The organism is Acinetobacter sp. WU_MDCI_Abxb74, assembly GCF_025513915.1.
Lineage (GTDB): Bacteria > Pseudomonadota > Gammaproteobacteria > Pseudomonadales > Moraxellaceae > Acinetobacter > Acinetobacter calcoaceticus_C.
This window is the reverse complement of the sequence record NZ_JAHPRP010000010.1, coordinates 57,672-115,342: the sequence shown is the minus strand read 5'-3', so window position 1 is coordinate 115,342 and position 57,671 is coordinate 57,672. Positions and strand designations below refer to the sequence as shown.

General features: G+C 38.7%; 57 protein-coding genes and 1 pseudogene (1 of these 58 only partly in view). 36 read left to right on the top strand and 22 right to left on the bottom strand.

Annotated elements, in window-relative coordinates; translation table 11 throughout:
- The first annotated feature begins 30 nt into the window (after nucleotides 1-30).
- Both KTH84_RS15585 and KTH84_RS15580 read left to right on the top strand, forming a co-directional pair.
- Nucleotides 31-1,140 carry an alkene reductase gene (locus KTH84_RS15585; protein ID WP_057073740.1) on the top strand — a complete coding sequence of 370 codons (1,110 nt, stop codon included), beginning with the start codon at nucleotides 31-33 and terminating at the stop codon, nucleotides 1,138-1,140.
- A gap of 83 nt (nucleotides 1,141-1,223) precedes the next feature.
- A complete protein-coding gene (locus tag KTH84_RS15580) occupies nucleotides 1,224-1,925 on the top strand; it encodes a DsbA family oxidoreductase (RefSeq protein WP_032061277.1) in 702 nt (233 codons plus the stop codon).
- Nucleotides 1,926-2,131: 206 nt separating this feature from the next.
- On the opposite strand, the gene KTH84_RS15575 is transcribed toward KTH84_RS15580, so the two are convergent.
- Both KTH84_RS15575 and KTH84_RS15570 read right to left on the bottom strand, forming a co-directional pair.
- Nucleotides 2,132-3,325, bottom strand: coding sequence for an inovirus Gp2 family protein (locus KTH84_RS15575; protein WP_262474035.1), 1,194 nt, complete (start codon nucleotides 3,323-3,325; stop codon nucleotides 2,132-2,134).
- 918 nt (nucleotides 3,326-4,243) lie between these two features.
- Nucleotides 4,244-4,453, bottom strand: coding sequence for a hypothetical protein (locus KTH84_RS15570; protein WP_114149794.1), 210 nt, complete (start codon nucleotides 4,451-4,453; stop codon nucleotides 4,244-4,246).
- Between the two features lie 534 nt (nucleotides 4,454-4,987).
- On the opposite strand from KTH84_RS15570, the gene KTH84_RS15565 reads away from it, so the two are divergent.
- The 9 genes from KTH84_RS15565 (at nucleotide 4,988) to KTH84_RS15525 (ending at nucleotide 11,059) form a co-directional block, all read left to right on the top strand.
- On the top strand, nucleotides 4,988-5,248 hold the full coding sequence (locus KTH84_RS15565) for a hypothetical protein (RefSeq protein ID WP_262474033.1): 261 nt from the start codon (nucleotides 4,988-4,990) through the stop codon (nucleotides 5,246-5,248).
- A 102-nt stretch (nucleotides 5,249-5,350) separates the two neighbouring features.
- Nucleotides 5,351-5,500: a hypothetical protein gene (locus tag KTH84_RS15560; protein WP_002056795.1), complete on the top strand. Its 150-nt coding sequence runs from the start codon at nucleotides 5,351-5,353 to the stop codon at nucleotides 5,498-5,500.
- A 9-nt stretch (nucleotides 5,501-5,509) separates the two neighbouring features.
- Nucleotides 5,510-6,583 carry a J domain-containing protein gene (locus tag KTH84_RS15555; protein WP_151801754.1) on the top strand — a complete coding sequence of 358 codons (1,074 nt, stop codon included), beginning with the start codon at nucleotides 5,510-5,512 and terminating at the stop codon, nucleotides 6,581-6,583.
- A 3-nt stretch (nucleotides 6,584-6,586) separates the two neighbouring features.
- Nucleotides 6,587-6,835 (top strand): hypothetical protein, encoded by a 249-nt coding sequence (locus KTH84_RS15550; protein WP_151801753.1) that lies wholly within the window; start codon nucleotides 6,587-6,589, stop codon nucleotides 6,833-6,835.
- A 103-nt stretch (nucleotides 6,836-6,938) separates the two neighbouring features.
- Nucleotides 6,939-8,060 (top strand): hypothetical protein, encoded by a 1,122-nt coding sequence (locus KTH84_RS15545; RefSeq protein ID WP_151801752.1) that lies wholly within the window; start codon nucleotides 6,939-6,941, stop codon nucleotides 8,058-8,060.
- 94 nt (nucleotides 8,061-8,154) lie between these two features.
- Nucleotides 8,155-8,448 carry a hypothetical protein gene (locus tag KTH84_RS15540; protein WP_151801751.1) on the top strand — a complete coding sequence of 98 codons (294 nt, stop codon included), beginning with the start codon at nucleotides 8,155-8,157 and terminating at the stop codon, nucleotides 8,446-8,448.
- Nucleotides 8,449-8,492: 44 nt separating this feature from the next.
- Nucleotides 8,493-9,542, top strand: a complete 1,050-nt coding sequence (locus KTH84_RS15535; RefSeq protein ID WP_151801750.1) for a DUF932 domain-containing protein — start codon at nucleotides 8,493-8,495, stop codon at nucleotides 9,540-9,542.
- Between the two features lie 122 nt (nucleotides 9,543-9,664).
- Nucleotides 9,665-9,916 carry a hypothetical protein gene (locus tag KTH84_RS15530; protein WP_151801749.1) on the top strand — a complete coding sequence of 84 codons (252 nt, stop codon included), beginning with the start codon at nucleotides 9,665-9,667 and terminating at the stop codon, nucleotides 9,914-9,916.
- 78 nt (nucleotides 9,917-9,994) lie between these two features.
- The gene (locus tag KTH84_RS15525) at nucleotides 9,995-11,059 is read left to right on the top strand and encodes a YqaJ viral recombinase family protein (RefSeq protein ID WP_151801748.1); all 1,065 of its coding nucleotides are present in this window, start codon (nucleotides 9,995-9,997) and stop codon (nucleotides 11,057-11,059) included.
- 66 nt (nucleotides 11,060-11,125) lie between these two features.
- On the opposite strand, the gene KTH84_RS15520 is transcribed toward KTH84_RS15525, so the two are convergent.
- Entirely contained in the window at nucleotides 11,126-11,758 is a 633-nt protein-coding gene (locus tag KTH84_RS15520; RefSeq protein WP_262474027.1) for a hypothetical protein, read from the bottom strand.
- Between the two features lie 205 nt (nucleotides 11,759-11,963).
- Nucleotides 11,964-12,335, bottom strand: a complete 372-nt coding sequence (locus tag KTH84_RS15515; RefSeq protein WP_151801747.1) for an NADPH-dependent 7-cyano-7-deazaguanine reductase — start codon at nucleotides 12,333-12,335, stop codon at nucleotides 11,964-11,966.
- A 495-nt stretch (nucleotides 12,336-12,830) separates the two neighbouring features.
- Here KTH84_RS15515 and KTH84_RS15510 point away from each other — a divergent pair, with 495 nt between their 5' ends.
- The gene (locus KTH84_RS15510; RefSeq protein WP_151801746.1) at nucleotides 12,831-13,727 is read left to right on the top strand and encodes a hydrolase or metal-binding protein; all 897 of its coding nucleotides are present in this window, start codon (nucleotides 12,831-12,833) and stop codon (nucleotides 13,725-13,727) included.
- Between the two features lie 123 nt (nucleotides 13,728-13,850).
- Here KTH84_RS15510 and KTH84_RS15505 read toward each other — a convergent pair whose 3' ends face one another.
- Together KTH84_RS15505 and KTH84_RS15500 are read right to left on the bottom strand one after the other, a co-directional pair.
- Entirely contained in the window at nucleotides 13,851-14,678 is an 828-nt protein-coding gene (locus tag KTH84_RS15505) for an SDR family NAD(P)-dependent oxidoreductase (protein WP_151801745.1), read from the bottom strand.
- A 17-nt stretch (nucleotides 14,679-14,695) separates the two neighbouring features.
- Nucleotides 14,696-15,616, bottom strand: a complete 921-nt coding sequence (locus KTH84_RS15500) for an alpha/beta hydrolase (protein WP_151801744.1) — start codon at nucleotides 15,614-15,616, stop codon at nucleotides 14,696-14,698.
- 191 nt (nucleotides 15,617-15,807) lie between these two features.
- On the opposite strand from KTH84_RS15500, the gene KTH84_RS15495 reads away from it, so the two are divergent.
- Nucleotides 15,808-16,833 (top strand): AraC family transcriptional regulator, encoded by a 1,026-nt coding sequence (locus tag KTH84_RS15495; protein WP_151801743.1) that lies wholly within the window; start codon nucleotides 15,808-15,810, stop codon nucleotides 16,831-16,833.
- Between the two features lie 115 nt (nucleotides 16,834-16,948).
- Nucleotides 16,949-17,128, top strand: a complete 180-nt coding sequence (locus tag KTH84_RS15490) for a hypothetical protein (RefSeq protein WP_151801742.1) — start codon at nucleotides 16,949-16,951, stop codon at nucleotides 17,126-17,128.
- Nucleotides 17,129-18,298: 1,170 nt separating this feature from the next.
- Here KTH84_RS15490 and KTH84_RS15485 read toward each other — a convergent pair.
- A complete protein-coding gene (locus tag KTH84_RS15485) occupies nucleotides 18,299-18,925 on the bottom strand; it encodes a TetR/AcrR family transcriptional regulator (RefSeq protein WP_151801740.1) in 627 nt (208 codons plus the stop codon).
- Between the two features lie 160 nt (nucleotides 18,926-19,085).
- Here KTH84_RS15485 and KTH84_RS15480 point away from each other — a divergent pair, with 160 nt between their 5' ends.
- From KTH84_RS15480 to KTH84_RS15470, 3 genes are read left to right on the top strand one after another with little or no spacing between them, the layout of a single operon-like run.
- Nucleotides 19,086-21,911, top strand: a complete 2,826-nt coding sequence (locus KTH84_RS15480; RefSeq protein WP_151801739.1) for a DUF2345 domain-containing protein — start codon at nucleotides 19,086-19,088, stop codon at nucleotides 21,909-21,911.
- A 6-nt stretch (nucleotides 21,912-21,917) separates the two neighbouring features.
- A complete protein-coding gene (tafE, locus tag KTH84_RS15475) occupies nucleotides 21,918-23,507 on the top strand; it encodes a type VI secretion system effector DNase TafE (protein WP_151801738.1) in 1,590 nt (529 codons plus the stop codon).
- A 14-nt stretch (nucleotides 23,508-23,521) separates the two neighbouring features.
- A complete protein-coding gene (locus tag KTH84_RS15470; RefSeq protein ID WP_151801737.1) occupies nucleotides 23,522-24,379 on the top strand; it encodes a type VI secretion system immunity protein, TaeI family in 858 nt (285 codons plus the stop codon).
- A gap of 117 nt (nucleotides 24,380-24,496) precedes the next feature.
- On the opposite strand, the gene KTH84_RS15465 is transcribed toward KTH84_RS15470, so the two are convergent.
- From KTH84_RS15465 to KTH84_RS15455, 3 genes are all read right to left on the bottom strand, one after another.
- Complete coding sequence (locus KTH84_RS15465) at nucleotides 24,497-25,696, bottom strand: helix-turn-helix domain-containing protein (RefSeq protein WP_151801736.1); 1,200 nt, start codon at nucleotides 25,694-25,696, stop codon at nucleotides 24,497-24,499.
- An 18-nt stretch (nucleotides 25,697-25,714) separates the two neighbouring features.
- Entirely contained in the window at nucleotides 25,715-26,386 is a 672-nt protein-coding gene (locus KTH84_RS15460) for a hypothetical protein (protein ID WP_114149805.1), read from the bottom strand.
- 135 nt (nucleotides 26,387-26,521) lie between these two features.
- Nucleotides 26,522-26,866 carry a hypothetical protein gene (locus KTH84_RS15455; protein WP_228270244.1) on the bottom strand — a complete coding sequence of 115 codons (345 nt, stop codon included), beginning with the start codon at nucleotides 26,864-26,866 and terminating at the stop codon, nucleotides 26,522-26,524.
- Between the two features lie 270 nt (nucleotides 26,867-27,136).
- On the opposite strand from KTH84_RS15455, the gene KTH84_RS15450 reads away from it, so the two are divergent.
- From KTH84_RS15450 to KTH84_RS15425, 6 genes are all read left to right on the top strand, one after another.
- Nucleotides 27,137-28,726, top strand: a complete 1,590-nt coding sequence (locus KTH84_RS15450) for a peptide chain release factor 3 (RefSeq protein WP_209831598.1) — start codon at nucleotides 27,137-27,139, stop codon at nucleotides 28,724-28,726.
- 69 nt (nucleotides 28,727-28,795) lie between these two features.
- The gene (locus KTH84_RS15445) at nucleotides 28,796-29,638 is read left to right on the top strand and encodes a hypothetical protein (protein WP_262474019.1); all 843 of its coding nucleotides are present in this window, start codon (nucleotides 28,796-28,798) and stop codon (nucleotides 29,636-29,638) included.
- Nucleotides 29,639-29,729: 91 nt separating this feature from the next.
- Nucleotides 29,730-30,671 carry an RsiV family protein gene (locus KTH84_RS15440; RefSeq protein ID WP_262474017.1) on the top strand — a complete coding sequence of 314 codons (942 nt, stop codon included), beginning with the start codon at nucleotides 29,730-29,732 and terminating at the stop codon, nucleotides 30,669-30,671.
- Nucleotides 30,671-31,483, top strand: coding sequence for a TatD family hydrolase (locus KTH84_RS15435; RefSeq protein ID WP_262474016.1), 813 nt, complete (start codon nucleotides 30,671-30,673; stop codon nucleotides 31,481-31,483). Before KTH84_RS15440 ends, KTH84_RS15435 begins: the two co-directional genes overlap by 1 nt.
- Nucleotides 31,484-31,607: 124 nt before the next feature.
- Complete coding sequence (gene acnA, locus KTH84_RS15430) at nucleotides 31,608-34,364, top strand: aconitate hydratase AcnA (protein WP_262474014.1); 2,757 nt, start codon at nucleotides 31,608-31,610, stop codon at nucleotides 34,362-34,364.
- Nucleotides 34,365-34,699: 335 nt separating this feature from the next.
- The gene (locus KTH84_RS15425) at nucleotides 34,700-35,461 is read left to right on the top strand and encodes a tRNA threonylcarbamoyladenosine dehydratase (RefSeq protein WP_262474012.1); all 762 of its coding nucleotides are present in this window, start codon (nucleotides 34,700-34,702) and stop codon (nucleotides 35,459-35,461) included.
- A 51-nt stretch (nucleotides 35,462-35,512) separates the two neighbouring features.
- On the opposite strand, the gene KTH84_RS15420 is transcribed toward KTH84_RS15425, so the two are convergent.
- Nucleotides 35,513-35,635, bottom strand: coding sequence for a hypothetical protein (locus KTH84_RS15420; RefSeq protein WP_133975388.1), 123 nt, complete (start codon nucleotides 35,633-35,635; stop codon nucleotides 35,513-35,515).
- A 95-nt stretch (nucleotides 35,636-35,730) separates the two neighbouring features.
- On the opposite strand from KTH84_RS15420, the gene KTH84_RS15415 reads away from it, so the two are divergent.
- Nucleotides 35,731-36,642, top strand: coding sequence for a LysR family transcriptional regulator (locus KTH84_RS15415; protein ID WP_262474009.1), 912 nt, complete (start codon nucleotides 35,731-35,733; stop codon nucleotides 36,640-36,642).
- Here KTH84_RS15415 and KTH84_RS15410 read toward each other — a convergent pair.
- Both KTH84_RS15410 and dusA read right to left on the bottom strand, forming a co-directional pair.
- Nucleotides 36,639-37,151 (bottom strand): hypothetical protein, encoded by a 513-nt coding sequence (locus tag KTH84_RS15410; RefSeq protein ID WP_202742640.1) that lies wholly within the window; start codon nucleotides 37,149-37,151, stop codon nucleotides 36,639-36,641. The genes KTH84_RS15415 and KTH84_RS15410 overlap by 4 nt on opposite strands.
- Before the next feature lie 334 nt (nucleotides 37,152-37,485).
- Complete coding sequence (dusA, locus tag KTH84_RS15405; protein ID WP_410374405.1) at nucleotides 37,486-38,502, bottom strand: tRNA dihydrouridine(20/20a) synthase DusA; 1,017 nt, start codon at nucleotides 38,500-38,502, stop codon at nucleotides 37,486-37,488.
- A gap of 93 nt (nucleotides 38,503-38,595) precedes the next feature.
- On the opposite strand from dusA, the pseudogene KTH84_RS15400 reads away from it, so the two are divergent.
- A pseudogene (locus tag KTH84_RS15400) lies at nucleotides 38,596-39,544 on the top strand (tyrosine-type recombinase/integrase).
- On the opposite strand, the gene KTH84_RS15395 reads toward KTH84_RS15400, so the two are convergent.
- From KTH84_RS15395 to KTH84_RS15370, 6 genes are all read right to left on the bottom strand, one after another.
- Nucleotides 39,510-39,797, bottom strand: coding sequence for a pyocin activator PrtN family protein (locus KTH84_RS15395; RefSeq protein WP_262474007.1), 288 nt, complete (start codon nucleotides 39,795-39,797; stop codon nucleotides 39,510-39,512). The pseudogene KTH84_RS15400 and the gene KTH84_RS15395 overlap by 35 nt on opposite strands.
- Before the next feature lie 526 nt (nucleotides 39,798-40,323).
- The gene (locus tag KTH84_RS15390; protein ID WP_133975381.1) at nucleotides 40,324-41,262 is read right to left on the bottom strand and encodes an HpcH/HpaI aldolase/citrate lyase family protein; all 939 of its coding nucleotides are present in this window, start codon (nucleotides 41,260-41,262) and stop codon (nucleotides 40,324-40,326) included.
- A complete protein-coding gene (locus KTH84_RS15385; protein ID WP_262474005.1) occupies nucleotides 41,259-42,419 on the bottom strand; it encodes a cysteine protease StiP family protein in 1,161 nt (386 codons plus the stop codon). The genes KTH84_RS15390 and KTH84_RS15385 overlap by 4 nt, the downstream gene beginning before the upstream one ends.
- Complete coding sequence (locus KTH84_RS15380; protein WP_133975377.1) at nucleotides 42,412-43,191, bottom strand: HAD family hydrolase; 780 nt, start codon at nucleotides 43,189-43,191, stop codon at nucleotides 42,412-42,414. Before KTH84_RS15380 ends, KTH84_RS15385 begins: the two co-directional genes overlap by 8 nt.
- Complete coding sequence (locus KTH84_RS15375) at nucleotides 43,181-44,305, bottom strand: phosphoribosyltransferase domain-containing protein (RefSeq protein ID WP_227549210.1); 1,125 nt, start codon at nucleotides 44,303-44,305, stop codon at nucleotides 43,181-43,183. Before KTH84_RS15375 ends, KTH84_RS15380 begins: the two co-directional genes overlap by 11 nt.
- The gene (locus tag KTH84_RS15370; protein WP_262474003.1) at nucleotides 44,302-45,318 is read right to left on the bottom strand and encodes an ATP-grasp domain-containing protein; all 1,017 of its coding nucleotides are present in this window, start codon (nucleotides 45,316-45,318) and stop codon (nucleotides 44,302-44,304) included. Before KTH84_RS15370 ends, KTH84_RS15375 begins: the two co-directional genes overlap by 4 nt.
- 287 nt (nucleotides 45,319-45,605) lie before the next feature.
- Between KTH84_RS15370 and KTH84_RS15365 the strand changes: the two genes are divergently transcribed.
- The 8 genes from KTH84_RS15365 (at nucleotide 45,606) to KTH84_RS15330 (ending at nucleotide 52,238) form a co-directional block, all read left to right on the top strand.
- Nucleotides 45,606-46,796, top strand: a complete 1,191-nt coding sequence (locus KTH84_RS15365) for a TerD domain-containing protein (RefSeq protein ID WP_262474002.1) — start codon at nucleotides 45,606-45,608, stop codon at nucleotides 46,794-46,796.
- Between the two features lie 43 nt (nucleotides 46,797-46,839).
- The gene (locus KTH84_RS15360; RefSeq protein WP_133975371.1) at nucleotides 46,840-47,415 is read left to right on the top strand and encodes a TerD family protein; all 576 of its coding nucleotides are present in this window, start codon (nucleotides 46,840-46,842) and stop codon (nucleotides 47,413-47,415) included.
- Between the two features lie 20 nt (nucleotides 47,416-47,435).
- The gene (locus tag KTH84_RS15355; protein WP_133975369.1) at nucleotides 47,436-48,506 is read left to right on the top strand and encodes a DUF475 domain-containing protein; all 1,071 of its coding nucleotides are present in this window, start codon (nucleotides 47,436-47,438) and stop codon (nucleotides 48,504-48,506) included.
- Between the two features lie 21 nt (nucleotides 48,507-48,527).
- Nucleotides 48,528-49,106 (top strand): TerD family protein, encoded by a 579-nt coding sequence (locus tag KTH84_RS15350; protein ID WP_133975367.1) that lies wholly within the window; start codon nucleotides 48,528-48,530, stop codon nucleotides 49,104-49,106.
- Nucleotides 49,107-49,213: 107 nt separating this feature from the next.
- The gene (locus KTH84_RS15345) at nucleotides 49,214-50,497 is read left to right on the top strand and encodes a vWA domain-containing protein (RefSeq protein WP_262474000.1); all 1,284 of its coding nucleotides are present in this window, start codon (nucleotides 49,214-49,216) and stop codon (nucleotides 50,495-50,497) included.
- Between the two features lie 9 nt (nucleotides 50,498-50,506).
- Entirely contained in the window at nucleotides 50,507-51,229 is a 723-nt protein-coding gene (locus KTH84_RS15340; protein WP_262473998.1) for a TIGR00266 family protein, read from the top strand.
- A 12-nt stretch (nucleotides 51,230-51,241) separates the two neighbouring features.
- On the top strand, nucleotides 51,242-51,826 hold the full coding sequence (locus KTH84_RS15335; RefSeq protein WP_004649611.1) for a TerD family protein: 585 nt from the start codon (nucleotides 51,242-51,244) through the stop codon (nucleotides 51,824-51,826).
- Nucleotides 51,827-52,091: 265 nt separating this feature from the next.
- Complete coding sequence (locus tag KTH84_RS15330) at nucleotides 52,092-52,238, top strand: hypothetical protein (RefSeq protein WP_171459073.1); 147 nt, start codon at nucleotides 52,092-52,094, stop codon at nucleotides 52,236-52,238.
- 664 nt (nucleotides 52,239-52,902) lie between these two features.
- Here the strand turns inward: KTH84_RS15330 and KTH84_RS15325 are convergent.
- From KTH84_RS15325 to KTH84_RS15315, 3 genes are all read right to left on the bottom strand, one after another.
- The gene (locus KTH84_RS15325) at nucleotides 52,903-54,090 is read right to left on the bottom strand and encodes an MFS transporter (RefSeq protein WP_262473995.1); all 1,188 of its coding nucleotides are present in this window, start codon (nucleotides 54,088-54,090) and stop codon (nucleotides 52,903-52,905) included.
- An 18-nt stretch (nucleotides 54,091-54,108) separates the two neighbouring features.
- Nucleotides 54,109-54,516 (bottom strand): RidA family protein, encoded by a 408-nt coding sequence (locus KTH84_RS15320; RefSeq protein WP_262473993.1) that lies wholly within the window; start codon nucleotides 54,514-54,516, stop codon nucleotides 54,109-54,111.
- Nucleotides 54,517-54,585: 69 nt separating this feature from the next.
- Nucleotides 54,586-55,512 (bottom strand): DMT family transporter, encoded by a 927-nt coding sequence (locus KTH84_RS15315; RefSeq protein ID WP_262473991.1) that lies wholly within the window; start codon nucleotides 55,510-55,512, stop codon nucleotides 54,586-54,588.
- Nucleotides 55,513-55,750: 238 nt separating this feature from the next.
- Between KTH84_RS15315 and KTH84_RS15310 the strand changes: the two genes are divergently transcribed.
- The 3 genes in view from KTH84_RS15310 to KTH84_RS15300 are tightly spaced (at most 12 nt apart) and all read left to right on the top strand, a layout consistent with a single transcriptional unit that may run on beyond the window.
- Nucleotides 55,751-56,878: a Re/Si-specific NAD(P)(+) transhydrogenase subunit alpha gene (locus KTH84_RS15310; RefSeq protein ID WP_262473989.1), complete on the top strand. Its 1,128-nt coding sequence runs from the start codon at nucleotides 55,751-55,753 to the stop codon at nucleotides 56,876-56,878.
- Nucleotides 56,879-56,889: 11 nt separating this feature from the next.
- Nucleotides 56,890-57,204, top strand: a complete 315-nt coding sequence (locus KTH84_RS15305; protein WP_003654992.1) for a proton-translocating transhydrogenase family protein — start codon at nucleotides 56,890-56,892, stop codon at nucleotides 57,202-57,204.
- A gap of 12 nt (nucleotides 57,205-57,216) precedes the next feature.
- A protein-coding gene (locus KTH84_RS15300) for an NAD(P)(+) transhydrogenase (Re/Si-specific) subunit beta (protein WP_017391250.1) crosses the window boundary here: on the top strand, nucleotides 57,217-57,671 show its beginning. It continues 1,000 nt past the right edge of the window; 455 of the gene's 1,455 nt are visible here — the first part of the coding sequence; the start codon lies at nucleotides 57,217-57,219; the stop codon falls past the right edge of the window.

Sequence of the window (57,671 nt, the reverse complement as noted above, 5' to 3'; positions counted from 1 at the left end):
ATTATCTGTAAATCTCTCTAGAGGTCTGTGATGAATAAATTATTCACTCCCCATAATTTGGTGGATATTCAATTAAAAAACCGAGTAGTAATGGCGCCTATGACTCGTACGCGAACATTGAACGGTGTTGCAGATGAACTTACTGCGCTTTATTACTCCCAGCGAGCTTCCGCAGGTCTAATCATTACTGAAGGCTTGCCTGTTTCTGAAGAAGGGCGTGGTTATTTATATACGCCTGGTTTATATAATGATGAACAAATGCAAGGATGGAAAAAAGTTACTGCAGCAGTGCATGCAAAAGGTGGTCGTATTTTTGCTCAGCTTTGGCATGTGGGAAGAATGTCGCATGTTTCAGTTTTACCTGATAATCAAGTACCTGTATCTTCTGGAGTTATTCCAGCAACCAACACTACAGTATTTGCATATACTGATTCGGGTGAACCCGGTCCGGTTGCGCCAAGTAAACCTAGAGCTTTAGAAACTGAAGAAATCAAACGTGTTACTCATGATTTTGTTAAATCTGCACAATTAGCAATTGAAGCAGGATTTGATGGCATTGAAATTATGGCTGCAAATGGATTCATCTTTGACCAGTTTCTCAGTACTGAGTTAAATAACCGAACAGATCAATATGGCGGAACTGTTGAGAATCGCCAACGTTTTCTTCTAGAAACTATTGATGCTATTTCCCAAGCAATTGGCCATGACAAAGTGGCTGTGCGAGTTTCTCCTTTTGGTCGTATTTATGACTTGGCGCCTTATGAAGGAGAGGTTGATACTTGGGCAAATATTGCGTCAGCTCTTGGTAAACGTAAATTGGCCTATGTGCATTTGTACTATCAACCAACTTATGAAACAGCACCTTTAGAAGCCCAAAATTTTAAAACTTTATTCAGAGAAACTTTTTCTGGAACTATTATCGCAGCTGGTGGTTTTAATCAACAAAGTGCTGAGGCGGCATTAGAAAAAGGTGAGGTCGATTTAATTGCTTTTGGTGTCCCTTATATTGCTAATCCCGATTTAGTCGAGCGGATGCAAAATAACTGGCCTTTGGCAGAAAGTGATCGCACAACTTACTATGGCGTAAGTGGATCTCCGGCAAAAGGCTATACAGATTATCCGCATTATAACGGCCAATAAACAGTGGAGTGCCTAGTGGATTTTTTGATGCTAGGCATTAAAACTTCGTGTTTTAAACATCTAATGAATTTACTGAGATATTTATGAAAACTTTACCTTCACAAATTACCGTAGATATATGGTCAGATTTTGTTTGCCCTTGGTGCTGGATTGCTAAAAAAAGATTTGAGAAAGGTTTAGATGCCTTTGAACATAAGAATCAGGTAACTATCCAATATCACAGTTACCGTCTAGCAAATGGCCTTACACCACAGCCCTTTAAAGATGCATTGTATAAAAAATTTGGTGGGAAAAGTGGGGCTGATGCGATGATGAGCCATGTAAAAAGTGCAGGTGAGCTAGAAGGTCTGATCTATAACTTTAATGGTATGCTTTTTGGCGATACTTTAGATGCCCATGCCATTGTAAAGTTGGCACAACAGAAGGGTGTTGGTGAACTATTAACAGAAAAGTTTTTTAAGGCAAGCATAACTGAAGGTAAGTCTATTTTTGATCATAAGGTGTTGGTTGAGCTTGCTAATGAAGTTGGAGTTCCTCGTGAAGAAGCTAACAGTGCCTTTAGTAATATTTCGTTTAAACAAGAAGTTTTAAAAGATGAAGCCAGTGCACATGCGATGGGTGCTAGTGGAGTACCACTTTTCATTATAAATAATAAATATTCAATCAGTGGTGCTCAGCCTGTAGAAACTTTTTTAAGTGCATTAGAGCAGGTATGGGAAGAAAAGCAGAATGAGCTAATGATCACAGAAGGTCAAAGCTGTGGCATTAATGGTTGTAGTATTTGATTGTGTAGTTGAATAAATTGATAGGGGGTTAACTTATTTGTCACCCTATCAATTTTTCAACCTTCAGCCGATTGTCTCAAGTTCAAAATTCTTCTCATAAGCTAAGAAATCGGCAACGCATTTGTCATTTGATAAGTGGATATATAAATAATCAAGTCGCCTTAGAATCTATAAAAGTTCAAAGAAAGATCACTGAGCTATCTAACTTATCCGTACATGCGTAAGTGTGATTGGTCATGCTTTCTAGGACATCCCATTTTAGCTTCTGGGATTTCTGGAATCTCACTACAACGGAAACCTCGAATGCGTTTCTGTGTCGTAAATTGGAAGTACTGATCATTTTTGCAGAGATAATCAAAACTCTGTTCAAGGTTGTTTAGCATCTCTACGTCAGAATAATCTAACATCCCTAAAGCACAATAACGGTAATCTTCTTTCTTCATATTGCAGATAAATACCGAGCCTTGGTTATTGGTCACGTGTTGCCATTGCTTGGCAATGTATTGTCCCCAAGTAATATCTGCCCAATGGTCTTGCCCATCAAAGAAGTAATAAGCGTGTACGTGGAAGCCCTTCTGGGGGCCGTATTCAATACGATGGATATAACCCAACGCATGCTTCATTCGATTCATTCTGGCATTCTCATTGAGTCGCTCAAGCGCTTTTAGAAGAAATTGGCTATCTTGTTCAGACTTCCATTGGTCCGATGAAATCTGATGGTTTATCAGGCTCTCAGGAGTTCGCATAATACCGAGGTCTACTCGGACCACCAGTATTTTAGAATGTACATGGAGTAGGGCATGTACAAGCTCTATCATTTTCTCTTTGGTCTTTAATCGACTGTCTTTCCGGTTATGCAATCGTTTACGGACTTTAGCACTGCTCATTCGCTCATTCAGTAGGCTCTGAAATCGATTCAAAGCATCTACGTAAGCTTGAGCTTGCTCGTTGGTATAAACACTAGTTGATGAGAATGTGCCTAGAACGAATCTCTCTGCATCCGATAAGTCTTGAATGACTGAATGGATAGTTTCTAATTCTACGTTCACAGTATAGGTGTCAGACACGGGCATGGAAAAGATGGAAGGTAATGCTGAGATCAATTGAACTGGAAGGTCTGTTGCATATTGAACGGATAATTTCTTATTGCCCTGAATGTCTTTAGTCGTTCGCAATGAAGCTAAAGGACGCTGTTTACGACAATGAATGCCTAATTGTAAGCGGTCAATAAAACACTGAGTCTCAGGATGAGAAGACAATCGAAACTCAACAAGGTCACCTTCATCGTTGTTCACCTCATAACAAGAATAATCTTCCTGAATCTGATCAAGTAGCTGAAGTGCTTCTAGGTCGTCTAAGGACCATTGCCCAGCAGTAGATATTAAGTTTGGTTTAGTCATGCAGTGGTTCATAGATATATACCTAATGGAAAGTTGGATGATGTATTTTGGGTCAATTAGACAATGCTCATCTTGGGACACTGTTTGAGCAGTGCCCTCAATGAGCATTCAAGAATTAATTGGGAAAGTAGCTAGCAGTCAGTCAGCAGTCTTCGTGCATAGGTAAGTTGCATCGACTGAATAGGACGTCAGTATCGCCAGCCATGGGATAGATCAGATTGTCTGTTATTCGAATGTGGGTGAGCAGAGACATAGGGAGAACTAAACTCTGGTTATGTGTATTAATCATGGATGAAATATATCCAAGGATATTTCATCTGGAATACTAGATTATATGTATTGACTAGATAACTGAGTGGTTGGTTACATAGGTTCGGTGTCTTACTTGAGAGAGATTAGAATGTTTAGATTTAGTCTCTATAGATATTTGTATATTAAATATATAAATAATTTAAAACCTAAACTTAGTTCATGTTTTGCCTACTTCTATACGGCAATTTTAACCTGCTCGGAAATACGAGCATATTTGGATGAATCCGATATACGGACTTAAGCAGATCATAATTCTCTTTTTCTACCGAACTGGACTCAGTAATTTTTATCTCGTATGATGTGCCAGTACCGTAAAAAATAACTGATTTAGTCTTCTTATGAAGCTAAAACAACAAAGAATTAAATTGGTATTTTATATCTAGAATACATACCCATCTCATTGCAAACCAAATGCATGTCAGCAGTTGCTTTTAGCAGTTCATGAACCTGAAAGCAGACCTTGAAAGTTGTACGGACTTAGGTACAAGACAATGTTTTTTAATACAATTGTTGATATGCATGTGCGCAGTAAAAACGATGAATTTGGTATGCTAAAGGCCTCTCATTGAACTCTAAATTAAACATCTTTGAATGCGTTTGATGAGGTTATTTCATCAATTGCAATGCGAGATTGTAGGCTACAGTTATAGAAATTGACTCCGCTATAAAGAACTCTTGTGGTGGGGTGAAGTCTAAAGCCTGCTTTCTATAACGCGTCTGCTTTCCTGTCTGTTTGTCTCTAAAAATAAACTCATCCTGTGCATGAGAATATTCTTGTCCATACAGTGGACCGCCAAGACACTTTAACCGAAACACTGCACCATCCTTAAATTTGCGGAATGGTTAGTTTAATAACTTAATCTGATTAAAAACAATAACAATCACTTTGCGACTTAGTCGATAGATGATTGACACCTTAAATATTGCACATTATCCTTTGCCTGCTGGCCTACATTGCCAGTCGGTTGTCGCAGACCGTTTCCCAGGAACATTAAAAGCGTAAGCTTTTAGTGCATAAGCCCTCGTGCCCCCTCTCTACGGTGGAACGGGAGGGGACACCTTCGGGTGTGCTGGCTTCCTGAGACCAGTCTGCGAACCCCTTTCGTTCTGCCACCATAATTCTCTAATGATTTGGCAGAACTCCAAATATAAAGGAGTTGGCTATGCGTATTCTTCTTATACACCCCGATTAGTTTTTAATAGAGTTTGATGAACGTCTGGTTTCTCAAGCTTTAGTTTTTTTCGTCTAAAAATTTAACTTTAAAAAATGTCATGTGAGATACACCGTGGCAGGGCTTTGTATTGCCTAAAAAAAGCCTAAGCTCCATGATCAAGTCATTGGATAAAACGATGATAAATAAAATTTTGATGGGTGTGGTTGGTGTCAGTTTTTTGATCATGACTGGCTGTTCTTCCGATTTTGAAAAGGGCATGAAGCAGGGATGTCACAACATGGGGGGCAGCCGCAGCTATTGTTCCTGTGTCTATGACAAGGTCGAAGAACATTATGGTCGTAAAGTCATGCGGCAAGTTGAGCGTATGAACTATCTCCCAAATGACCTAGACCGTGTGATGTATCAGTCTGGTGAGCAATGCATGGACAAGTTTTAGCACCAGACATTTAAAGCCTTAAACAAATCATTGAAGCACTTATTTCCTGTTGCCTGTGGGCAACGGGAAGGGCTTATGCCACTCAATTTAGGAGTTTTGATCATGAAACATCCATTTTTTACCTTCTATTTCACGATTGTGATTGGTTACTGGCTGTATTGCATTTGGGAATATCCGGGACATTACTCCGGTGCTTATTTGCTGGGCCGAGCTTTGGTCTGGCCGGTTATCTTTATACGCTGGTTTTTCTAGGGGATGGCAATGAGCATGCAGGAACGAATCCAGCAGAGTCAGTGGGTGCCGTTGTTACGAGATAGTGACAACATTTATTTTGCGCCAGTCATTCCCAATAAAAAGCTACAAGGTGCCATGAGCTATTTACCTCATGGTGTAAACCCCAATGAAGTTTTGATACTGATTGATGACACTGTATTTGGTAGTGCCAAGGTCGGGATGTGTTTAACCGCAAAGGGGCTCTTTTATAAAGCCAGTTTTGAAGATGAGCAGGTTTATCTGTTTGAGCACATTCAGCGGGTGGATGCAGATATTGGCATGATGACCAGTTCGATTCTGATCAATGGTCATGATGAGCTGAGCTTTAGCCAACTCGATAAAGGTGTAGTTCGTGCTTTGGTGGCATTCTTAAATGAATGCTGTCAGGGGCTACAGGGTAGACAAAGAGCAGAACAGTCAATTGTAAAAATTGATCCTGAGATGCAGATCATGATTGATCTGTTTGCCTACTTCATTACTTTTAGTGCAGGCCAATGGAGTAGCCGATCGAAAGAAGCAGTATCTGATCATTTCACTAAACTGAATGATAAGGCAGTGCATCAGTATGTCGAGAAGCTATTGAATGAACAGACGCGCTTCGATTATGAAGACTTATTACATCGTCTGGCAGACCTAAAAGATAAGCTGGCCTATAACTTCCGTAGAGAGATGATTGAGCAACTGGTCTATGCCATGGCACTCGGTCAGATTGAGCAGAATCAAGCGGATTTATTCATGACTCATTTATGCCGTGTATCGAATGTCTCTAGGGCCGTCTTTCCAGACCTCGTCAAAATTGTCTATCAATGTATGGCAGGTGAGATGAACCAGAAGAAAATTTCTGATCTGAATATTGAACAACGACAGGCTTGCAAGCTTCTTGAGATTCAACCGGAAGCATTGAGTGAACAAACCCTTCAAGCTGCCTACCGAAAAAAGATGGCAGATTTCCACCCCGATAAATACCAAAGCTTACCCGAATCAGTACAGCAGCTTATTGAGCAACAGGCTCAGCAAATTAATCAGGCCAGAGCTGTATTAAAAGCCTATTTGGGAGTGTAGCCGATGAAGATCAATACCCAACGGCTCAAAAGGCGCTGGAAATGGTATGTAACTTATATCGTGATTTTTATTCTGTCTTTTGCTTTGTTCTATGCATACGACCATGCTCAGGATGAACAAACCGAGCAGATGCTTGAATCGGCTCGCAGCCATTCAGTCAGTCCTGAGAATACAGCAGTGACAAGTATTAATGCCGGAGATGAAGTCCCTGCTTTTGATCAAGCTGACCTTAATCAGGAAAACCATAAATAAAGAAATTTTAAATACATATTACCACTATGAAGGAGGTACTGGTCTTGATGGAAAACTTCCGATCAGCCTTGCCAATCACGTGAATAAATTCAGAGTACTTACCATGATGAAAAAACAATTACTTTGCTGCTGTATTGCTAGTGTTTTATTTTTAGGTGGCTGTTCAAAAAAAGAGGAACCGCAAACGGCGCAGGATGAATATAGTGATGTCTCCGGTTCAGTTGAGAGTGAGACAGAAACCGAAACTGGAGTCTTGTCACCTGTGATTATGTCTAAAACTGCTGTTCAACCGTTGCCATTAATCGATGGTGATATTCTGGGTAATTTTCCAGATGATGATTACCGATATGCAAGTCCGGTTAGATTCCCACTCAATCTCGTTGAGAGACGGGATGATCAGGATACCCATTCATTTGACCAAATCGCTGCGATATTAAAACAGAACCTGAAATTACGTGACGATCAGATTTTAGTGATGGGACGTGAAAGCGGGCCTATGGAAGGGATGGATCAGGTGCTGTTTGATTTAACCAATGATCAGCTCTATCAGTTTGCCAATAATCTGGCGATTAACTATGTCCGCCTGTTAAAAACACCAATCATTAAACCAAAAGGTGAGTTTGAAACTACGGAACAATACCAGTTACGTGTAGAGCAGACAAAGGCAGAGTTGGAAGCTTATCAGGTCGATTATGATGTTAACCTGTTGCAGAACGCCTTAAATAAAGCCATGCGTCGGCTTTATATCAAACAGGGATTTGCAAGCCCTGATTATGAATACGATGCCGATAAAGGGATTTTGACCTTAAAACTTGAAGAGAGTGCATCATCCCGAAGACTTGAAACCTTATTAACCTTACCTATGGCGGCAGCAGATGCACAGGAACTGGTCAAAGGTTCAGGCTGGGCGCGAGCTTATATCATGGACTTTAAACAAAACCACTTAAAAGTGTCAGGGGTACTGTTCTTTAAGTTTCATTCCCAGATTACCCAACAGCAACGGGTAGGTGGTGAATCACTCATCTATACCCAAGTGTATAAGCCACTTAAGTTTGAACAGAAATCAAGTGATACATGGCTAGAGCCAAATATCGATTTTGCAACGCTACCGTTTCAGGATGTATTGAACTCACCAGCGAACCAGTTTGAATTTGGCTTAAAGCACTATCTTTCAGCAGAGACTTATACCAAACAATGGGAAGCGAAACGCCAACAGGCTGAATAGTAGCTATTTCACTTGATTTAAAATTTACCCATAGCAGAGGACTTGCCGATCAGGCAGGTCCTTTTTTTATGCCGTTTATTTAAGGAGGAACTACATGCATCAGTGTCCTTACTGTCATTCATTACACATCACATTACTGCGCCAGAGTGAACCCAGTTCAGGAGTATTTGCAAAGCTTTCATCATTCTCGCCGATGTCTCTGGCAGCCGCCTGTATGCAGTTATCAAAACGCAGCCCAGTTCACCCTTTGGTGGGTGGTTTTGTGGGCTTAGTGATTGGCGGCATGTTTCTGCTCTACGTTCAGCATCAAGACAATATGGTCACGCTGTTTTACCAGTGCGAGCAATGTCTGGAGCATTTTGAAATCCAGCAATCAGGCTTTGCTTAATACTCATCGTTTACAACTTTCAAATTATTTAAAGGAAAACAATCATGGCACATCAAATAGAAACAATGGCATTCGTTGGTCAAACCCCTTGGCATGGTCTGGGTAATCAACTTACTCAAAATCAACCAATAGAAATCTGGGCGCAGCAGGCGGGTATGGACTGGCGAATAGAATCATCTAATGTCAGTTATATGGCAAAGAATGAACGTGGGCAAAATATCCTGATGCCTTATGAAGATCAGCGAGTGCTTTATCGTTCAGATACGCATGCGCCGTTATCGGTGGTGAGTCAGCGTTACCAAGAAGTACAACCAATGGAAATTCTAGAGTTTTATCGAGACCTGACAGAGCAATCAGGTTTTGAACTGGAAACGGCAGGCGTGCTCAAAGGTGGGCGTAAGTTCTGGGCATTGGCGAGAACAGGGCAATCGGCAGCATTAAAAAGTAAGGATGTGAGTAACGGCTACATTTTATTGGCAACTGCTTGTGATGGCACATTAGCCACCACGGCGCAATTTACCTCAATTCGTGTGGTGTGTAACAACACTTTGGCAATTGCCTTACGTGGGCAGAATAGTAGTGCCGGTGTAGTGAAAGTTCCGCATAGTACCAAGTTCGATGCTGAGAAGATCAAACAGCAATTGGGTATTTCAGTTCGTGTATGGGACGAACACATGTATGAAATGAAGCAATTGAGTCAGCGTAAAGTCACCCAGCAGGAAGCCGCAGCTTACTTCGATGCCGTGTTCAATAATACCAACCTGAGTATTGCCGAACAGGATGACAGTATCATTCAGTTCTACCGTAATGTAGCTACACCTAAACAAATTCCTTCAGCTAAAGCCGATAATAAAACCGAACCCAATGGACGTGCTATGTCTAAGGTCATGACAATGTTTAACGGACATGGACGAGGGGCTGAGTTAGCCTCTGCTAAAGATACGGCGTATGGGCTGCTTTGTAGTATTACGGAATTTGTTGATCATGAACGACGTGCGATTTCAACGGATCACCGGATGGATTCAGCATGGTTTGGGGCTGGGGCTAACCTTAAACAACGTGGACTGGAACAGGCATTAAGAATGGTGTATTGAACTTACTCAGCTATTTAATGATTTCCGACTTTAAGTCTAAATAAAGGAATCCATACATTGAAAATTTATGAAAAGCCTTCATAAAGAATCATTTAGTGTGTTGTATATAGAGAGTGCAAAGAATGGGCGGACAATATTCAAATGGTCTTATGATTGAACAGTTACAAGATGGATTTTTATTGTTAATTAACAATAAAAACCTTTTTGATTTTTTGTGGGTGAAGTTTGCTACAGATTTCGGGCATGAGCGTTTTATGACAAACGTATCTGGTCATTCTCCAGATTATAGAATTCATATTCAAGGCTTAGATGCGCATGTATTAGAGCAGGATTTAAAATTTATCCCCGCTGATTCTCTAAATCAATACGTTTAGACACTCATTTAGATTACAACAAAAACCACATCTTCGGATGTGGTTTTTTTTTATGCCTTAAAAATATAGGAGCAAACTATGGGACAAGCCATAACGAGCCAGCAGCAGCCTTTAATAGGTCCACCTGTTCGAGCAAAAAACTATTCACGTCATAACAGACGGAGTAATAAAGCCAAACGATTGGTAGAAACCAAACAAATGAGCCGTGAACAATGGCTTCAAATACGAAAACAGGGGATTGGTAGTAGTGATGCAGCAACAGCCTGTGGGCTGAATCCGCACATGTCGATGCTGGAGCTATGGATGATTAAAACTGGTCGAATGCAGCAAGGCATTGAAGATGAAAGTGCGGGTTATGCACCTTTGTACTGGGGCAAACGGCTGGAACCTTTGGTTGCTGAATACTACAGCATGCATACCAACCATAAAGTCCGTCGGGTCAATGCTGTGTTGCAACATCCTGATGAGGATAAGGCATTTATGCTTGCCAACCTTGACTATTCCATTGTTGGAAGTGATGAAGTACAGGTACTGGAGTGCAAATCAGTGGGTGAATATGGGGCTCGACTCTGGCGGGATGGTGTTCCACTTTATGTACTTTGTCAGGTACAGCATCAACTTGCCGTAACTGGTAAACAGGCAGCACATGTCTGTGTATTGATCTGTGGACATGAAACCCGAATCTATAAAGTGACCCGTAGCGAGAGTGTGATTGAACACATTGTACGGGCGGAACGGCATTTCTGGAGATGTGTGGAAATGGATATCCCTCCGGCAGTGGATGCATCGGAGTCAGCAGGCAAAGCATTACAAGCGCTTTACCCTGAGCAGACTCCGTTACTGACAGAAGACTTCACTGACAATGAAGCCGCCAATCAACTGTTTAATGAACTACTGGAAGAGAAGCGCAAGATTGAAACCCATCAACAACTGTTTGATGAGCTGAAACACCGCTTACAAATTTTGATGAAGGATGCGGAACGGGTAGTTTTTATAGGGGGGGCGATCACATGGAAGAAGACACAGGATTCAATCAGCCTAGACAGTAAAGCCTTACTCAAACAACACCCTGAGTATTTACAGCAATTCTCACAAACCAAGGTTGGTACAAGGCGGTTTCAGATTTATCCAAATGGATATTGAGGGATGCTTCCCGAAGCTCATACATGCAAGTGTTATTTCACTTGCATGTAGAATAGATATTTATTTCTATTGTTGCTGTTGCTGTTGCTGTTGCTGTTGCTGTTGCTGTTGCTGTTGCTGTTGCTGTCTAACAAGAATCACATTGAGATCATGCCAGTGGGACCAGTCATAGAGTATTTTTATAATGGTCACCAAACAGAATCCGATAGCAATAAGAATAAAGATATTCCACATGTTCTCGGTTAGACCTAGATTGAGAAACGGCTCCTTTTCGAAATTGAGTAGAAATGGCCAGATGCACATTGAGAGTATAAGTAAGATATTAACTCCTATAATTTGGACTCTCTTGCCTAGGGTGGAATGGATATTAATGATCTTACCGGATGCATCACGAGAAACAGTAAAGCCTGCTCGATTCCATGCGAAAGTCCAGTATTTCATTTCAAAGTCATCGGCATCAGATGTTTCCAGAAAATATTCTAGCTCTTCAATTTTTGCATTTTTTGCACCGCTTAAAGTGGCTGCTGCACTATTTAATAGAATTTGTTTGACCTTCTCTGGCTCGTTAAGGTCTTTGATTTTTTTACGATCATCAAAGAATTTGTTCAGACGTTCGTATCTTTTGGCATTGAATGTTTGGTTGTAGGTTGGAGTAATAAATTCTCTTAGTTTTTCAAAGAAGTTGAAGTCAATTCCCATAATCTATCCATTGTTATTTATTCTAAAGTAATAAAAGTCATATCAATAAGTTAACCACCAAATGAAGAGTGGCTTGTATCTGTCATGATCAATCGCAATTAATGAAGTCTTTAAAACCGTATAGTTGACCTATTTTAATATTGTACTCATGCTTATTTATTCTCTTCAGAATTTTACCCGGAGGCAAAATTCCGAATATCAAAAATTATTGGGCTTCTTTAATGTTAACTATTTTACCTTTTACCAGTTCAATGAACCCTTCTTGGCCTTTGGTATGAATAGAAACACCATTCTCTCCTTCGAGTAGAACACCACTTGCCGCATGACCATTTTTAAGAGCATAACTGTTGCCTTTACTATCTTCCAATGTTGCGGTTTCAAAATTATCAGTGGTTTTAAGCGTAAAGATTTGCTTGTCTTCAGTCAGGTATTTTACGGTTTTTTCAGTAGATTCATTAGCCTGTGCTGCTACTGGTGTGCTTGCTGCTGTATCAGCCGCAGGAGCTTTTTCTTTTGCATTACATCCCGCTAAAACAGTGGCTGTCAGAATTGTTGAAATTAGGAGTAATTTTTTCATATTCGGTCCTATGTGGTTTTTAGATAAGTAATTTGTATTGCTACAAATCGGAAGATTGGTAATATTTATCATATTTATTTAAAAATGTGGTATAGGTTGTATTTTTGTACTATTTTTAACAATAGTGCCTTTTGTTTTCGGTATATTTAATGATATCGGCTGGGTTTAGATCGTTTAAAAGCATAAATGGAATGGGTCAGCCGATACCTTATTCACTTTACTTTTATGGGTAATTCTTTACCCATCCCTATGGCTTCTCCCTTTGGTGATCATTTTTACAAACGTTGTCCGCAAGGGGAGAAGCCGACCTAAATCAGTTATCTCTTAATAACCTCTATAACGTATATCGTTCAGTAAAACCTGAGCGGATAGAGAGCTCACTAAACCGTATACAAAGTTTAAGATATTCCGAATGGAATTGAATCCCGTAGCAAAAATGCTGCGGGATTTTTTTATGGTTAAAAATTATCAAATAGCAAGCAGAGGTGATTCTCAATGATTAAAGGTTTAGCAATTACACCGCCGATACTCGGACGTATCAGTATTGGTAGAATCGTAGAAAAGAACGGTAAACGAATCCCTGAAAAAGATGACCAGTTCACGATTACCAGTCAAATCCAAAGTAAGGATGGTTGGGTGAAGCATCCAATGGATGAAACACTGCGTGCAAAAGCCGGTAATAATAAACTTCGTAGCATTCCAGTCAGGATGATTTTCAATGATCCTGAACTAAATTTGAGAGCAGAATACACTTTATTTGATCGACAGACCGGACGCCCTGTTTGTATCGGGAACGGCGAAACATGTCAGCGATCAGGAAATAAGGGAATTGAACAGCATTCATGTCCTTCACCAAGTCTATGCCCGTTGGCACAAGGTGGTTTATGTAAACCCTATGGCAGACTTTACGTTAATTTAGATGATGCAGATGAGCTTGGTACATTTATCTTTAGAACCACAGGCTTTAATAGTATTCGAACATTGGCTGCACGACTGGCTTATTACCATGCTGCATCAGGCCAGCTACTTTCATGCCTACCATTGCAATTGACCTTGCGGGGTAAAAGCACCACGCAAAGTTATCGAACTCCAATCTATTATGTGGATTTAACCTTAAGAGATGGAACAAGCTTACAAGATGCGATTACTACAGCGAAGGAAATTGAAGAGCAGAGTAAACAATCGGGTTTTTATCAGGAAGCTTTAGATCAGATGGCACGACAAGGCTATGCCAATGCCAAGTTTGAGGGAGATGTTGAGGAGGGCTTGGACGTAGTTGATGAGTTCTATAATAGTGATGGACAATCGAATCAGCCGCAGACTGAAGCATCACCTTCAAATGTAACAATTCTGCAAAAGGGATTGGCTCAGAGCGTCAAGGTAGTTAATTGATGTGTACTGAGTGTAAGTTTTTCTTTTAATGTACTTCTAAATTGAAAAAAATTATTGAGATAAGAACAATATTTTTAATATATAAAAAGGGTATTGACTAAACGTCAATACCCTTTTTCGTATTTATTTTTCTGCCAAGTGCATGGTCTGTTTAAGTTGTTTACGGTTGAAACCTAAAAACTCAATTACCTTCCTAAACAATGCCGGTGCTTTCGCAATCGGAGTATTTATTTTAGGTACAACGGTCATATCTCTACGTCGTTCTATGCCTTCAACTACGCCCGAAACAACTTCTTCAATAGATACATATTTCCAAATGCCAGAGTTACCTTTCCACACAGCTTTACCTGCTGGGTCATTTTGAATATTGTCCATCATTGGGGTCTTAAAGAAGGTCGGGTGAAGGCTACCAACGCCAATATTTAAATATTTTAATTCTAAACGAAGGCTATCGCATAAAGCCCAAACACCTGCTTTACTCGAAGTATAGTGAGTGTTTAATGGGGAGTGGACGAAAGCTGCCATTGAGGAAACAGCCAGTAAATATCCCTGAGTTTGCTTCACATATGGTATAGCTGCACGGAAAGTTCGAAATACTCCAGTAAGGTTAATATCGATCGTTTGCTCAAAAGTTTCTGGTGCCATATGTTCTAGTGCTTCAGTTGAAGCTATGCCTGCATTTGCAATCACTACATCAATTTTACCGAAGTGTTGAGCTGCATTTGCCATAGCACTTTCTAGGCTTTCCAAAGAACGTACATCGGCTACCCAACCTATGGCAATGCTTTCTCCACCTAGCTGTTTGGCCTGATTTTCAACTTTGTTAGGGTCTAAATCAAGTAATGCTAGTTTTGCACCTTTGGCTTGTAATGCTTGAGCAATCGCAAGTCCTAGGCCACCTGTTGAACCTGTAATCACTACAACTTTATCTTTTAATTCGTATTTAGACATTTTGAAACTCCTTTAACTTAAGCTTGAGCCACGGGAACAGTGCGTTTAAGAAAGTCGATCTGATCACTAACGACACGCTCGAAAGCCTCTCCAACATAAATTTCAAAATGACCATCGGCGTAGTGCTTAATTTCATGACGAGGAGTATGACTAGCATGACGTAATGTTGTTTTGGAGGGAGCCACAGAGTCGGTATCGCATATGCAAAACAGTACTGGTGCTTGAATACGAGATGTCTTACGACCAGGGTAATAACGTATGATGTCGAGTACAAAACGTGCAGCCACATAGTTTGGAATATTTGATCCTGAAGGCATGAGTGCGAGATATCCTGAATAGGCGTCAGGCGCATTCATCAATGCTGTATGTCCCGATGGCGCAGCAAGAGGCACCATGACTGGCTTTGTACCGAGTATTGAACCAACTTTGTCTCTTAACGCGAGTCCTGTGAGTTTTAGAGTAGTTATTGGGTTCATTGCCATGCTAGATGAGAAACCATCGGTGAAGGGGCATTGTGATATAACAGCAGCGAGTCGGTTATCGTCAGCAGCTATCGTCAACACATGACCTCCACCGAACGAAGTTCCCCAGATAACAACGCGGTTTGGATCAATTTTGTCTAGACTACGTGCATAGGCAATAGCAGCTTTCCAGTCTTCAAGCTGACTTTGTATGTCTAGTAATTGCCGAGGTTGTCCTTCGCTATCACCAAAATAGCGATAATCAAACACTAAACAAGCATAACCCTGTGCCACAAATCGCTCTGCAAAAGCTGTTAAACGCATTCTTCGAGTACCGCCAAGTCCATGTGCCATCACAATAATTGGTGTAGTTGCCTCAGTCGCTGGACGATATAAATATGCACTGCATTTCGCGCCGTTTGAATCAAACTGAATATCCAGTGGCGCTTGTTGCACATTCTTTAGATTTTTATTCATCGTATTTTTCTCAATATTTGCTATAACGCTATCATCTGAAAAATAATGAGGTAGGGCTTGATGAAATCCGCCATATTGCTTGACACTTTGCGCCAAAATTTAGATTAATCAGGTGTTGTTAGTCATTTGCTTTTGCTTAAAAGCTTTAAGTACACTAGTTGATATTTGACGCCAAACTAGAACTATACGAAATGAATGAATTAAATAAGTCGTTGTATAGAAGAAGGATTCCTGAGACCTATGTTCAGTTATTATTTGAATATCTTGAAAAGCTAGGACATGACCCAGAAAAGGTTCTTGGTGAACCTTGGCCTAAAGCAGATTCAAGTTATTTGGAAGGCGTAGATATTGATCATTGGGAACATCTTCTTGTTAGCGCTAAAGATTATTTAAATGACCCCTTAATTGGCTTACATGTGGGCCAAACTATTACAGCTCAGCATTTAGGCGTTTTAGGTTCTGTATTTCTTGCCTGTGAAAATTTAGGAGCTGTTTTAGAAAGATTTAAAAAGTATCAAAGGCTTGTTTATGATGTTTATCCGGTTGCTCTTCAAATTCATACCGAATATGTAGAACTTTCATGGGATACACAAGGTGAACAAGTGGGTCGTTTATCGGATGAAACGGGACGAACAGTTATAATTCAATTTTGTCGCAGTTTGATCCGCGGAAAAGAAAAATTAAAGACTGTACATTTTGTTCATGAACAACCTGAAAATGTTAAGCCCTATGAAGATTATTTTGGTTGTCCTGTGCTTTTTGAACAACCTGTGGCACTCATGCGCTTTGAGAGGGATTTTTTAGGTTTACCCCTAAAAAACTCCGATGCAGCATTAGTTGCGATATTGGAAAAACATGCCGACAAGTTGCTGGCGAGCCTGTCACATATTGATGAAATTACAGATCAAGTCCGTAAACACATTGCTTATCTACTTTATCAAGGGGAACCAAATATTGAACAGCTTGCAGAGCGATTAAATTATTCACGTAGAACCTTACAACGCCGTTTAACCGAGGCGGGTACGAACTTTCGAAAAGAATTAAATATTGTCCGTTACGAATTGGCAAAGTCGTATTTAAAAGATCCAAGACTACAAATTGTAGAAATAGCACTATTGTTAGGGTATGCAGAGCACAGCCCATTTACACGGGCTTATAAAGAGTGGTCGGGTAAAACGCCACAACAAGATCGTGAAAAAATTAATATATTTCAATAGATTATTTTTTCAGTGAGCGTAGGATTTATTTTTAAAACTATAAATATAGAAGTATATGGATATCTTAAGGCAAACGATATGGAAGGGAATTGATAAATAGACAAGTTATTATTAGGTGGCAAGACATGATTATACCAATGCCAAGTTCGAAATGGATGGTGAGGAGGGGATGGATGTGGTTGAGGAGTTTTATCATAGTGATGAACAATCAAATGAGGCTCAGGCTGACACTTTACATTCAAATGTAAGATCACTACAAAAGGGATTGGCACAGAGTGTTAGGGCTGTGAATTAAGGAGAGGAGCCTTCGGGCTCTTCAAGCCTGCGTTCTTTTTATTTTTATTCTTGAATGGAATATTTTAATTTTATATTTTTAATAAGTTTAATTTAACAATCTGACTAATTTGAAGCTGAAAAACCTTTCATATTTTTCTTTTTTGCTACATTTTTCCCAACGTAACCTTTTTTACTCTAAAAAATATAGATGCGCTAAGTCGAGTTTAAAAACAGAACCCGAAGAAAAGATGTTCATCACATTAGTGGGTGTAGTACTTATATGTTAAAAATATTAAACAAAGTTTACTATTGAAAAGATATTCTAATTAGTTATAAATAAGTTAATGATTTAAAAGTATTAATGTGCTTATCAAGAAATAATATGAGGAAATCATAAAAACAACCATCATAGTTAATATGTTTTATCAGGAATTTTCATTTAAGTTTATAATAATTAAGTAAATTTTTTATTTTATTTGAAGTTTGTTACGTTTTTATGAATTTGTTTAACCCCCCTAAAAAGGTTAAAAATGTTTATTTTCGCTTTGGAGAACACCGTTTTGTATTATTAGCAGTTTTTGTGTTTGCTGCGAGCAAGCAGGAATGGTCTGAAAGTGATATCAAGAAAGTAGTAGAAGAAGCTTGTAGAAAGGACTATAGCCATTTAGTTAGTACTCTTAAAGAGCATTCAATCGCATGATCAATGTACCAAATACGTTTAATTTTGGACAAAAACAGAAGTAGTGATCATTAGGGGATTTAGGTTGTATTTCCTAAGATAAGTTTGAACTGTTATTATTTAATATAGCTTTACAATTGTTTTTGTTAATAAGGTTTATCTAAAACACTATGTTTTTATATATTGTATTTTTTTTGATAAATCATTATATTACGCCTTGCTAGGCAGTAATGTTTAGTATTTCAGGTTTAAGTGGTTTTCACGATACCCATTTCATATTTTGGAATGGGTTTTTTTATTATTTAATGGAAATGTCATTAAGTTTATTTTGTGATTCGAGTCTCAAAAACATCTTAAAGTGAATAAAGTTACTTTTTGTCTTGACTTGAGGAATCCGATTAAAATACATTCGTAATGTATTTACTAACAACTATATAAAATAAAGCAAATTGCTTAAAACCTGAAATACAGTAAAAGGCCTACTTAAAAAGTAGGTCTTTTGCTATATATTTATAACAAAGCTTGTTTAATTTTATTTAGTCTAGGAAGCTGCATTATTTTTTCAAGTTCAATCAATGTCTGAATAAAGTCCCATGTTTTCTCAGGTTTAATAGGGGCTTTTTCACAAACAGAACTATTGATGATGCCATCTAGAAGGGAGATAAATAGATGAGTTAAAGCGATAGGGTCCTTTATTTCCAATTCTTTTAATATAGACATTGTGAGTTCAAATAACCAATTTCGATACTCATCCAGTACAACTTGAATGGATAGATATAAATCTCCAACATCCATACGAGCCTTATGAAATGGACATCCTCTGGCATCATTTTGATTTACCCAGTCGATGTACCAAAGATAAAGTTGTTCTAGTTTTTCTAAAGGTGTTTTCCGTTCTGAGATATGTTCTTCCACAGCAATCTGGATATCGAGTTTTAATTCTTTCAAGCAGGCAAATACCAGTTCTTCTTTAGATGCGAAATTCTTATAAAAGGTCGCTTTGGCAATATCTGATTCTGCAATAATACGGTCAACTCCCACAGCGATATAGCTTTCCTGAATAAAGAGTTGTGTTGCTGTAGTTAGAATAATTTCTCTCTTTGATTGTTTTTTTTTAAATTTTATTTCTGCATTCATAATGGGTTAGTGCAATGTGCTGAATAATTAAGCTTGTTATTTTAGTGTATAGATAGGGTGTTGGACTAGTCATCAGGGGGGAGATTGATATAAAAAATAGACAGAACTGTAAGTATTTAATAGAATGCGTCCGATTATGATCTAAATTTATAAAAACGTAATGTTTAATAATATTTCTAAAGTTTTAGAGAGTTTGGGTTTCCTCTCTCAGCATCGTTCGGTGCATCTCCAATTTTCTGATGCATCCTTGAATAGTCAGGTTTTTTTACAACGCATAGACGGGCAACATTATCTTAATCAGGGCATGACAGCCGAGCTGATCTGTTTATCAACCGATGCCCATATTTCACTCAAGACATTTATTGGGGTACAGGTTGCTATTGATCAGGTGACAGATCAGGGTCAACTGTTCCGTACTACAGGGATTATTACGGGTGCATCACAAGGGCAAAGTGACGGCGCGTTAACCGTATATAAACTTCATGTAAATGATTCAACTTATCTCTGGCATAAACGCAGAAACAGCCGTGTGTTTATGAACAAGAGCGTGCGAGAAATTACTGAGATTCTGTTTCAGGAATGGCAGGGAAAAAGCCCGCTATTTGCTTCGAGTCTGACTTTAGATTTAAGCGGATTGAAACAGACATACGATATCCGTCCTTTCATTATGCAGTTAAATGAAAGTGACCATGACTTCTTAACTCGCTTATGGCGTAGTGAAGGCATAAACTGGTTGATTGATGAAGCTGAGCTGACTGTACCGAGCAATACAGATCATATTCAGCCACAAAAGTTACGTCTGATTGATGACAATAGCCAATATCAGGCATTGGCAAGAAGAACCATTCGTTACCATCGAAGTCATGCAACAGAACAGTTTGATAGCATGACCAGTCTGATTGCTGGACGTCGTTTGCAGCCGACTTCTGTTTTTGTGCAGCGCTGGCAGTCGGATCTATTACAGCAAACAGATGGGGCAGGTAGTGTACAAAGTACCCATCAGCATAGTGCCAACTATGATAATCAAAGTTTAAGTCTTGAAGATGCTTGGCACTTCAGTCCGGCATGGATGCAGGATTTAAACGGCGAAGATGGGGCAACCTCAGCAAGTAATCAACAACTGGAAAAATTTAACCAGAACTTAAGCGCTTACCATGATGCCCAATCCAAGCAGTTTGTTGCTCAAACCACAGTACGGGATACACAAGTTGGTTACTGGTTTGAACTGAATGAACACCCTGAAATTGATATGCATAGTGGGGCAGATAAAGAGTTTCTGATCATTGGTAAGCATTACTACAACCAGAATAACTTACCGAAAGACTTAAACCAGCAAATACAAACTTTAATTACACAAAGCGATTGGCAAGCTAGTCAGACAGATGAACGCCAAGGCAATCAACTGATTTTACAACGTCGCCATATCAAGACAGTTCCTGAATACCAGCCCTTACAAGATCGCCCTCAAGCCTCTGTACAACGTGCCCGTGTAGTCGGACCTGAAGGTGAAAGTATCTATGTCGATCAGTGGGGACGCATTAAAGTTCGTTTCTTGTTTACCCGAGCTAATGACCATAGTCATGATGGAGGCGCGGGGAGTAACGACAACGATACTGATTCGGCTTGGGTTGATGTTGTAACCCCGTGGGCTGGAAAAGGGTATGGTGCACGCTTCTTACCACGTGTGGGTGAGATCGTTGTGATTGATTTCTTTGACGGTAATATTGATCGTCCGTTTGTAATAGGTCGCATTCACGAAGCTGAACGTTATCCAACGCAGTTTGATCGGAAAGGGCAACTCCCCGACACCAAAAAACTCAGCGGTATCCGCTCGGAAGAAGTGGATGGTAAAGGCTTTAACCAGCTACGTTTTGATGATACGACTGGGCAAATCAGTGCCCAGCTACAAAGTAGTCATGCAGCAAGCCAACTCAACTTAGGCAACTTAAGCCATCCAAAAGATAAGGCCGAGAGTGATGGTCGTGGAGAGGGCTTTGAACTCAGAACTGACCAGTGGGGTGCGGTTAGAGCAGGTAAAGGTTTACTTGTTAGTACCCATAAACAGGATCAAGCTCAAGGTGTTCATCTTGATGCAAATGAGGCCAAGCAACAAATAGAAGGTGGCCTCAACAATGCCAAGGCACTGAGTGAAGTTGCTAAAAACCAGCAAACTGATCCATTGGAAGTGCTTGAGAACTTAAAAAACTTCATCGAACAAATTGAAGAAAAAGATCAAGAAAAGGCTGCTGCATTCAAGCAAGCCTTGATGATATTAACTGCACCAAACAGTATCGCTCTCGCTAGTAATGAAGACATTCACCTCAGCGCAGATGCTCAGTTAAGTCAAAATGCTGGAGATAGTATTAGCCTAAGCACTCAAAAGAACCTGATTGCCCATGCCCAGAACAAAATTAGCCTGTTTGCCGCTCAACAGGGAGCACGGCTCTATGCAGGCAAAGGTAAAGTTGAGATACAAGCGCAAGGCGATGGAGCAGATTTAATTGCCCGTAAAGGTATCCAGATTACTTCTACAGAAGACCGCATTGAAATCAGTGCATCTAAAGAAATCGTTATTACGGCGGGCGGATCTCAAATCAAGATTAATGGCTCGGGAATTTTCCCTGTCACTGGTGGTAAGTTTGAAGTGAAGGCTGGGCAGCATGTGTTTATGGGAGGGGCAAAGGCGAACTATGCTTTGCCTTCTTTACCAACACAAGAAATCAAGACTGATGACTTAGTGCTGGAATATTTACATAGTGATGGCACACCAGTTAAAGGTGCTGATTATGAGGTTCTATTATCCGATGGTTCTATCCGTAAAGGAAAATTAGATGCTTCGGGTAAGGCTATTGTGAGTGGTGTACCCGCTGGACGAGCCAAAATCCAATATGGGGAAGACCAAAGTAAAGATGAGTTTCCAGCTTTAGAAGTAGATGACTGGTTTACTCAACTTGGAAACAGTGCAAAGACTGGAAAAGAGGAATAAAGAATTATGCCAAATCCTCAAAATCAACAATTCTGGTCAAAGATCGCAGAACGGCCTAAGGAAATACAACAGGAGTTCTGGTATGGTGCTGAAAAATTAGCAAAGTATCTCAATGATAACCCAGCTATGTATAAAGGTTATATGACCTATGATACGAGTAAGCCTGATCCTAATTTGTCATGGTGGGAAAAGATATTATTTTACAGCGGGCAGGCTCATTACAATGAGGCGGTGACCCACTATAACACCGGTAAAGTAATCGCTGATCAAGGGAGCTGGTTGTGGGGCATGCTCAAAGGTGACTTTAATAAAGACCCTTCAATGTCTCAGATTATTGTTGGTGGACTTATTAGTCTTATACCTGTAGCTGATCAGGTGTGTGATATCCGTGATTTGATTGCAAACTTTATCACCTTATCGGATGAGAAAGCCCGAACGAAAGATAACTATATGGCACTGGCTCTCACAAGTGTAGGGATCATTCCTGAAGTTGGTTCGGCAATCAAAACTGTTGTGAAATCGAGTCGTGCGAAAGATGTCAGTAAGGTCAAGTTATTTAAGTTCATGGAGTATTTTGAGGAGGCTTTAACAAAGCTCAAAATTAAATGTCCATGGGGTAAGGCACCTGAGGCATGGTTAAGGTCTCGACCATGGAAAGGCATAGCGACACAAGCTTTTAATGCTTTAAAAAATAACATTAACCGAATCCTATCTGTCATTAATAAGTGTTTGATAAGATTCAATGGTGCATTGAAAGCTACCTTAGCAAAATTTCAGGCAACCCTAAGCCATGTTTTAAGCACCATCAAAAAGTATATTGATCAGTTGTGTGATGAAGTGGATAAGGCAATTGGTCGTTTATTACCTCAACAGCCATTAGCAATGGCACATGCTGGTGGGGGCGGTAAGAATGCCCCTACAGGACGTTATGAGGCCAATGTTAGTTCCGGTAAAAAAACTGAAGCTAGTCATCGTCAAAAGAAAGAAACACCTCCACCACCAAGGAAAATGAAACCAAAGCATGTGGTTGAACCTTGTTTGGAACCGAAAAAAGGGTTGAAGAATAGTTGGGGTAAAAAGACTGGTAAATCTCAGGCTGAACTAGATGCCGAGTTTGATCGTCAGCTTAAGCGGCAAGAGGAAGGGCTTAACCGTCTGACGGTTGAGGAGTATCAACAGAACAGACAACTTTATGAAAAGTATAAGCGGGCTGGAACAGGTACTCAGCAACAAAGAATCCGAGAAGATATGCAACGACAGTTAGAGGAATCTGAATATAAAAAATTAAAAACAGAGCAACCTCAATTATCGAAAGGCCAAATAGAAAGAATGGCTGAAAATAATGCTAAAAAAACGTTAGAAGGATTAGATGTCTTACATAATCCAGATATGCAATTGGGTGGTTTTGATGTCAAATATGATCCTAAAAAGCCCCCTACACTAGATGATTTTGGGCATAGTGGCGTAAATCGTTCTATTGGTTCTCAAATGGCCGCAAAGAAGCGTCTTGCCAATATGGATGCGGCGGCAGCTCAAGCTAAAGCAAAAGGAATGGGGAAAGATGCTATGGATGTTGAATTGAAGCGTTGTAAGTAATAGAGGGTAGTAAGATGAACCAAGAAGATATTGATTACTTTTATGAGAAATATGGTCAGCCAATTAATAAAGTTGAAGTGACAGAGGACATCATAAAAAAATATTGGGGTAAACTGCCTGAAAGTATTTTAGAACAATGGCGTTTATTTGGTTTTGCTGGTTATTTGAATGGTTTGTACTGGATTACTAACCCAGACGATTACGCTGAAGTGATTTATGACTGGTTAGAGGAGACACCATTACCTGATGATGATGCCTATCATGTTTTAGCACGTTCTGCATTTGGTGAGCTGTTAATTTGGGGCGAACGTAATTATGGTAGATACTACATTAAAACAATGGAAGGTATCTTACATGACAATGGAGAACAGTTAGAAAGTGCTGAGTTTTATGGTAGTGATTTTTTCTTTTTACCTAAAAAAAATTATCTAGATTACACAGACAAAAATGGCAATAAACTATTTGATCAAGCTGTAAAAAAACTAGGGGTTTTAAAAGCAGATGAAATGTATGCCTTTGAGCCTGCTTTGGCATTGGGTGGGGTAGAGTCACTATCATATCTGACAAAAGTAAATCTTCCTGTTCACATGAAGCTATTAAAACAGGTGACTCCATTAAGACTGAGAACATTTGAGGACCTTTCGGCTGCTCTATATGGTACATCGTATAGTGTGGACGATTTAACAAGTGGACAAAATGCTGAGTCACAATATCAAGAATCTGTTCAAGCTGGAGAAATTTGTCCTAGAACTGGTTACTGGACAACGCCTGCACAACCAGATACACGACTTTATTTTACGCAAGGTACGGTATTGCCAATACTTTCAGAAACAGATTGGGGGGAAGTGTACTGGTATTGGGATGGTGAATAGTCTAAGTGACTTTATTTTTCAATAAAGCTTTAGCTATAGGGTTTCAAATTTTTAAGATCAAAAATCGAGACTAATATTTAATAATAAAAAACCCCTGCTTGATCAGGGGCTTTTTATTTAGTTACGTGAGAATTTAATGATTTCAGCAGCTTTGTTTGATGGTAAGTTTTCAGATTTACTTAATTTGACAGTAGCAGACTTTATATTGATTATTTGACCAAAATCATCATCTAGGAAGCCTTTAGGTAATCCAGCTAACAGTTCTAAATGTTTTTTAAGGCCAAACTTATCAATAATATTAGCTTTGTCGAATCCTCCTTGTTCAAGTAGCATCTTGATTGTGTTTTTAAGGAGGTTAGGTTCTTCAGGGGCAGTTTCGATATCATAAGGTTCTGATTTTGTATAACCTCGATAACGATAACTTCTCCAAAGCTTAGAATACTGATCCTCAGAAATAATATTCAGATCCTTTGCTTTATATATCATTGCTGCCAACGAAATACCCCAACGTTTTTTTAATAACATCAAGGATTCTAGCGAAATACGACTTCTCGTTTCTGCAATAAATGCTTTCGTTGGAAATAAAAAACAATTGGCGAAATAATGAGCCTGTTTTTCCAGTTTATCGAACCAATTCTTTTTATCTTCCTCCGTTAGATATTTGTGCATTACGATATGTCCTAACTCATGTGCTAAATCAAACCTACTTCTAAAGTAGTTATGTTTATCGGCAGCAATAAAGATATAAGGCTTATCATTTATCCAAGCGGATGTACCATCCATCTCTTCATAACCAATCTCAAATCTAGCAACTACAATACCAGCACGTTCAACTCGTTTCATTAAATTTGGAATAGGAGAGGACCCTAAGCCCCAATGAACACGTAATTTCTCTGCTAATAACTGAATTTTTCCTTCATCTAATGATAGTGATTCTTCTCTGGATAGAGGTTCAATCAAATCAATTTTAGGGAAAGAAATCCACTCATCTGCAATTGCATGTACTTCAGCTAAATTCATTAGCATTGCATTTGATCTGAAACACGGGGCTTTAAGCACACGTTTTTTTGCACGATTTAAAAATAGAGGATTACCGTAGTTAGGAACTTTACGAATAAACCAATGCAAAGGAATACCCAAAGCCTCAGCTAGGTTACTTAGTACCTCTGGTTGAGGGCTATGAGTACCATCTTCCCACTTTGTAACAGTAGATGGTGCTACATCAATCATTGTTGCCAAAGCAGTTTTACTTAAGTCATCGTACATTTGACGGGCAAGTTTCAACCTTTCTGGTTCGAACTTATCTATACCCAACATCGTCTGTACCTCCAATATTTACTCACCTGAAGCGCGAGAATCATCATCAGCTTGTTCAAGGCGCTTCTTGATCGCGAGTATAGGTTCTTCTGCAACATCCGTCATCGGTTCTAGGGCAGATTTTTTAAGTTCAGCTAGACTAAAATGTAGAATAGGTCTGTTTTCAATTGGATGTGGAATTATGAAATCGAGATCAAGTAATTCAAAATCAGAATTCCAATAACTTGTTACGCAAACAAATAGTAAGTCATCAAGCTCTACTTCTTCATTGAGTATCGCTTTAATCAACAGATCACTTTGATGGTCTTTAATTAGACCAATATTTGATCTGGATTGTTCAATATAAAAATTAGCATTCTTAGTATTCTTTGAGTCTCTTCTCATTATAACAACATGACAAGAGTTAGTGGTCATTTGTACAAATTGATGCCCTTTGGGTTTTGTATCTTGAAGTGTGGCTTTGTGGCCAGACTCTATCGCTGTGGAGTTAAGAGCATCCATTATCAAGCCCGGTTCATATTTTGGACTTTCTTGTTTCGCAAGCTCTGGAGAGTCAAAGATTTCCTGAATAAAGAAATCTTTTTCTAATAATTTGTTTTTTATAGAGAATTCTAGGTTATCTAAAAAAGTATTGCCGAACTCATGTGCGATTCGGCTTTGAATGTGTGGGCGAAGTTCGTTAATATCCATAAGTGTAAGGCTCAGATTGCTTTGTCAAAATGTACCATATTTTTTTCGTATTATGTATATAATTTGGGTTTTTATTAAAAATGTCTTGTTAACTTAAAAAAAGATCAGCCTCTTAGCTGATCTGAAAAGGGCCTTTCAAACTGGACTAAAAACCATTGGATACCAACGCATAGAGGCGTATTTCTTAAATTCTTTTGCAATAGGAAAGTCCAGAAATACGCCATCGCCCGTGTAGAGTAATGGTTCACAAGGTGCAAATTTAAGTTTATTTTCTTTAATCAATGTGTTGATTGCTTCAATAAATTCCATTGTCAAATTAGGCCAGAATAATAAATTAAAACTTTCCTGCCCAAAAAGTTCATTCCCCTTTATTTCAGGAAATTCATTCTGTAATTCCACAAATGAGACATGACCATTCATTTTTTTAATGAATGTTAAAATTTTTTCTTTCATATTTGATAATTTAAGTAGTTTTGGCATTTGAGTCTAAAAAGTTATTTGGCTATGTGCAATATTGATTAAGGGCTCTTCGGAGAGAATCATTGGTTAAACATATTGAGTCGTGGGATTGGATGCTTCTTAGATGACTTTTATTTCTGAAACATGTGGACAAGTCTGGAGTTGTCCACAAAGTCGATAAAACAATTTATAAATCTGCTACAATTGTGCCAATTTAAATTTTCTCTCGCGCCATTTACTGTCACCTTTTGAAGTGTGTACAAATTGGTGTACAAATTGTAGATACTATTCATGTTTAAAGACGAATTAGCTAAGCAAGTAAAGGTTCGTAGGACTTTTGCCATCATTTCCCACCCCGATGCCGGTAAAACCACCATGACAGAGAAATTACTGTTATGGGGTAAAGCAATTCAGGTTGCAGGGATGGTAAAAAGCCGTAAATCTGACCGCGCAGCTACATCTGACTGGATGGAAATGGAAAAAGAGCGTGGAATTTCTATTACCACGTCTGTTATGCAGTTCCCATATAAAGGTCATACCATTAACTTACTCGATACACCGGGACATGAAGATTTCTCGGAAGATACGTATCGTACCTTAACCGCAGTTGACTCAGCGTTAATGGTAATTGATGGTGCAAAAGGTGTCGAAGAACGTACCATCAAATTGATGGAAGTGTGTCGTATGCGTGATACGCCTATCATTTCATTCGTAAACAAGATGGACCGTGAGATTCGTGAACCACTTGAGTTACTTGATGAAATTGAAAATGTCCTCAATATCCGCTGTGTACCTATTACATGGCCATTAGGAATGGGCCGTGATTTTGCTGGTGTATACAACATTATTGAAAATAAATTGTATGTCTATAAAGCAGGTTTTGGTTCAACCATTACAGATATTGAAGTACGTGATGGCTATGATCATGCTGATATTCGTGAAAAAGTAGGTGATTTGGCTTGGGCATCTTTTGAAGAGTCGCTTGAGCTCGTACAAATGGCGAATGAGCCATTAGACCGCGAACTTTTCTTACAAGGTAAACAAACTCCGGTTCTATTTGGTACGGCATTAGGTAACTTTGGTGTTGACCATGTACTAGATGCTTTCATGGGCTGGGCACCTGAACCTAAAGCGCACCCTACACAAGAGCGTGTGGTTGACGCGAAAGAAGAAGGTTTTTCTGGTTTTGTATTTAAAATTCAAGCCAACATGGATCCGAAACACCGTGACCGTATTGCCTTCATGCGTATTTGCTCTGGTAAATATGAAAAAGGTTTAAAGATGAACCACGTGCGTCTTGGTAAAGATGTCCGCATTAGTGATGCTTTGACATTCCTTGCTGGTGAGCGTGAACATTTAGAAGAAGCGTGGCCGGGTGATATTATTGGTTTACATAACCATGGCACGATTCAAATTGGTGATACTTTCACAAGTGGTGAAAATCTGCACTTCACAGGTATTCCTCACTTTGCGCCAGAGATGTTCCGTCGTGTGCGTTTAAGAGATCCATTAAAGTCAAAACAATTGCAAAAAGGTTTGAAAGAGTTGTCTGAAGAAGGGGCGACTCAGGTATTTATGCCGCAAATCAGCAATGACTTGATTGTTGGGGCGGTAGGTGTGCTCCAGTTTGACGTGGTTGCGTATCGTTTGAAAGAAGAATATAAGGTTGACTGTGTTTATGAGCCTGTAAGCGTTAACACCGTTCGCTGGATTCATTGTGATGACGAAAAAATTCTGAATGAATTTAAGAAGAAAGCACATGACCAACTTTCTATCGATGGTGGTGGACATTTAACTTATCTTGCGCCAAGCCGAGTGAACTTGCAGATTATGCAAGAGCGTTGGCCTGATATTCAGTTCCGTAACACACGTGAACACTGATCATTTTAATGTGACAAACAGCTTCGAATAGAAGCTGTTTTGTTTTGAAAAATAAAAAAGGATGATGAAATGAACTTGAGTAAAAAGACAATTATTGCGCTGGTGGTTGCAGTCATAATATTAATTTCTGCTATTTCTATTTTTGTCTGGAAAAGTTCTCAGTCTTCATCCTCTTCTCAAACGAAACTAGCGGGTACCCAAACTCAAAATATTGAAAAAGCTGAAGTACTGCCATTTCTCAACTTACAACAAGTAAAAGCCGATTATGCTTTGCCATTTTGTGAGAAGAAAAATTGTATTGATGTTGATATTCAAACGATAAAGACTCAAGACGCATGGATAAATGACTGGATCGCGAAAAGTCAGACAAAAGTGATTCAAGATCAAATTGATTTGAAAAAAGACTTAAGCTTGCAGCAGGCGATTAATGCCTATGTAAAAAAGTCTGATGAATGGCAAGATAAATATTCAGAGAATCGAGCTTATGAATTGCATCTTCATACACGTATTGCTTCGCAGCGTAATCAATATGTTTTATTGCAATTGGGGCTTGATACCAAGCAAGAAGAGCTCACGATTAAAGATCGTTATTACTTTTTCGTGGCCGACCGAAAATTGCATAAAAGTTTAAGTTTGTTAGATGTTTTAAAAAAAGATCAGCAAACAGCTATGCATCAAATGGTGCAGGTAGCCTATCAAGACTGGTTAAAAAAGCAGACTGTTGAAATAAAAAAAGAAGCACCAAAAACTTTATATTGGGGGCAAGCTGATTGGTTCTTTGATGGTGAAGGCATTGGACTGCATTATCAGGCAAACCAAATTACTAAAGAGGCACCACAGCTCGATATTTATTTATCTACAGAACAAACAAAAAAAATATTACAACCCGAGGTTTATGAACAAATGTTTTAAGATGGTAGCAGAATTTGCAACCTCTATTTATATGCGCTAATTTCTTAGAAAAGGCACTGCGTAATCTCCTTAGAATAAAAGGCAAAATATGATGTTATCTTCTAAAGCTTCACTGCGATTAACTTTGCTTGCTTCGGCTATATTTTTGGTGGCATGCCAACCTAAAGCCGATCCTAAGGATTCTCAAGAGCAACAGAAACCAGCAGTTGAGGAACAAAAGCCAGTAGAGCTGACTTTGAAGGGCGAAACAGTTCCGAGTAAGGTTGCTTTACCTGATTGTGATGGTAAAACTTGCCCCGAATTTACAGTTGAGCGTTTACAGAGTAATTTCCCATTTATTGATAAAATTGTAGATCAGCAAATCTTAAAGGCTCTAGATCAAATTTTAGAGATTGCTGAACCCGATGCTAAAGTGAAGCAGCCAGATCAAAAAACAGAAGCTTCAGCGGTTGCGAGTGCAGAGCAAAAAAATAGCTTTGATGCACAGGTTCAACGTTATGCAAATTCATTTATTGGTCTGGATAATGAATTAAAAGCTTTAAGTAGTAATCATCAAATTAATCTTTTGGTTAAGCCGAAAATTTTGCAGGCTCAAGGTAAAGTTGTAACCGTTGTACTTAATAGCAGTAGCTATTTAGGCGGTGCTCATGGTTCTGCTGCACAGCATTATTATAATTTTGATTTAAAAGAACAAAAGCAGATCAAGCTTGAAGATTTATTACGTCCACAGCAAAAAGCGGCGTTAGAGAAGTTGGCGCATGAAGCCTTTAAGACTTGGGTAACAGACTCTAAATTGGCTGATAATGTTGCTGACTATGAACAAGCTTGGCCATTTAAATTATCTGATAATTTCTTATTGGGTGAGCAAGGTTTAATCCTTCAATATGGTGAATATGAAATTGGACCTTATGTGGTTGGGCTACCTCGATTAGTTATTCCATATGATCAATTACAGGAAGTTTTGAAAAAAGAATATTTGCCGCAGCCTAAAGTGCAACCTGCTTCAGCACCTGTTGCAAAAAGTGGAAGCTAATGCGTCTGTTTGATACACATACGCATTTTGATGTTGCCGATTTTGATGAAGATCGGCAACAGTTAGCACTTCATGCCAAAAAAGCTGGCGTTGATGCACTGGTTTTAATTGGGTTTGTGCAGTCACATTTTGATGAATTGCTAAAAACGCATCATCAATTAAAGAGCTGGGAAAATGTACCGACTTCTTATTTAGCACCCGGCTTACACCCATTTTATATTGAGCAACATCAGCCAGACCATCTTTCTCACCTTGAACAAATTTTGCAACAACAAGACTGTGTGGCTGTGGGTGAAATCGGTTTAGATACTTTTTTAAAAGAGCATAAGCATCCAGATGTATATGCGAAGCAAAAAGAATATTTCGCCCAACAGCTTGAACTGGCAACTCAATATCAGAAACCAGTATTACTTCATATTCGAAAGGCACATGGCGATGTGCTTGCTATATTAAAAGCTCAAAAATTTAAACTGGGTGGAATTGCCCATGCTTTTAGTGGTGGAATAGAAGAAGCAAAGGGTCTTATTAAGCTTGGGTTCAAAATTGGTGTGACAGGGCAAATTACCAACCCGAATGCGAAAAAGCTTCATACAGTTGTACAAGCTATAGGTGCAGAGCACTTGGTGATTGAAACTGATTGTCCTGATATGACACCCCTTTGTTGTCAAACCTCAACAGAACAACGTACCCGTAATACTCCAGTTAATTTGCCTTATGTTTTGCAAAGTTTGGCAGAAAACTTAAACATATCAGAGCCAGATTTGGCAGAACAGCTTTGGGAAAGCTCGCTCTTGGCGTTGAAATTATCGTAATAAAAATCAAAGATTAGAAATATTAACTAAAACAAAACACAGCGATTAAAAAAGAAGCTTAAAGTAAGAAAACAACATGTAAAAACGTGAAAAATAACATTGCCAGATATGGGAGGATAACCCGATGGCTAAGTATAGCAATATAAATAGTTTTAATGCTTTACAGACGCTAACAGTAGGTTCCAGCAATTATCAGATTTTTAGCTTAGCCCAAGCAGAGAAAACGCTAGGGGACATTGCCAAACTACCGAAATCTTTAAAAGTATTATTGGAAAACTTATTACGGTTTGAAGATCAACATAGTGTTAAAACAGAACACATCCATGCTTTAGCAGAATGGTTAAAAAATCGAAGCTCAGATCAGGAAATTCAATATCGGCCTGCGCGAGTTTTAATGCAAGATTTTACGGGTGTTCCTGCGGTTGTTGATTTAGCGGCTATGCGTGCGGCTATGGCTCAAGCGGGGGGAGACCCTGAAAAAATTAATCCGTTATCTCCTGTTGATTTAGTCATTGACCATTCGGTTATGGTTGATCATTTTGCCGATGACCATGCCTTTGCCGATAACGTACAGATTGAAATGCAACGAAATGGTGAGCGATATCAGTTCTTACGTTGGGGACAGTCCGCATTTAATAACTTTAGTGTCGTGCCGCCAGGTACGGGTATTTGCCATCAGGTCAATTTAGAGTATTTGGCTCAGGCAGTATGGTTAGGGGAAGATGACGGTAAAACCTTTGCATTTCCTGACACTTTGGTAGGGACAGATTCGCATACCACCATGATTAATGGTCTTGGGGTTTTAGGTTGGGGTGTAGGGGGTATTGAGGCTGAGGCAGCTATGTTGGGCCAACCTATCTCGATGCTTATTCCTGAAGTCATCGGTTTTAAACTCACAGGAAAATTACCAGAAGGTATTACGGCAACTGACTTGGTGCTTACTATTACTCAAATGCTTCGCCAAAAAGGTGTGGTGGGTAAATTTGTAGAGTTTTACGGGGATGGTCTGGCAGATTTGCCGCTGGCTGACCGCGCAACTATTGCCAATATGGCACCGGAATATGGTGCGACTTGTGGTTTCTTCCCGATTGATGAAGTGACATTGGGTTATTTAAGACTAACTGGCCGTCAAAGTGACCGTATTGAATTGGTTGAGGCTTATAGCAAAGCACAAGGTCTATGGCGAAATGCGGGTGATGAACCTGTTTTTACAGATACTTTAAGTTTAGACATGACCACGGTGCAAGCAAGTTTGGCTGGACCAAAACGCCCGCAAGATCGTGTGCTTTTATCAGAAGTGCCTAAAACGTTTAATGCACTCATGGAGCTAACTTTAAAACCAGCAAAAGAAGCCAAAGAGCGTTTAGAAAATGAAGGCGGGGGCGGTACCGCGGTAGAAGCGAAAAAAGCAAATATTCAACATGAAAGTCCATCTTGCGTAATTGAAGGGGAAACCTATCCACTCAATCATGGGGATGTTGTTATTTCAGCAATTACCTCTTGTACTAATACCTCTAACCCTAGCGTGATGTTGGCAGCAGGTTTGCTGGCTAAAAAAGCCATTGAAAAAGGCTTACAACGAAAACCATGGGTGAAAAGCTCTCTCGCACCTGGTTCTAAGGTCGTTACCGACTATTTACTGGCTGCTGGGCTTACGCCTTATTTAGATGAGTTGGGTTATAACTTGGTGGGATATGGTTGTACCACTTGTATTGGTAACTCAGGTCCACTACCGGAACCAGTGGAAGAAGCAATTCAATGCCATGATTTGAATGTTGCATCTGTACTCTCTGGTAACCGTAACTTTGAAGGACGCGTACATCCGTTAGTTAAAACAAACTGGCTTGCTTCACCACCTCTTGTGGTGGCTTATGGCTTGGTTGGTAATATTCGCACCGATTTGACCACACAGCCTCTTGGGCTAGGCAAAGATGGACAACCTGTCTATTTAAAAGATATCTGGCCAAGTCAGGCAGAAATTGATGAAGCCTTGCAGAAAGTAAATACAGAGATGTTCCACAAAGAATATGCAGCGGTCTTTGATGGTGATGCAACATGGCAAGCGATTCAAATTCCACAAAGCAAAACTTATGAGTGGGCTGATGACTCAACTTATATTCGTCATCCTCCCTTCTTTGAAGGTATTGGTGAACCCCCAAAACCAATTAAAAATATTGAACAGGCAAATATTTTGGCAGTGTTGGGAGATTCAGTAACGACAGACCATATTTCCCCAGCCGGTAATATCAAAAAAGACAGCCCAGCAGGTCGATATTTACAAGAGCAGGGCGTTGAACCAAAAGACTTTAACTCTTATGGTTCTCGACGTGGTAATCATGAAGTCATGATGCGCGGGACTTTTGCCAATATTCGTATTAAAAACGAAATGCTGGGCGGTGAAGAGGGTGGTAATACTATCTATATTCCAAGTGGTGAAAAGCTTGCCATTTATGATGCAGCGATGCTTTACCAACAAGAACATACACCACTTGTGATTATTGCCGGTAAAGAATATGGAACAGGATCTTCACGAGACTGGGCTGCTAAGGGAACAAATTTATTAGGCGTGAAAGCAGTGATTGCGGAGAGCTTTGAACGTATTCACCGTTCAAACTTGGTGGGTATGGGAGTGTTGCCCTTACAGTTCGTCGATGGTCAAACTAGACAATCTCTGAACTTGACTGGTCATGAGGTGATATCAATCCGTGGTTTATCGGATGGAATTGAACCTCATCAAATTCTTGAAGTTGATGTAAAAGGGCCGGATGGAGTCGCTAGCCATTTTAATGTGTTATGTCGAATTGATACATTAAATGAGGTTGAGTACTTTAAGGCTGGTGGTATTTTGCATTATGTACTTCGGAATTTGATTGCTTCATAAATCAATAAACTTAGCAGAGCCTTATAATGAATGTGTATGAGCTAATGTTAGATTTATAGGCGTATCTTTACTTTTTAAGAGGATAAAAAGTAACAAAAATCCTTTGTCGGGCTGACGGTATGTCCTTATACTGCAGCCCAACTGGGCAGCATCCATGCCGCCTGTCGCGCTAGTAAATGATGACTTAAATCTTAAATAATATAATTTGACTTATAATGACAAGACTTACCGTGAATTCAAATATCACGATCTCAAGTTTTCTTTGATATGAAATACACTTTCTTCTGAAAAGCAGTAAAATAGCCACCGTGTTTTATATCCCCCCAAGAGTAACAATGACCGATCTCCAACAAGATGAATATGAACGTCGTTTTGCAGGTGTAGCCAAAGTTTATGGTGATTCATCGTTCCAGCACTATGAAAAAAGTCATGTGATGGTGATTGGTATTGGTGGTGTGGGCAGTTGGGCGGTTGAAGCTTTAGCGCGTACAGGTATTGGCGAGATCACGTTGGTCGATATGGACGTGGTAGCAGCATCAAATGTAAATCGTCAGTTGCCCGCAATGACATCAACGCTGGGCTGTGAAAAAGTTGAGATTATGGCGGAGCGTTGTCGCCAGATTAACCCGCGCATTAAAGTAAATATTATTGATGACTTCTTAACACCTGAGAATGTTGTAGAGCTTTTAAATCCCGTACCGGACATTGTTCTAGACTGTATTGATGACGTTAAAGCGAAATTGGCTTTAATGCTGCATTGCCGTTTTAACAAAATTCCTTTGATTGTGTCTGGTGGGGCGGGTGGCAAGCTTGATCCTCTTAAAATTCGCGTGGCTGATTTATCAAAAACAGAACAAGACCCAATGTTGGCAAAGCTACGTAGCCAGCTTCGCGCTCGAGGCATCTGTAAAAAGCCAAAAGAGAAATTTGGAATTACTTGTGTTTACTCAATCGACAATCCATTTTCTAGTGCAGATGTGTGCCCATCAGCTGGGTTGCGCTGTGGTGGCTATGGTTCCGCAGTAGTGGTGACTTCAAGTTTTGCCATGATTGCTGTAGCTGAGGTTTTAAAGAAACTCGATTTAAAGAAAGCTTAATTTAAATATAAAAAGGGCATGCTTTTATGTTTGGACATGTCTTTTTCTTTTTTAATCATATAACTCTATTGTGTCGTGTTTAGGCTGTGTTGGAAGCTGCTGATCATAAAATTTAAAGCACCATAAAATTAAAATAATGACAGTGAATATGGCGAAACTTTTTAAATACTTCATGAATAATTCAACAAGTGAAGGGCTTTGATAAAAGTCTAGCGAAGTAAATCTATCTAATCTAATATAGAAAATAGACTTAATGATCTAATTTTGAGATGGGAATGCTCACTTTAAAACAATTTCAATATTTCATAAAAATTGTTGAAGAAGGCAGTTTTACCGCTGCTTCAGAAAAACTCTTTATTGCTCAGTCAGCTTTAAGTCGACAAATTAAGCTATTAGAAGAAGAGATTGAGTTTCAGTTGTTTGATCGTACTGACAAGAAAGTAAAGCTTACAGCAGCTGGTGAAGTCTTTTATAAAAAAATAAAAGATAACCTACTCTACTTAAATGAAATTATTGATCTTTCTAAAGGTGTTTCGGAAGGGAGAAACCGCCAGATTAAGATTGCTCACTCGAGCAGTATTGTTATGGATGATAAAAAGGTTCAGATATTAAAAGAAGTGAGCTTAACCCAAGAGATCAATTTTGAGATAAACACCTTGTCATCAGAGCATCAAATTTTAGCTTTAATGAATGGTGAAATTGATATTGGTTTGATCAGGCCACCAGTTCGGCACACATTAGATGAGATTAATGTACTTAAGTTATATGAAGAACCCTTAATGGTGGCTGTGCATATTGATCATGCTAAGTTTGCAAATAAACAAGAGATTCAAGTTAAAGACTTAAAAGATGAATATTTCGTTTCTACACCACATTCTAAAAGAGGTGGTTTAAGCTATTTTGTTTCAAATCTATGTTTAGCTGCTGGGTTTACACCTCTGAAGGCTGCGATTCAGTCACGCAAAATTTCACAATTACAGCTTGTGGCTGCAAATTTAGGGGTAAGTATTGTTCCTGAAGAGTTTGAGCAGATTTTACCTGCCAATGTAAAATTGTTATCGTTGGCAGATCATCTATTATTTTCAGAGGTGGTTTTAGTCTATAGAAAAGAGAACGATGAAATTATTCAGCATTGTGTCGAACTCATTCATCAAACGTTTCAATCTTGGAAAATTGACTAGGCAGCTAACCTATAATAAGTGTAAGTAACGCTGTCATCTTTATAGACATCATAACTATTTTGTTTGAAGTCAGAGACCCATTCACTACCTGTATATCCAGCAATATGTCCATATACGTGGTTACGAGTTCTGTGGATGATATAGATGTCACCTTCTTGTGGTTCATCAAAGGCTGGATTAATTTCTTTATAGCCAATCTTTTTGAGAGTGTCACCCCAGTCAGAAGCTGCGATTGGGTGATTCCGAATATCTGCACCAGCAGATTCGAGAGCAAGGCGGATACTACGTGCACAACGGGATTTGCTGCGTCTTGAAGTAATACTTTCTAATTTAGCTACGAATCTATCAACATCTATTGCTGGAGTATCGGAAGTTTCAGTTTGATGATTACTAGGTTTCATGGTGAAAGGGTAAGGGAGACTTGGAGTGCTGTGGGATACAACAATGGCTGCCTGCTTTGAGTCCTGATACATATAATTATCAGCTACTTGTCCGTCATAAATAATCATCGTGAAATCTCTACCGTACTATCTATATCCATATTTAAAAAATCACCACCTACCTGTGGCGTTCAGAGATACTAATAGGCGTACCTTAAAAGTTTTGTTTGTGTTATGTAATAACGTATCTTTTTCCCAAATATTATTGCTTAGAGGTAAAAAGATATTCATTAAAATGAAACATAAAAACAATTTAACTTAAGTTGTTGATATTATTATTTAAAAATAATTAATCAGAGCTTAAATTTGAATAATTTAATTCAGTCATTGCGAATATACTCAAAATCTAAGTCCCTGATTTAAAATGCCACATTTTCTTACAATTTAAGAAGCCATCACATGCTTAAGCCTGATGTTCTTTTAAATATTCCTCAGTACGAATTAAAGCTGATTGCATGTTGCAAATAGCCTGTTCTACATCAGCTAAAGTTTTTGCATTTCCGCCACTTAGCGCCTGACGCCATTTACGCGCACCTGGTAAATTTTGGAATAAGCCTAAAATATGACGTGTAATGATGGAGAGTGGAGCACCTTCAGCCATACGCTGTTCAATATAAGGTAGCATTTGTTCCATAATTTCGAATCTATCTGGAGCCTCCAAATTCCAAAGCTGACCCATTTCCGCGAGTAAGTACGGATTATGATAGGCTTCACGGCCAATCATGACGCCATCCACATGCTGTAAATGTGTTTGAGTTTCAGCAAACGTTTTAATCCCGCCGTTAATTTCAATAGTGAGGTGTGGGCGCTCTTGCTTTAAACGGTAAACATCTTCGTAGCGTAAAGGTGGAACTTCACGGTTTTCTTTTGGTGACAGGCCTTTCAAAATAGCAATGCGAGCATGCACTACAAAATGAGTGCAACCTGTTGCAGCAACTGTATCTACAAAATGAAGCATCTCTTCATAAGAGTGCATGTCATCAATCCCGATACGGTGTTTTACCGTTACCGGAATGTTTACAGCTTTTTGCATAGTGTGAATGCATTCAGCAACCAAATCTGGTTCTGCCATTAAGCAAGCACCAATTTTATTGTTCTGTACACGGTCGCTAGGGCAGCCTACATTGAGGTTGACTTCATCGTAACCCCAGTCTTCGGCCATTTTTGTGCAGGTCGCAAGCTCTTGCGGATTTGAACCGCCCAACTGTAATACGATAGGGTGTTCTTGAGCGCTATAGTCTAAATGGCGTTTTGCATCACCAAAAAGAATTGCGCCTGTAGTGACCATTTCTGTATATAGCACAACGTTTGGGTTAAACAAGCGCGCAAAGAATCGATAATCCTTTGTTGTCCAATCCATCATTGGAGCGACACTGATTCTTGGAGATTTAATAGTTTCAATGGTTTTGTTAAGAGTCATTAAAAATCATACCTTTAATCAGTGTTTTGTAACTTGTTTGAATCTGTGGGAACTCATGTTTAGCTGCGTTAATCTGTTTGCGTTTACACCATAATGGAAAAAATAGTTTATGGGTCAATTACTGCCAGAAAAAGTGCAGATGGAAGTGTTAGTTACCGAGCTACTATCCGGATCAACAAAAAAGGTTATCCAGCTTACTCTGAAAGCAAAACATTTTATTCAAAAAAGTGGCAGAAAACTGGCTTAAAAAAGAGAAGTTGAGATCCAAGAAAATCCAGAAATTTTACTTGGCAAAGAACAGCTGATTGATCTAGCTTTGTCAGATGCCATAGATAAATACTTGGATGAAGTTGGGAGCGAATACGGAACAACGAAACGCTATGCTCTACTCTTAATTAAGAAGTTGCCAATCGCGCGCAATATTATCACAAAAATACATTCAACACATTTAGCTGAGCATGTGGCTCTAAGACGGAGAGGTGTGCCGAATCTTGGCTTAGAACCAATTGCAAGTACACAGCAGTATGAGCTTTTACATATTAGAGGTGTTCTATCTCATGCATCTGTTATGTGGGGCATGGAAGAAGCAGAGTTAACACGTTTATGGCGGCAAGATTATGATTCTTACAACTCTTCATGGAAAGTCTATGATTTGAAAAATCTGAGTAGTTCTAAAGGTAATCACAAGTCTTTTTATGTTTTGGAGCCACGTAAAAACAATAATTGAGCATATTTATTAGATAATGAAGTGCGAAGTTGTATGCTGCGATTAGGGTATGATAAATAGCTCTTATTGCCTCTGAACCTAAAAAGCATAGGAAAAGAGTTTCGTGAAGCATGTAAAATACTGGGAATTGAAGATTTACATTTTCATGATTTAAGACATGAAGGCTGTAGGAGACTTGTAGAACAAAGTTTTACGATACCTGAAATTCAGAAAGTAAGTTTGCATGATTCATGGGGGAGTTTGGAGCGATATGTATCTGTTAAGCGAAGAAAGGAGACGCTTAGCCTTGATAATTTGCTAGAGTTCCTTTCATAAAGGCTTCAACTCTTATCGCTTGATAATGTTGTTTAAGGATAAATGCTAAGTCAATAATATCAACTAAATATGGTAATTTTTGGCTTTCATCAAGTTTATAACATACAAAGGGGAACTCCATTTTTCTAGCCTTTTCAAGCAATTTAGCTTTACTTAGGTGAGGATAGTAAATTTCACCCACTTTCTTTAATGTTGGTATTGATGTTCTAAACTGCATGAAAACATAGTCTGATATCTTAAGAACTGGATTCATGTTTTTTCCTTTTATTTTAAAGTCTTAAATTAAATTCGTGGTCCTGAAAATGACTATAAGACATGTGGCAATATTAAATTCTAGCTCAACATAAGCAATGTGGTAAAAAGAGCGATTTTTAAATAGACATGCCTAGATTGAATCAAATTCAGCAAGGGTTGCAGGAGAGTGTTAGGGCTTTGAATTGAATAAAGGGCGTCGATTGATGCCCTTTATTACTGATTTAATTTTTAATAGTAAATTAGCTGGGAGAATAATAGCTCTATTTCTTAGAGTTTCAAGTATTTGGATTTTTGAGTCCTCTCCTTGAGAAAATCGAAAAATAGTTTTTACCCAATTTCAGTAGGCAAGTTAATAGCAAAAATTTTTTAGAATTAAGTCAGGTAATGTACACGCTCGAATTGCTATATTCAGTAAGTTTACTAAATTAGACTGACCCTATACCCGAGTTATATCTTAAATTTGGCTAGTATAGGAGAAATTCAATTTCTTCATGTTTGTGCAATAAAATTTGGTATTAAAATAGTTAAAGTGAGAATGTATTGAGCATGAATTTTTCTTGGCTTGAGGCCTGAGGTTTAGATAAACCAAAAGTTTTATAGCGTAATAAAATCATCTCTGCCCAATTGCGATGTGTCGCTGGTTCTAACATGGAACCGTGGCTTTTAAATACACTTTTCGCATCTTGCGATAAAATTTGCTGTGCTTCATGAAATTCTTCGCTATTGATTTGCAAGGCGCGATGAATATATTCAATTTGTGAGGGATGAATGGCCGTTTTGGTATAAATGCCGTTATTCATATCTTGGCATAATTCATCCATCAGCAATTGCGTGCGGTCAATATGTTCACATACGGGTGAACTGAGTTGAAAGCCCGCTGGAATAAATAAGCCTGCCAATTGTGCAATTAACATGCCCACTGGAGTTTGGTAAATCGTACTGTTTTTAGGGCGACGTAAATGTAAACAGGACAACAGGTCATTACCGCCAATTCTTAGACATAGGGTTTTATGAAAGTCATATTTGAGTGCTTGATTAAGCTCCATATTATGGCCCATATCAAAAATTTCTTTGGTTTCAAGCGTCGGCATCAGGTTGATATTGGGTGGCAAAATGTCCATCCACTGCTTTAAATCGTGCAGCGTAAACTTGGGTAAAATCATGCCACTATAGGTGTGATTTAAGTCCCAATCGACAATATGTTTCGCCATTTCAATATTTCTAGGGCGAATAAATATCGCAGGCGCCTTTAAGTTTGGCTGCTCTAAACGTTTTTGTAATAAATGCTTTAAATTGACCATGGCTGTTTGCACGTCTTTTTCCAACACGGCATCTTCTAAACAGACCGCAATCGATTTTAGTATTGGAAATTTAATGCCTTCAGTCACTTCCCATAATTGCTCATGGGTTGCAGGAATGTACATAGTTGCACCCAGCTCAATCGCATGTTGCAGTTGTTTCATTTATTTTTCTCGACTTTTTTTATCAGAGTCACTGCATGATATGGGCCTAACTTGGCACCTAAAATATCTACGGCAATATTCCGTTCTTTGGCAAAATGCAGCAGTAATTGTATATGTGGATTGGATGGATCACGGATTAATATTTTTTCAGGAACGCGTCTTAATACGGCACGCGTGGCTTCTGCAATACTAGGCTTAATATGATTAATATTTTTAACTGTATAGGTCTCAAAGATCCAGTCAATGGTATCTAAACAAATTTTTTGTTGTTTGAGTCGAATGTGATTATTCCAATTTGCCAAATCGCTATGCGGATGCTGTTGAATAAGATTTAATATTTTGTCGATAAACTCGACTGAAATATCATACTGAGCCAGATGTTGATAGATTAAACAGCTATGCCAATTCTTCGGATCGTAGCAATTTTTCTTTGCCAGATCGAAATCAATCGTATCTTTTAAAATAGTCCGTGAGGTTAAGCCTGAGATCACGGAACCTAGCATACCAAACGGAATCAGCCAATCTTCACAACTGGCACTTAACCACGAATAACCACCTAAATCGGCTAAGGTCACAAGGCGAGGAACCTCCCACCCTGCATCAAATAATGCGGGATAATCTGCCAAATTTTGGGTCAATTCTCGACAAATTGCACCCTTACCCGTCCAGCCATCGACAAAAACAATATTTTCCGCGCCGTGTTGTTCGATAATCGCCTGCAATGCTGCAAAATCAATACCGCGATCACGGATAATACTAATCCCGTAATGCTCACAATCCTGATGCTTGTGAATATAGTGTTTAAGGAGTACACCTAAAGGGACGCCAGCGCGAACCAAGCTGACTAAAATAATCGGTTGCTTGGGAAATCGAACCATCAGTGAGTTGCCAATCTTCTGCACATCACTTGCCAGACGTTCAGCACCTTGCTCAAAAGCGTATTCAAAATGTCGCATTTGCTCATCTGAAGGTGGATGTTCAACACTAATCATTTGTGAATAGTGTTTTTTCCCAGATTGAATCAGATACTCTTTTTCAGCTACGGGTGTGGGGTCTATTTCATCAATATTGAGCAAGAAGGTCACATCTTCAGGTCGATAAGAGCCATGGAACCCCAGTGTTTGAAGACTAGATGCTAACGCATGGTTTTTATACATGTCCTAAATATCCTTTTGCCTGATGATCTTGTGCTAGATTTTGTACTAAAAATTTATCTAACTGACTATTTTTAGGCATACCAAACCAATCACAGCAGCCTAAAAAGCCTGCATCAGACAAACTGTCGCCCCAACCTAAAATGGCACGTTCACGATTTGGGTCATATTTATTGATAAAAAACTCAACTGCTTTTTGTTTAGACACAAATTTGGGAAGAATGGCTAAATTATTGCCATTGATATGGACATAGCAGTGTTCAAGTACTTCAGCAGGTAAGTGTTCAATCATTTGGTGCAGAAATAAAGGCACAGGATCATTTTGCTTGGCAACAGTATAAATTTTCCCACCATTTTCTTGCATCGTCCAAGTGCGGATTGAACCAAATGGTTTGGCATAATCGAGCAATAGCGCTGGTAACTTAGTCAGTAACTCATCCAGTTCAGCTGCCGCCTTATGCTGGATTTCAAGCCATTCCTGATCAACCTGTTGATCTGCCGCTAAAATAGTTCCACCATGTGAACATACCGCACCATGCAGAAAAGGAAGATGTACCCGCTGCAAGCCTGCAACTGAGCGTGCAGTCACAGGAATAACATCAGCAGATGCCAACAACCAATTCACAAAAATTTGCTGTTTGGGAAGCATATAAGACAGAGGCTCACCAAATTGATCTAGCGTTGCAATTTTATGTAATGGTGTCGGAGGACTTTTACGATTTGTTTGAAACAGCGTGTCATCTAAGTCAACAAAAATTAACGGCTTAGGATTCATAACTAATAATTTCCAGATTTTTTATTTGTTCAAACAGGACAGGATCGACGCTATCTTGAGCTGTTTCAATGACCAATAAAACTCGATCAAACTGTTGATGTTTAACGTTATAGGCATAGTTATTAATATTTAGTCCATAATTATCTTTAAATGCACAAATACTTTCAACGGCATGACCTTGCTTGATGGGAGAGCGTGTGGTTGAGCTGTAATAAACTTCAGCCCCTTGCTGCTCTAATTGCTCGGCAATTAGAAATGGAATCCAACTAAATTCACCCGAACCTAAGACCAAGATTTTTTCATGGGGCAAAGGTGGTTGAATATTTTTCCAAGCGCTACAATTTAGAAAGGTCGGTTCGCGTCCCCAATCATGAGGGGCAATAATTTTTTGAGCTTGCTGCTGGGTTGAGCTGACATCGGGCATGTCAATGTCTATAGGTTGCTGGTTCTGCTGCCATTGCCAATGGCCATGTAATAATGACACCACTTCAACTGGAATCCCTAAGTCATCAGTGACTAAATGTTGTTCCGCCCAATTGACCAAGGTCACCAAAATAATCCGCTCAACCTGTTGTAAACCCGATTTTTTCAGGCTCAAGATTAAATTTCTAAAGGTCTTTCCTGTTGAAATTTCATCATCAATTAAAATAAGCGTTTTCGATGCAATCACATGCTGATGCTTAAGTGGATCATGACTGGATAAAATAAACTGATCTTGTGCATGACTATGTTCTTCTAAAAACAAGCCTAAGGTCGGTAAGGTTTCAACAGGATGTCGCGTGGTGGTTAAAAAGATGGCATTTTGTCCAAAATCTTGTTTCAGTTCACGATAAACACCTGCCCCTAAACCTACGGCGGTCTCTGCCATACCAATCACACTAATGGGATAGGGCAGATCTTTGGGAATGATCGCAGCAAGATCTTGATAACTTCTTTGCATCGCGGATGGTGCAACGGGGATATGTTTTCCAAGAATTTTGGAAACAAATAAGAATGCACGTTTAGGGTTAATTCTTTCTGCAAAACTGAGCAGATCATCCAATTTCCATTGTGGATGATGCTGATTCACAGTCACACTAATACGACCACGACTTAAATCAATATGTTTTATCAATGTGTATAATCCATTTTGAAACTTTGTGTAATGGGTAAAACTTGAACGACGGGAACGAAGTCAGTATGTTGCAGTGTCAATTGCAATTTTTCAGCCATCAGTTCTGCAATTAAATTAATTCCAGTATGTTGTGTATAGGCAAAACCACCTGCGGGACGCGGGTTAATTTCTAAAATATGCCATACCCCCAGATCGTCTTGTTTAAATTGAATATTGATCAATCCATCACATTGGAAATGTGGCACCAGAATTTTGCAGATTTCATGACAAGGGTGCTCGATATAGCATTGCTGATAAAATTTAAATTTGACTCGGGTCACTAAGGCTAAAATTCGCCCATGGCTACAGGCAATATCGACGGAACATTCTTGCCCCGTTAAAAACGGCATAATCAAATACTCAATAGGTTGATCTAATTGAGCATAGGCTTCTATAAATTGTTGCGTATTACACTGTGTATTGAGTTGAAATTGCTTAAAATATGTAACTTCATCTCGCAGTTGAACAAAACCAGAACCATATACGCCGTACACGGGTTTTGCACAAATATGTGAATATTTTTTTTGATAATCAGCAATTGCTTGCTTTAATCCAACAACATGATCCACTTTCGCAGCAGGAATATTAGGTAAGTTTAAAGCTTCACAAATTTCTCCAAATAGGAATTTATTGTTCATGTTTTCATGCTGCACTACACCAGTGGCACCTGTTACTAGTTGAATATCATGCCGAGCAAATTCTTCACGAAATTTTTCAATAAATTGACTATGTTTTCCACAAAACAGCAGTTGAATAGAATGCACTTTACATTGTTCTAAAAGCCAATTTGCACTGTATTCAACGGGAGGTTGTTGAAAAAAATAATCTGCGCAGAGCTTTAATTCTGGACGTTGTTTACTATGAGAACAAAAAATCGTCAGATGGGCAGATAAATTTGAGCGTTTTAATAATTGAATAATGTCGTTTTGACAGGAGTAGCTTTCAGCAATCCATATATTGTAGTGCGATTTCACAGTAGAGTTGTTCTCAATTTTCTTTAATAACAATTATAAATTTATGCTTCCATTCTACATGAAATATATAAAATTTTTCATGTAATAAATGAATAATTATCCTAGAAAGTCATTGGGTTGGTATACACATCAGTGATGTGGAGCGGGTTTTTATATTGTTGCACTTGCCGCTTGAATCTGCCTATGTTAAAACAATATAGGGCAAATAAAATAATTTTTAAGATATTTTTTTATATTCATATACTTAATTTATTAAATGAAATATTACAATATTGTAAGAGGGTCGTATGCAACTTATTGCGGGTGGAAACATTGCTTTAGCATCTGAAGTGGTCGAGATATTAATAAAAACTAGTATTCTTAATCAAGTAGAGGTTGATTGTACTGCATATCTTTTAGCACAAAGTACGCAAAAAGTGCGAGGTGATCAGGATATGATTTTCTATGGGCAAACTCAAACACGCAATCAAAGTGTGGTGCTGACTCAATCTAATTCTAATAATCCATATTTAACTAAATTTAAGATTAATACCGCATTACTTGATCCACAAATTCAAAAAGTTACTTTATGTGCAACAATTAATGAACCAAATAATTTTAGTCGGATATCTCCCATCCATATTGAACTTTTATCCGGTACTCAAACCATCGCTAATGCATTGATTCAGACCCAGTCTAAAACAGAAAAAGCATTAATTTTGGCAGAAGTGTATAAACATAATGATAAGTGGAAATTTAGATTTATTGATCAAGGCTTTAATGGGGGCTTGAAACCTTTGGCTGAAAATTTTGGTGTCGTGATTGAAGAAACTCAAAGTAACATTCCACCGACACCGACACCGACACCGACACCGACAAAGTCGAATCTTAATTTGTCAAAAATTAAGTTAGATAAAAATAATTCTAGAATTAATTTAACTAAAAAAGGCGCAGGCTTTGGCAAAATTTCGGTGAATTTAAACTGGAATAAATCCACAGCTAAATCAGAATCCTTTTTCCAAAAATTAACTCGCTCTAATTCAATCGACCTAGATTTAGGGGCGATGGTACAGTTTAAAGATGGCAGTATTGATTTAGTCCAACCCCTTGGAAACCGATTCGGTCATTTTGACCAACTGCCTTATATCAAATTAGATGCAGATGATCGTACAGGTGCATCTCTAAATGGTGAAAATTTACATATTAATGGTAATCAATGGGATCGTATTGAGCGCATTGTCATCTATACCTATATTTATGAAGGTGCAGCACAGTGGGCAGCAACAGATGGGATAGTGACCATTCGTCTTCCAGATCAACCTGAAATTGAGGTACGTTTAACTGAAGGTAATCAATTAAATACCTGTGCAATTGTAGAATTAAAAAATATAAATGGCGAAATTCAAGCCAATCGAGAAGTACGTTATTTTGAAGGTCAAAAAACCTTAGATCAGTTTTATGGTTTTGGTTTTCGTTGGACCAAAGGCTCAAAAGATTAACACTATCCATTTAATTTACATGTAATAAAGAAGAGGGAAAATTATGGCGATTTCATTAAATAAAGGTGGAAATCTATCTTTAAGCAAAACAGATCCATCACTTAACCAAGTTTTGATTGGCTTAGGTTGGGATGCTCGGGCCACTGATGGCGTAGATTTTGACTTGGATGCCTCGGCATTTTTATTGGCTGCAAATGACAAAGTTCGTGGTGAAACAGATTTTATTTTTTATAACCAAACGCGCTCTCCAGAAGGTTCTGTAGAACATACTGGTGATAACCGTACGGGCGCGGGTGATGGTGATGATGAGGCAGTTAAGATTGATTTAGCGAAAGTGCCTGCTGAAGTGCAAAAAATTGCCATTACCGTTACCATTCATGATGCAGAAAGCCGTGGTCAAAATTTTGGACAAGTGCAAAATGCATTTATTCGCGTCGTTAATGATCAAACGAATGTTGAAATTGTACGTTTTGACTTAAATGAAGATTATTCAACAGAAACAGCGATGATTTTTGGCGAGTTATATCGTCATAACGGTGAATGGAAGTTCAGAGCTGTAGGTCAAGGTTATAACGGTGGTTTAAGTGCTATGTGCCGTCAATATGGCATTAGTATTTAAACTCTATTCTTAGGTGAAAAATGAAACACTTCCGTTTTTCGATCATCTTTAGCATTATCTGCTTGGCCATTTCGGCATATTGGGGGTTAACCCATGGCCCCCAAGCCGGTTTAATGGCAATGTTTAAAGTATTGGCTATTACTGCAATTTTAGCGGTTATGGAGGTATCACTCTCCTTTGATAATGCAGTCGTCAATGCCTCTGTACTGAAACATTGGAACCAATTTTGGCGAACCCTGTTTTTAACCGTGGGTATTATCGTTGCTGTTTTTGGTATGCGACTCATTTTCCCGTTGCTTATTGTCGGTGTCACCGCCGATATGAGCATGATTGAAGTCGCTAAATTAGCATTAAATGACCCCACAACTTATTCAGAAAAACTGATGACCCATCATGCTGAAATCGCAGCATTTGGTGGCATGTTCTTATTATTGGTATTTCTGAATTTCTTGTTTGATGATGAAAAAGATGAACATTGGTTTCATTGGCTTGAATCAAGATTAGCAGATTTAGGTAATATTCAAGCGATTTCAGTTTTCATTTCATTGGTTGTGCTACTTATTTTAGCAAGCTACATCCCTGATGCATCACGTTTAGTTGTGATGATGGCTGGTGTTTGGGGTATTGTCGTCTATGTGGGAGTGAAAGTCATTGGCCATCTATTAGAAGGCAGTAGCAATGATGATGAATCTGAAAAATCAAATAGTGCCACTGCAACAGGTACGATTGTCAAAGGCGGTATTGGTGGTTTCTTATATTTAGAAGTATTAGATGCCTCTTTTAGTTTCGATGGTGTAATCGGTGCTTTTGCAATTACCAGTGATGTGGTAATTATAATGCTGGGTCTTGCCATCGGTGCGATGTTTGTCCGTTCAATGACCATTTACCTGGTTGAAAAAGGTACGCTTGATGCTTATGTATATTTAGAACATGGCGCGCATTATGCAATTGGTGCACTTGCGTTGATTATGTTGGCGAGCGGCACAGGATTACATATTCCAGAGGTTATTACCGGATTAGTGGGTGTTGCCTTCATTGTTTGGGCTGTCATCTCTTCAATTTCATATAGTAAAAAGCAACAATCTTCATAAACAAAAGTTAAGGAAACAAAAATGGCTATTAATTTATCAAAAGGCGGAAATATCAATCTTTCCAAAACTGCTCCGACGATGAATAAAGTCGACTTGGGTTTAGGTTGGAATCCACGTGCAACTGATGGTAAGGCATTCGATCTAGATGCTGTCGCATTCTTAACAGGTGAGGATGGTAAAGTTCGTTTAGATGGTGAATTTATTTTCTTCAATCAAAAAACTTCACCATGTGGATCGGTTAACCATAAAGGCGATAACCGTACTGGCGATGGCGAGGGTGATGACGAAACAATTTCTGTAGACCTATCTAAAGTTCCTCAAGAAGTTGCAAAAATTGTATTTGCTGTGACGATCCACGAAGGACAGCAAAATGGTCAAAACTTCGGTATGGTCGATAAAGCCTATATCCGTGTGATTAACCAAGATGCAAATGCAGAAGAGTTGGCACGTTTCGACTTGTCTGAAGACGGTAGCACTGAAGTTGCGATGATTTTTGGTGAGTTATATCGCCACAATGGCGAATGGAAATTCAAAGCCGTTGGTCAAGGCTTTAATGGTGGTCTGGGTGCGTTAGCTGCTAGTTATGGTGTTGCAGTTTAAGCGAATCAATTAAAGTACTAAAAGAGTCATCTTTTAGTACTTGAAAGTAATTGGTATAAATCTATTTTATATTGAATTATTTTCAAGTACTAAATTAGAGAATAAAAATGCAGTTAGTTTCTGGACAAAAAATAGCACTTAATCAAGTTATTCAAAATGATCAAAAATTTACTTTACGTGTGCAATTTAAAGCAGCATTTGATATCGATATATCCAGTTTTGGTGTAGGACAAAATGATCAGCTTTTCCATGATGATTATATGACTTTTTATAATCAACCGCAGACGCCTCACTGTGAAGTGCAATATCTTCAGCAAGAAAATTTGAATTTATTTACTTTTGATTTAAGTAAAATAAATGCGACACAAACGCCCCGATTTGTCATTTGTGCAACTGTGGCAAATGATCAAGCAACGATGCAAAATATTCAAAGTGGTCAAATTTCTCTTGTGAATCAGCAAGGCGAAGTATTGGCAAATTATCAATTAAATCCATCAAATTTTAGCCAAGAAAAAGCAGTCATGTTGACTGAAATTTACTTTAAAAATGATCTGTGGCGCATGGCTGCTATCGGACAAGGTTTTAATGGTGGATTAACCGCATTAGTGAAACATTTTGGCGGGGAGGTTGCTGAAAATTCTTCTCCTGCCCCTATAGCGTCTAAAATTGATTTAAAGAAAAAAGTTATTTTAGATAAGGTGGAAAAATTTGCACCCCATTTGCTTGATCTCACTAAAAAATCACTGGTTAGTTTAGAAAAAAATAAGTTACTTGAGGTAAAAGCAAGAGTGGCATTGATATTGGATTATTCAGGTTCAATGTCGCATCAATATAAATGTGGTGATGTACAGAAAGTTATGGATCGCATTATACCTTTGGCAATCAATTTTGATGACGATGGCAGCTTTGAGTGCTGGGCATTTGCAGAAAAAGCACTCCGTTTAAATGATGTAAGCCTGAATAATTTGAATAACTATATAGCTTCAGAACAAGGAGGTTATAAAAAATGGAATGCAGGAGCTGGCTATAATAATGAGCCTGCCGTTCTTGAAGAGGTCTTACATTATTTTACCAAAGAAAGCCCATCCAATTTACCGGTCTATATTGTTTTTATTTCTGATGGTGGTGTTTCTGAAGCTAGAAAAATTAAAAAGATTTTACAAGAGGCATCATTGCAACCCATATTTTGGCAATTTGTAGGGATTGGTGGCAAAAATTACGGTGTGTTAGAAAAATTAGATACCATGGAGGGGAGCGTGGTAGACAATTGTAATTTCTTTAAAATAGATAATATTGAAAGTATTTCTGAATCAATGTTGTATGACTTTTTACTTCAAGAATTTCCGATATGGTTAGCAGAAGCAAAAAATAAAAATATCGTGAGAGCATAGGTAAATATAATGGCAGAATTTAGTCTTGTTGGTAGTCCAGAACCCTTTTTACATGTCAGTATGCAGCAAGGTGAAGCAATCTATTGTGAATCTGATGCGATGGTCATGGTTGAACAAAATCTTGAGGTTGGCGGTAAATTACGTGGCGGAATTTTTCAAGCTTTTATGCGTAAATTTACCTCTGGAGAGTCTTTGTTTCAACAGCAAATTAAAGCCGTGAGAGGTGCAGGAGAGTGTCTATTATCACCGAATTTAGATGGTGATATGCAGATTCTTGATGTAGGTCAACGACAGTATATTTTATCTGATGGTTCTTTTGTTGCAGCAACCGAACACACCATGATCAAAGCAAAAGTGCAAAGTAATATAGGCGGTGCATTGTTTGGGGGCACAGGCGGTTTTGTGGTTATGGAAACCAGTGGGCAGGGTAAAGTGTGTATTTCTGGCAGTGGAACTTTACTCGAACTGGATATTACACCAGAGCAAGGTGAAGTCACCATCGATAATGGTCATGTTGCGGCTTGGGATGCATCATTAAATTATAATATTGGCATTCCGAGTTCTGGTGGCGGTGGTTTTGTTGGCAATATCGTCAATAGCTTTACGAGTGGTGAAGGTTTAGTGATTAAGTTCCGTGGGTATGGCAAAGTGATTGTGTGCTCACGTAATCGTGCGAGTTATTTACAGTGGTTAGCTACGGCTTTAGGTCGTGGTCATTCAAATTCAAACTGAAGGAAATTATAAATGGGCATTAGCTTAGTAAAAGGTCAAAAAATTTCTTTAGAAAAGGGTGATGGTTCATCTTTAACTAAAATATTTCTTGGTGCAGGTTGGGATGTCGCAAAAAAAGGCGGTTTACTTGGCATGTTTGGTGGTGGTGGTGATTCGATTGATCTCGATGCCTCTGCAATTGTTTTTGATGAAAATAACAAAGCGTTAGATAGCATTTGGTTCGGTCAATTACAGAGTCGTGATGGCAGTATTAAACATTCTGGTGACAATCGTACTGGTGATGGCGCGGGTGATGATGAGGCAATCCATGTGGATCTGACTCAAGTTCCTAGCCAAGTGAAATCAATTGTATTTACAATCAGTAGTTTCCGGGGACAAACTTTCGAAAAAGTTGAAAATGCTTTTTGCCGTGTAGTTGATGCTACAACCAATGTTGAAATTGCAAAATATAATCTTTCAGCAAAAGGTAATTATACAGCATTAATTATTGCTAAAGTTTATCGTCACAATGGTGCATGGAAAATGTCTGCATTAGGCGAAACATGTAATGGCAAAACAATTCAGGATATGGTCCCATCCATTTTACCTATTTTATAAAGTAGTTTAATTTTTTTACAGTTGCTAGATGAATGCGATAAAAAGGTTTATCTAGCTTTTGCTAAACGTACATAATAGATCTCTTTCATAAGTTAAAAAGTGATTATCTTTTTGCTGGATATTTTTACCATGTACTTTTTAGCCTTTGTACATAACCTGTATATTAAATACCCGATTCAAAGAAGCTTCCGGATACTTAGTTCAAACCAAGCAAATTGATGAAAAAAATAAAGTCGTAGGATTTTATCAGGAAGTTTTGGATCGTATGTCAAATCAGGGTTTTGCTAATGCTATTTTTGAAATGGATTTAGAAGATGAGGAATTATTTGAAGATAGATCTGAATCTGATGTAATGCAAAACTTTGATAACCAACGCGAGGCTATAAAAAACTTAAAAAGTGCTATCTGTTAGGTTTGATTGTACTGATTTAGCTCATGTTAATTTTGTTATTGATAATCTTCTTTGTAATATAAAAAATATATTACTTTCATTTATGAAAATTATTTAAATTATAAATATTTAACTTATATCTTAGAAGAAGATAATGCTAAATATAATTGGTCAATTTATCTTGGATATAGTACAAAAAACTATATTAAAATTGGATTACAAAACTTAGGTCTATCTAGAGTTACAGCACCACTATTATAAAATTCTTAAAAAGTTTATTGATTTTAATGAAGAATTAAATGAGGTAGCAAACGTTAATAAATATGTATTACTTGAAAATATTAAGCCTCATTCTTTTGGAATATGAGAAATTTTCAATTTTTTATAAAACTTTTAAAATATTCTAGTTTAAAAATATTACGCCAATTTTACACTTTTAATTTAAGTAAAGGAATGATATTTAAATAAAATTTTTTATGCGATCCAATCCATGATTGGAGCGACAGAAATACGAGGTTGTAACGATTGAAGTGATTGCATAACCAATAGACCCAAAAGTCGCTAAATTAATGAAAGGGCAGCATTATACGGGGTTTACGCTTGAATCGACAAAGGCATTTAACCGAGTAATTTATAACCGCCCTTATGTTAAATATAGAGAGATGATTTATAATGAGTTACTTACTTAATGGGCCATTTGCTTTTTTTGTAAGAACGCATCAAACAAGCTAAATAAAATACAAAGCACAACCAACCCAATACCAGCAACGCAAGTCATGGTCCATCCACCACGGTTCCATGCAAAAATTCCTAAAGCGGAACCGCCAGCACCACCAATAAAATATGTGGTCATATAGATGGCATTAATACGAGATTTCGCATCTGGCCGTAAACGGAAAATAATGCTCTGATTGCTAGTGTGTACCAAAGCTAATGCCAACTGAATTATGGCAAAACCAGCAACATAACTTGCAAGCAAACTTTGTCCATAATAAAAACAGAGCCAACTTAACAGGAATAAACCACAGCCCATCCATGTGAGTAACGTGGTACGTCCCTGATCAGCATATTTACCAATATAACGGGTGGATAAAGCTCCAAAGATTCCGACTAAAGGTACAAGGCCAATAAATAGATCTGGTAAATGATGTGCAGAGGTCAGTAATAATGCGATGGTGGAATATAGGATACTCACAGAGGCAAAGGCGAAAGCTCCTGTAAGTGCTCTTAGTAATAGTCGTTTTTCCTGTTTTAAAAGCTGACCCATTGAGAGAAAGATTTGCCCATAATTCATTTTCATGCGCAAAACATAAGGGAGACGGCTTTTGAGTGTGTAGGCCAACAGCAACATTAATATGCCGCTTACTACATAAACGACTTTCCAATGAAAGAAATTAGAAAATAAACCTGCAAGGCTGGTAGAGAGTAAAATCCCGACCAATAAGCCGCTCATTAAAAAACCTATGATTTCGCCAGTTTTTTCAGGTTTTACTGTCATTGTGGCAAGTGGAATAAGCACTTGAGCTGCAACCGAAAACAAACCCGCTAAAATTGTACCGATCCATAGCATGGGTAAGTTAACAGCAAAAGCAGAAGTAAATAGGCCAACTGCACAAAGCACCATTAAAAAAGGAATAGCCTTGGCTTTATTGACGATATCACCCATCGGAACAATAAAAAGTAAACCGAGGGCGTAAGATACCTGAGCAAATGTCACTGTTAAGGCGGCTTGTGCTTGAGTCACGGCAAAGTCTTGTTGAATCGAGTGAATAAGGGGTTGGCAATAATAATTCACACCTGCACATAAACCACATGCTGCTGCCATCAACCAAAGCAAAGGTTTATTTTGACTGATATCTTCAGGGGTAGACATGATGTTCTCTCGATTTTATTAGGTGTATGCGGTTGCTTCGACTTCAATGAGCATATGCTCTAATGCAAGGCGTGGTACAGGAATGAGTGTACAGACAGGAAAGGGATGATTTTTCCATAAATTTTGCATAATTTTAATCAAAATTTGATGTTTTTCGACCGAATGGTCAACAACTAAAACTCTTAAGACGGCAATGTTGCTAAGCTCTGCATTGGCAGCGATTAAGGCATTTTTAATATTATCAATAGCTTGAGAAGCTTGTTCTTCAAAGTTTGGGCTTAATTCGCCTTTTGGATTTTCGCCTCCTTGACCAGCAATATGAATAATCTTTTTAAAATTTTCTACCACAGCAACATGACTATAAGCATTTGGAGTAGGGTCGTATAAAGTTGATGGATTTATTATTTTAAAAGTTTCTTGATTCATGAGACTCAACCGTTCAGTAAAAATTTTAGATGAGTATCCAACCTCAACTTAAGTTGAGGTCAAGAGAAATTAGTATTTTAATCTTTTCTTTCTGAGTGTAATTATCATGACGCCTGCAATATTTAAAATACAGCCTACCCATTGCCACATATTGAGATGTTCATTTAAAAAAGTAACCGCGAGCAAAATAGTTAAAACCGGCCCGATTGAAGCAATCATGGCAGATTGAGAGGCGCCAAGTCGCTCAATACTTTGCATGAGCATAACGGTAGGTAAAACTGTTACCAAAAAGCCGAGTCCGACGCCGTACCAAATCACACTAGAGGGCAGTTGTAATAGAAGTTGAATTGGGTGAGGTGTGCTTAATACATAGTGCGTTAATGTACCAATACAAGCCACAGTTAATGCTAAACCTGTGAAATTCCAAGAACCAAATTTCTTAATTAATGGTGGGGTTAGTAATAAGTAGCCCGCAAAAGCCACCGCACCTGCAAATACTAAACTTGTACCTAGCCAGAAGTTGCCCTGAATTGGTGCATTGTTGTGCTCTTGAAGCATAACCAACACAGTTCCACCATAACTAAGGAAAATGGCAAATAAACTTTTTGCATCTAATTTTTGTTTGTAGAGCAGACTTGAGACTATGACAGTAAGAGTGGGATATAAAAATAGAATAATTCGTTCTAGAGAAGCACTAATAAACATCAGACCCATAAAATCGAGCCAGCTGGCAAAATAGTAGCCTAATAGACCGGCAAAAATTAAAATTAGCCAATCCTTCTTTTTTATGCCCTGATTATGATGCCTGTTAAGCCAACAGATTAGTAGAAAGAACGGTAAAGCGCTTAACATGCGTAAAGCCATCAGGACTGTAGCATCTACTAGTGGAGAAAGGGCATAAGTCTGTTTAATAAAGATTGCTTTTGTACTGAATAGAAAAGCAGAGCAAAGAGCAAAAAAAGACCCGATTTGAAACGAAGATAAAGAAATTTTCATATACAAGACTGTATAAGAGAGACTATTGTCTGCAAAAAAAGAAAAAGCTTCCTATATTACACCTTAAATCAAATATCGTGAATCATCAGTTCAAAATATGGGTATTTATTAAATAAATATTGGGTGGTATTTTAAAAAAGTTCAATTAGAATCCAAATTCTGTACAAAGAATACACATGGGGGAAACATTGCAGGTTGCAATGTTTTTGACAATGAGAAATTAGCTTGAGGAATGCTCATGCAAATCGGAATCCCAACCGAAACTGTCGTCGGTGAAAATCGTGTAGCTGCTACGCCAGAGACAGTAAAGAAGTTGATTAGCGCTGGTCATAGCGTTGTGATTGAACGTGGTGCTGGTGTAAAGGCTGCGTACATTGACAGTGCTTATGAACAGGTCGGTGCAACCATTACGGATGATGCCTATACGGGTAGTCAAATTATTTTGAAAGTTCGTGCGCCACAAGGCGAAGAAATTCAAAAACTTCCAGCAAATACTGCTGTTGTGGCAATGTTTGATCCTTATCGTAATACCGAACTAGATCAGTTTGCGAATCAGCAAGTTTCTGCTTTTGCATTGGAATTGCTTCCTCGTACGCTTTCTCGTGCACAAAACATGGATGTATTGTCTTCTCAGGCAAACCTTTCTGGTTATAAATCAGTTTTGCTTGCTGCTGCTGAATATCAACGTATGTTCCCAATGCTTATGACTGCTGCTGGTACTGTAAAACCTGCTCGTGTTGTGATTATGGGGGTGGGTGTTGCGGGCCTTCAGGCAATTGCAACAGCAAAACGTTTAGGTGCAATTGTTGAAGCGACTGATTTGCGTCCTACAGCAAAAGATCAGGTTGAGTCTTTAGGCGGTAAGTGGTTAGACGTACCAATGTCTGAAGAAGAAAAACAACGCGCAGCAGACGCCGCTAAAAATGGTTATGGATGGATGCCAGGTGAGCAATACATCAAAGACCAAGCCGCGATTGTTGATAAGGCTGTTTCTAACGCTGACATCGTGATTACTACTGCGTTGTTGCCAGGTCGTGATGCACCACGTCTGATTAAGGCTGAAACTGTTGCCAAGATGAAACCAGGCTCTGTCATTTTAGATATGGCTGTTGAAACTGGTGGTAATGTTGAAGGCTCTAAAGTGGGCGAGACTGTGTTTACAGAAAATGGCGTGAAAATTTTGGGTGTTCCAAATATTCCGGCAACTGTAGCGACAGAAGCTTCCGCACTATATGCGCGTAACGTATTCAATTTCGTAGAAACTTTATTCGACAAAGAGAAAAACTTTGCGATTAATCAGGAAGACGAAATCCAAAAAGCCCTATTGGTCACTCATGGCGGTCAAGTACTGCTTAAGCGTGGTTAAGGAGATTTCTCATGGTTGAAACTATTACAATTTTCGTCCTTGCCATCTTCGTAGGTTATTACGTAGTTTGGGGTGTTACACCAGCTTTACATACGCCACTTATGGCTGTAACCAATGCGTTGTCATCTATTATTGTGGTAGGTGCGATGTTGCAAACTGTGGGTCTACCTATTTTGGGCGTAGATGCTAACGTTGCATTTCAAAGTGTGAATGTGGTGAGCGTACTAGGTGCGATTGCAGTATTTTTGGCAAGCATTAATATTTTCGGTGGCTTTGCAGTAACTGCACGCATGCTGGAAATGTTCAAGCCTAAGCAAAAGAAATAAGAGGGCTTTGACATGGAATTTATTCAAGCAAACGCAAACTGGTTGTACCTTGTTGGCGCAATCCTCTTTATCTTGACGCTTCGTGGCTTGTCTGGCCCTAAAACAGCAATTCAAGGTAACCGTTACGGTATGATCGCGATGGCGATTGCAGTTGTAACGACCTTCTTTGTTGCCAATAACCCAGTCATCTGGATGATTGTTGGCGCAATGGTGTTGGGTGCAATCGTAGGTATTGCACGTGCTCGTACTGTACCAATGACTCAAATGCCTGAAACTGTGGCGTTGATGCACTCTTTAGTTGGTTTGGCTGCTGTTCTCATTGCAATCGCTGCAATTTTGCATAACAACCAACTCACTGAATTGTTTGCTCAAAATGAGGCAGCTTTAACTGCGGCTGGTGTGCAACATGTACACATGAGCAGTGTTCATTTATTTGAATTGTTCGTTGGTTGTTTTGTTGGTGCGAT

Bases quoted from the DNA above. Each gene is read 5' to 3' on its own strand.
- KTH84_RS15555 (WP_151801754.1), top strand. From the start codon at position 5,510: ATGAGCATGCAGGAACGAATCCAGCAGAGTCAGTGGGTGCCGTTGTTA.
- KTH84_RS15330 (WP_171459073.1), top strand. From the start codon at position 52,092: ATGTCAAATCAGGGTTTTGCTAATGCTATTTTTGAAATGGATTTAGAA.
- KTH84_RS15520 (WP_262474027.1), bottom strand. From the start codon at position 11,758: ATGGGAATTGACTTCAACTTCTTTGAAAAACTAAGAGAATTTATTACT.
- KTH84_RS15485 (WP_151801740.1), bottom strand. From the start codon at position 18,925: ATGAATGCAGAAATAAAATTTAAAAAAAAACAATCAAAGAGAGAAATT.
- KTH84_RS15515 (WP_151801747.1), bottom strand. From the start codon at position 12,335: ATGAAAAAATTACTCCTAATTTCAACAATTCTGACAGCCACTGTTTTA.
- KTH84_RS15350 (WP_133975367.1), top strand. From the start codon at position 48,528: ATGGCTATTAATTTATCAAAAGGCGGAAATATCAATCTTTCCAAAACT.
- KTH84_RS15340 (WP_262473998.1), top strand. From the start codon at position 50,507: ATGGCAGAATTTAGTCTTGTTGGTAGTCCAGAACCCTTTTTACATGTC.
- KTH84_RS15495 (WP_151801743.1), top strand. From the start codon at position 15,808: ATGAATGAATTAAATAAGTCGTTGTATAGAAGAAGGATTCCTGAGACC.
- tafE (WP_151801738.1), top strand. From the start codon at position 21,918: ATGCCAAATCCTCAAAATCAACAATTCTGGTCAAAGATCGCAGAACGG.
- KTH84_RS15545 (WP_151801752.1), top strand. From the start codon at position 6,939: ATGATGAAAAAACAATTACTTTGCTGCTGTATTGCTAGTGTTTTATTT.
- KTH84_RS15585 (WP_057073740.1), top strand. From the start codon at position 31: ATGAATAAATTATTCACTCCCCATAATTTGGTGGATATTCAATTAAAA.
- KTH84_RS15480 (WP_151801739.1), top strand. From the start codon at position 19,086: ATGTTTAATAATATTTCTAAAGTTTTAGAGAGTTTGGGTTTCCTCTCT.
- KTH84_RS15580 (WP_032061277.1), top strand. From the start codon at position 1,224: ATGAAAACTTTACCTTCACAAATTACCGTAGATATATGGTCAGATTTT.
- KTH84_RS15470 (WP_151801737.1), top strand. From the start codon at position 23,522: ATGAACCAAGAAGATATTGATTACTTTTATGAGAAATATGGTCAGCCA.
- KTH84_RS15525 (WP_151801748.1), top strand. From the start codon at position 9,995: ATGGGACAAGCCATAACGAGCCAGCAGCAGCCTTTAATAGGTCCACCT.
- KTH84_RS15380 (WP_133975377.1), bottom strand. From the start codon at position 43,191: ATGAATCCTAAGCCGTTAATTTTTGTTGACTTAGATGACACGCTGTTT.
- KTH84_RS15535 (WP_151801750.1), top strand. From the start codon at position 8,493: ATGGCACATCAAATAGAAACAATGGCATTCGTTGGTCAAACCCCTTGG.
- KTH84_RS15530 (WP_151801749.1), top strand. From the start codon at position 9,665: ATGGGCGGACAATATTCAAATGGTCTTATGATTGAACAGTTACAAGAT.
- KTH84_RS15385 (WP_262474005.1), bottom strand. From the start codon at position 42,419: ATGTATAAAAACCATGCGTTAGCATCTAGTCTTCAAACACTGGGGTTC.
- KTH84_RS15575 (WP_262474035.1), bottom strand. From the start codon at position 3,325: ATGACTAAACCAAACTTAATATCTACTGCTGGGCAATGGTCCTTAGAC.
- KTH84_RS15395 (WP_262474007.1), bottom strand. From the start codon at position 39,797: ATGAATCCAGTTCTTAAGATATCAGACTATGTTTTCATGCAGTTTAGA.
- KTH84_RS15355 (WP_133975369.1), top strand. From the start codon at position 47,436: ATGAAACACTTCCGTTTTTCGATCATCTTTAGCATTATCTGCTTGGCC.
- KTH84_RS15415 (WP_262474009.1), top strand. From the start codon at position 35,731: ATGGGAATGCTCACTTTAAAACAATTTCAATATTTCATAAAAATTGTT.
- KTH84_RS15465 (WP_151801736.1), bottom strand. From the start codon at position 25,696: ATGTTGGGTATAGATAAGTTCGAACCAGAAAGGTTGAAACTTGCCCGT.
- KTH84_RS15550 (WP_151801753.1), top strand. From the start codon at position 6,587: ATGAAGATCAATACCCAACGGCTCAAAAGGCGCTGGAAATGGTATGTA.
- KTH84_RS15510 (WP_151801746.1), top strand. From the start codon at position 12,831: ATGATTAAAGGTTTAGCAATTACACCGCCGATACTCGGACGTATCAGT.
- dusA (WP_410374405.1), bottom strand. From the start codon at position 38,502: ATGACTCTTAACAAAACCATTGAAACTATTAAATCTCCAAGAATCAGT.
- KTH84_RS15390 (WP_133975381.1), bottom strand. From the start codon at position 41,262: ATGAAACAACTGCAACATGCGATTGAGCTGGGTGCAACTATGTACATT.
- KTH84_RS15345 (WP_262474000.1), top strand. From the start codon at position 49,214: ATGCAGTTAGTTTCTGGACAAAAAATAGCACTTAATCAAGTTATTCAA.
- KTH84_RS15500 (WP_151801744.1), bottom strand. From the start codon at position 15,616: ATGAATAAAAATCTAAAGAATGTGCAACAAGCGCCACTGGATATTCAG.
- KTH84_RS15305 (WP_003654992.1), top strand. From the start codon at position 56,890: ATGGTTGAAACTATTACAATTTTCGTCCTTGCCATCTTCGTAGGTTAT.
- KTH84_RS15460 (WP_114149805.1), bottom strand. From the start codon at position 26,386: ATGGATATTAACGAACTTCGCCCACACATTCAAAGCCGAATCGCACAT.
- KTH84_RS15310 (WP_262473989.1), top strand. From the start codon at position 55,751: ATGCAAATCGGAATCCCAACCGAAACTGTCGTCGGTGAAAATCGTGTA.
- KTH84_RS15565 (WP_262474033.1), top strand. From the start codon at position 4,988: ATGATAAATAAAATTTTGATGGGTGTGGTTGGTGTCAGTTTTTTGATC.
- KTH84_RS15335 (WP_004649611.1), top strand. From the start codon at position 51,242: ATGGGCATTAGCTTAGTAAAAGGTCAAAAAATTTCTTTAGAAAAGGGT.
- KTH84_RS15360 (WP_133975371.1), top strand. From the start codon at position 46,840: ATGGCGATTTCATTAAATAAAGGTGGAAATCTATCTTTAAGCAAAACA.
- KTH84_RS15505 (WP_151801745.1), bottom strand. From the start codon at position 14,678: ATGTCTAAATACGAATTAAAAGATAAAGTTGTAGTGATTACAGGTTCA.
- KTH84_RS15540 (WP_151801751.1), top strand. From the start codon at position 8,155: ATGCATCAGTGTCCTTACTGTCATTCATTACACATCACATTACTGCGC.
- KTH84_RS15440 (WP_262474017.1), top strand. From the start codon at position 29,730: ATGTTATCTTCTAAAGCTTCACTGCGATTAACTTTGCTTGCTTCGGCT.
- KTH84_RS15315 (WP_262473991.1), bottom strand. From the start codon at position 55,512: ATGAAAATTTCTTTATCTTCGTTTCAAATCGGGTCTTTTTTTGCTCTT.
- KTH84_RS15435 (WP_262474016.1), top strand. From the start codon at position 30,671: ATGCGTCTGTTTGATACACATACGCATTTTGATGTTGCCGATTTTGAT.
- KTH84_RS15445 (WP_262474019.1), top strand. From the start codon at position 28,796: ATGAACTTGAGTAAAAAGACAATTATTGCGCTGGTGGTTGCAGTCATA.
- KTH84_RS15320 (WP_262473993.1), bottom strand. From the start codon at position 54,516: ATGAATCAAGAAACTTTTAAAATAATAAATCCATCAACTTTATACGAC.
- KTH84_RS15410 (WP_202742640.1), bottom strand. From the start codon at position 37,151: ATGATTATTTATGACGGACAAGTAGCTGATAATTATATGTATCAGGAC.
- KTH84_RS15425 (WP_262474012.1), top strand. From the start codon at position 34,700: ATGACCGATCTCCAACAAGATGAATATGAACGTCGTTTTGCAGGTGTA.
- KTH84_RS15455 (WP_228270244.1), bottom strand. From the start codon at position 26,866: ATGCCAAAACTACTTAAATTATCAAATATGAAAGAAAAAATTTTAACA.
- KTH84_RS15420 (WP_133975388.1), bottom strand. From the start codon at position 35,635: ATGAAGTATTTAAAAAGTTTCGCCATATTCACTGTCATTATTTTAATT.
- KTH84_RS15365 (WP_262474002.1), top strand. From the start codon at position 45,606: ATGCAACTTATTGCGGGTGGAAACATTGCTTTAGCATCTGAAGTGGTC.
- KTH84_RS15560 (WP_002056795.1), top strand. From the start codon at position 5,351: ATGAAACATCCATTTTTTACCTTCTATTTCACGATTGTGATTGGTTAC.
- KTH84_RS15325 (WP_262473995.1), bottom strand. From the start codon at position 54,090: ATGTCTACCCCTGAAGATATCAGTCAAAATAAACCTTTGCTTTGGTTG.
- KTH84_RS15450 (WP_209831598.1), top strand. From the start codon at position 27,137: ATGTTTAAAGACGAATTAGCTAAGCAAGTAAAGGTTCGTAGGACTTTT.
- acnA (WP_262474014.1), top strand. From the start codon at position 31,608: ATGGCTAAGTATAGCAATATAAATAGTTTTAATGCTTTACAGACGCTA.